This is a genomic window from uncultured Ellagibacter sp. (assembly GCF_934617235.1).
Classification (GTDB): Bacteria; Actinomycetota; Coriobacteriia; order Coriobacteriales; family Eggerthellaceae; genus Ellagibacter.
Window position 1 is genome coordinate 1 of the sequence record NZ_CAKTTZ010000017.1, and the last position, 43,738, is coordinate 43,738.

At 57.0% G+C, this 43,738-nt stretch carries 20 protein-coding genes; 13 read left to right on the plus strand and 7 right to left on the minus strand.

Annotated elements, in window-relative coordinates; translation table 11 throughout:
* The 4 genes from Q0G85_RS04745 to Q0G85_RS04760 all read left to right on the plus strand — a co-directional run.
* A partial coding sequence (locus tag Q0G85_RS04745) for a hydratase (RefSeq protein ID WP_297155226.1) occupies positions 1-1,639 on the plus strand: 1,639 nt, incomplete at its 5' end.
* A 129-nt stretch (positions 1,640-1,768) separates the two neighbouring features.
* Positions 1,769-3,175, plus strand: coding sequence for a sodium-dependent transporter (locus Q0G85_RS04750; protein WP_297155228.1), 1,407 nt, complete (start codon positions 1,769-1,771; stop codon positions 3,173-3,175).
* A 433-nt stretch (positions 3,176-3,608) separates the two neighbouring features.
* Entirely contained in the window at positions 3,609-4,898 is a 1,290-nt protein-coding gene (locus Q0G85_RS04755) for an ATP-binding protein (RefSeq protein WP_297155230.1), read from the plus strand.
* 47 nt (positions 4,899-4,945) lie between these two features.
* A complete protein-coding gene (locus tag Q0G85_RS04760; protein WP_297155232.1) occupies positions 4,946-5,227 on the plus strand; it encodes a hypothetical protein in 282 nt (93 codons plus the stop codon).
* 234 nt (positions 5,228-5,461) lie between these two features.
* On the opposite strand, the gene Q0G85_RS04765 is transcribed toward Q0G85_RS04760, so the two are convergent.
* On the minus strand, positions 5,462-5,884 hold the full coding sequence (locus Q0G85_RS04765; RefSeq protein WP_297155234.1) for a peptide deformylase: 423 nt from the start codon (positions 5,882-5,884) through the stop codon (positions 5,462-5,464).
* Positions 5,885-6,730: 846 nt separating this feature from the next.
* Between Q0G85_RS04765 and Q0G85_RS04770 the strand changes: the two genes are divergently transcribed.
* The 4 genes from Q0G85_RS04770 to Q0G85_RS04785 all read left to right on the plus strand — a co-directional run bounded on the left by Q0G85_RS04770 (position 6,731) and on the right by Q0G85_RS04785 (position 26,666).
* Positions 6,731-7,960, plus strand: coding sequence for an IS110 family transposase (locus Q0G85_RS04770; RefSeq protein ID WP_297155235.1), 1,230 nt, complete (start codon positions 6,731-6,733; stop codon positions 7,958-7,960).
* A gap of 121 nt (positions 7,961-8,081) precedes the next feature.
* On the plus strand, positions 8,082-10,574 hold the full coding sequence (locus Q0G85_RS04775) for an S-layer homology domain-containing protein (protein WP_297155237.1): 2,493 nt from the start codon (positions 8,082-8,084) through the stop codon (positions 10,572-10,574).
* Between the two features lie 259 nt (positions 10,575-10,833).
* Positions 10,834-13,455 (plus strand): preprotein translocase subunit SecA, encoded by a 2,622-nt coding sequence (secA, locus tag Q0G85_RS04780; protein WP_297155240.1) that lies wholly within the window; start codon positions 10,834-10,836, stop codon positions 13,453-13,455.
* 392 nt (positions 13,456-13,847) lie between these two features.
* Positions 13,848-26,666 carry a SpaA isopeptide-forming pilin-related protein gene (locus tag Q0G85_RS04785; protein ID WP_297155242.1) on the plus strand — a complete coding sequence of 4,273 codons (12,819 nt, stop codon included), beginning with the start codon at positions 13,848-13,850 and terminating at the stop codon, positions 26,664-26,666.
* Positions 26,667-26,878: 212 nt separating this feature from the next.
* Here the strand turns inward: Q0G85_RS04785 and Q0G85_RS04790 are convergent, their stop codons facing one another.
* Positions 26,879-28,885: an alpha/beta hydrolase gene (locus tag Q0G85_RS04790; protein WP_297155244.1), complete on the minus strand. Its 2,007-nt coding sequence runs from the start codon at positions 28,883-28,885 to the stop codon at positions 26,879-26,881.
* Between the two features lie 218 nt (positions 28,886-29,103).
* Between Q0G85_RS04790 and Q0G85_RS04795 the strand changes: the two genes are divergently transcribed.
* Positions 29,104-30,483: a response regulator transcription factor gene (locus tag Q0G85_RS04795; RefSeq protein WP_297155246.1), complete on the plus strand. Its 1,380-nt coding sequence runs from the start codon at positions 29,104-29,106 to the stop codon at positions 30,481-30,483.
* Positions 30,484-30,705: 222 nt separating this feature from the next.
* On the opposite strand, the gene Q0G85_RS04800 is transcribed toward Q0G85_RS04795, so the two are convergent.
* The gene (locus Q0G85_RS04800; protein WP_297155248.1) at positions 30,706-31,632 is read right to left on the minus strand and encodes an amidohydrolase family protein; all 927 of its coding nucleotides are present in this window, start codon (positions 31,630-31,632) and stop codon (positions 30,706-30,708) included.
* Between the two features lie 323 nt (positions 31,633-31,955).
* On the opposite strand from Q0G85_RS04800, the gene Q0G85_RS04805 reads away from it, so the two are divergent.
* Positions 31,956-32,894: a LysR family transcriptional regulator gene (locus Q0G85_RS04805; RefSeq protein ID WP_297155250.1), complete on the plus strand. Its 939-nt coding sequence runs from the start codon at positions 31,956-31,958 to the stop codon at positions 32,892-32,894.
* 169 nt (positions 32,895-33,063) lie between these two features.
* Here the strand turns inward: Q0G85_RS04805 and Q0G85_RS04810 are convergent, their stop codons facing one another.
* The 4 genes from Q0G85_RS04810 to Q0G85_RS04825 form a co-directional block, all read right to left on the minus strand.
* Positions 33,064-34,743, minus strand: coding sequence for an MFS transporter (locus tag Q0G85_RS04810; protein WP_297155252.1), 1,680 nt, complete (start codon positions 34,741-34,743; stop codon positions 33,064-33,066).
* Positions 34,744-35,242: 499 nt separating this feature from the next.
* Positions 35,243-35,575 (minus strand): 4Fe-4S dicluster domain-containing protein, encoded by a 333-nt coding sequence (locus Q0G85_RS04815; protein WP_297155254.1) that lies wholly within the window; start codon positions 35,573-35,575, stop codon positions 35,243-35,245.
* 16 nt (positions 35,576-35,591) lie between these two features.
* The gene (locus tag Q0G85_RS04820) at positions 35,592-37,871 is read right to left on the minus strand and encodes a molybdopterin-dependent oxidoreductase (protein ID WP_297155257.1); all 2,280 of its coding nucleotides are present in this window, start codon (positions 37,869-37,871) and stop codon (positions 35,592-35,594) included.
* Between the two features lie 759 nt (positions 37,872-38,630).
* Positions 38,631-39,878: a nitrate/nitrite transporter gene (locus Q0G85_RS04825; RefSeq protein ID WP_297155259.1), complete on the minus strand. Its 1,248-nt coding sequence runs from the start codon at positions 39,876-39,878 to the stop codon at positions 38,631-38,633.
* A gap of 251 nt (positions 39,879-40,129) precedes the next feature.
* Between Q0G85_RS04825 and Q0G85_RS04830 the strand changes: the two genes are divergently transcribed.
* The 3 genes from Q0G85_RS04830 to Q0G85_RS04840 all read left to right on the plus strand — a co-directional run bounded on the left by Q0G85_RS04830 (position 40,130) and on the right by Q0G85_RS04840 (position 43,661).
* The gene (locus tag Q0G85_RS04830; RefSeq protein WP_297155261.1) at positions 40,130-41,377 is read left to right on the plus strand and encodes a CynX/NimT family MFS transporter; all 1,248 of its coding nucleotides are present in this window, start codon (positions 40,130-40,132) and stop codon (positions 41,375-41,377) included.
* Positions 41,378-41,474: 97 nt separating this feature from the next.
* Positions 41,475-42,104, plus strand: coding sequence for a TetR/AcrR family transcriptional regulator (locus Q0G85_RS04835; protein ID WP_297155263.1), 630 nt, complete (start codon positions 41,475-41,477; stop codon positions 42,102-42,104).
* 252 nt (positions 42,105-42,356) lie between these two features.
* A complete protein-coding gene (locus Q0G85_RS04840; protein ID WP_297155265.1) occupies positions 42,357-43,661 on the plus strand; it encodes an ATP-binding protein in 1,305 nt (434 codons plus the stop codon).
* Positions 43,662-43,738 lie beyond the last annotated feature (77 nt).

Sequence of the window (43,738 nt, forward strand, 5' to 3'; positions counted from 1 at the left end):
GGGATACGTGAAGAACAAGGTGATGGAGTTCGTGGGCCCGGGCATCGCGTCTATGACGACGGACTTCCGCAACGGCATCGACGTCATGACGACCGAGACCACTTGCCTGTCCTCTATTTGGGTCACCGATGAGGACACCCATGCGTTCCTCGCAGCTCATGGTCGAGGCGAGGATTACAAGCCGCTCGCTCCGGGAGACGTGGCCTACTACGACGGCTGCGTACGCGTGAACCTCTCCGAGATCCTCCCCATGATCGCGCTGCCGTTCCACCCGTCGAACGGCTTCACCATCGACGAGCTCAATGCGAACCTCGAGGACATCCTGCACGAGGTCGAAATCGAGGCGGCTCGCATCGGCGGCGACAAGGTCAATTTCAGCCTGCTCGACAAGATTGAGGGCGGGCGTTTGCGCGTGCAGCAGGGCGTGATCGCCGGCTGCTCGGGCGGCAACTACGACTCCGTCGTGCAGGCGGCCCGCGCGCTCAAGGGCGCCAACATCGGCTGCGGCGAGTTCTCGCTGGCGGTTTATCCCACAAGCCAACCCGTGGCGCTCGAGCTCACGCGCCGCGGCTACATCTACGACCTTATGGAAGCGGGCGCTATCGTGCGCACGGCGTTCTGCGGTCCGTGCTTCGGCGCTGGCGACACGCCCGCGAACAATGGGCTTTCCATCCGCCACACCACGCGCAACTTCCCCAACCGTGAGGGCTCCAAGCCGGGCAACGGCCAGCTCTCGGCAGTCGCGCTCATGGACGCGCGCTCCATCGCGGCGACGGCGGCAGCGGGCGGCATCCTAACCCCTGCGACCGATCTTCCCGACGAGACGTGGGACGAGGCCTGCGAGTATACCTTCGACAGCGCGCCTTACGACAAGCGCGTGTACTGGGGGTTCGGCAAAGCGGATTCTGCGAGCGAACTTGTCGAGGGCCCGAACATCAAGCCGTGGCCTACCATGGAGCCGCTCGGTGAGAACATCCTTTTGAAGGTGTGCTCGAAGATCGTGGATCCGGTGACCACGACCGATGAGCTCATTCCCTCCGGCGAGACGAGCTCGTACCGTTCCAACCCGCTCGGCCTGGCCGAGTTCACGCTTTCCCGCCGCGATCCTGAATACGTCGGGCGCTCCAAGCGCGTCGATGCGGTGGAGAAGCGCCGCGTGGCGGGGGAGAGCCTTATCGAGGCCGATCCCGAGCTCGCCGTCGTGTTCGCCGCACTCAACGGCGCGGGTGTGGACGTAGACGCATCCCGCGTGGAGTACGGCAGCATGATTTACGCGAAGAAGCCCGGCGACGGAAGCGCACGCGAGCAGGCGGCGAGCTGCCAGCGCGTTATCGGCGGGCTTGCGAACATCGTCGAGGAGTATGCGACCAAGCGCTATCGTTCCAACGTGATGAATTGGGGCATGGTGCCTTTTCAGCTTAAAGGCGAGCCGCCGTTCGAGGTAGGCGACTACGTGTACGTTCCGGGCATCCGCGAGGCGATCGGCGGCGATCTGTCCGACATCACTGCGTGGGTCGTTCACGCGGGAGAAGCTCGTGAGATTTCGCTTTATGTGGCGGATATGACCGAAGAAGAGCGCGCTATCGTGCGTGCGGGCTGCCTTATCAACTATAATCGTGCGCGTCGCGAAAAAGAGTAGGCGGTGCGCGGGTAGTTGCGCACGCAATACGCCATAGTCGCGCGGCGGGAAGTCGCGTGATTGGAAGAGTATCGAACACGGGGCAACAGCTGAGAAGCGTGCCCCGTGTTTTCGACTGGGGAGGTTTTCATGGAACGTGAAAGGTTCGGATCGCGTCTCGGGTTCATCCTGGTGAGCGCTGGGTGTGCGATCGGCTTGGGAAACGTATGGCGCTTTCCCTACATCACCGGCGAATATGGCGGCGCGGCGTTTGTCGTGCTGTACCTGATCTTCCTGGTGATATTTGCGCTGCCGGTGCTCGTGATGGAATTCGCAGCGGGCCGCGCAAGCCAGCGTTCAATCGCGCGCAGCTACGATGAGCTCGAGCCCGAGGGCGGGAAGTGGCATCGCTTCAAGTGGGTCGGCCTTGCGGGCAACTACCTGCTCATGATGTTCTATACGGTGGTGGCGGGCTGGATGCTCGCCTTCATGGTGAAAAGCGCGATGGGCGAGTTCAACGGCGCGAGTACCGAACATGTCGCAAGCGTGTTCGGGCAGCTTTTGGCTGATCCGGTGCAGATGACGATTTACATGCTGATCATCGTGGCGATCGGCGTGATCACGACGCGTGCGGGCGTGAAAAACGGCGTCGAGCGCGTCACGAAGGTGATGATGGTCGCGCTGTTCGTCGTGCTCGTGGCGCTGTGCGTGCGTGCGGTCACGTTGCCGGGTGCCGAGGGGGGTCTCGAGTTCTACCTGATGCCCGACTTCGGGAAGCTCTTCGCCGGCAACACGCCCGCCGAGCAGTGGGCAACGTTCGGCGATGCGGTGTATGCGGCACTTGGCCAGGCGTTCTTCACCGTGTCGGTGGGAATGGGGTCGATGGCGATCTTCGGCAGCTACATCGGCAAGGACCGCAGCCTCACGGGCGAGGCCGTGCGCGTGGGCGTGCTCGACACGCTGGTCGCGCTCATGGCGGGCCTCGTCATCTTCCCGTCGTGCTTCGCCTTCGGCGTGGAGCCGGCGTCGGGGCCGTCGCTTGTGTTCATCACGCTGCCGATCGTGTTCAACGCGATGCCTTTGGGACAGCTGTGGGGGACGCTCTTCTTCCTGTTCATGAGCTTCGCCGCGCTGTCGACGGTAATCGCCGTGTTCGAGACGATTATGGCGTTCTCCATGGATCAGTGGGGCGTGCGCCGCGAGAAGGCGTGCCTGGTGAACGGCGCGCTGATCGCGATTCTGAGCATCCCGTGCGTGCTGGGCTTCAACGTGCTTTCGGGTGCCACCATCCCGGGCATCGGCGATATCCAGGCGATCGAGGACTTCCTCGTGTCGAACAACATCCTGCCTTTGGGCGGGCTGTTCTTGGTGATGTTCGTCACGAGCAAGCGCGGATGGGGATGGAAGAACTTCCTCGCCGAGGCGGACACGGGCGAGGGCCTGCGTTTCCCCGCCTGGTCGTACCGGTACATGAAGTACGTGCTGCCCGTGGGGATCATCATCATCTTTGTGCTGGGGTATGCGCCCATCGTAAGCACGTGGCTGGGGATTTCGTAGCGGGATAGCTTCCCTTCGGGCTGTTCGATGCCAGGTCCTGACGAAGAGCTGCGACCTGCGGTTTGCAATCGGCTTGCGAGTTGCTCGCATCGATTCACTCGCGGTCGCTTCGCTCGTCATAATCGCTTTCGCTGCAATTGAAACAAAGTGCAGGATATGGTTCTGTTGCTTAGGCTACACAGGAATAATGTCGAGCCTTATTTCATAGGTTTTTCGACGCCTGGGCTTATCGTGCCGTCGATGTGTCGCAAAGAGGGGAGAACCATAAGAATATCGTCTCCCAAGCTAGAAGGCGTGTGCAAGCTCGCCCCGCAAGCTCGCTTAAGCGGCTGCAGGTATTGCCGCTGATATATTTTAACGCGGAAAAATAATCAAAATTAAATTAATTTGCGTTAAAATATTGCCGAAATGAACTCCATAAGAAAGGCTGTGTATGCGTCGCAAGGCAGACAGGCTCCTTAAGGAATGGCGAGACAAGGCTGATAGGAAGCCCCTGTTAGTCAAAGGCGTACGCCAGTGCGGCAAGACCTATCTGCTCAGAACGTACGCGCAGGACCTTTTCGAATCGGTCGTCTACGTTAATCTCGAGAACGATCGGTCGGCGCGGGCGGACTTTTCAGGCGGTCTCGATCCCCATTCGATCGTGCGCGCGATTGAGGCTCGCACGGGGCAGCGCATCGTGCCTGGTAAAACCTTGCTGTTCATTGACGAGGTTCAGGCGTGCGAGGAAGCGCTAACTTCTCTTAAGTACTTTTGCGAAGATGCCCCCGAGTATTACGTCGCGGCAGCTGGGTCGCTTCTTGGGATTGCCATTAATCATCAGTCGTGTTCGTTCCCCGTTGGAAAGACCGACTTGATCGAGATGGCCCCGCTTGATTTCGAAGAGTTTCTTTGGGCGATGGGGTACGAGCGGCTGGCCGACGAGATACGCTCGTCGTTCGAATCAATGGACCCCCTTGCTCCAAGCCTTCATGACAAAGCGCTTGGTCTCTATCGGCAGTATCTTGTTGTTGGCGGGATGCCCGAAGCTGTCCAAACCTACGTTGAGGTTCAGTCGGTCATCGATGTCGCCGAAAAGCACCGGATTATCCTCGACGGATATTCTGCCGACACTAATAAATATGCCGATGAGCGCCTGAGCGCAAAGACTCGCGCATGCTTCGACTCCATTCCGCAGCAGCTTGCCAAGGAGAACCGTAAATTCCAATACAAGGTGGTGCGAGCGGGGGGTAACGCGTCCCTCTTTGGGGACGCCCTCGATTGGCTGGTGCTGTCGGGCACTGTGATGCGCTGCAGTCTCGTCGGACAGATTGAAAGTCCCCTGGAGGCATTCGTCAACCCCTCGTCTTTTAAAATCTATCAAGCGGATACCGGGCTGCTCGTCTCCAAAGCCGGTGCTCAGCGAGCCGATATTCTCGCCGGTATCGGCGGCACATTCATGGGCGCACTTACCGAGAACTATGTGGCCCAACAGCTTTCAGCCATAGGCTATCCGCTGCATTATTGGGCTCGAGACAACCGTGCGGAAATCGACTTTGTCGTAGAGAGGCGGGGATGCGTGTCTGCGATCGAGGTCAAAACGGGCGAGAACACGCGATCCCGAAGCCTGTCCTCACTTAAAAAGAGCCATCCGGGCGTGCGCCTTATCAGGCTTTCGACTAAGCCCTTTGGAACGAATGACGGTCTCAGGTCTGTTCCGCTCTATGCTGCTTTTTGCCTATAGAGAGGAATTTGATTAATTGGGCCTCGATGTAGTGGGGGGAACCTGTTATGAGCACAAGTGTGGGGCATTCGGAGCAGCTGCTTAAAGGGCAAGAAGCGCGGCATTGGGCTTGCTATGCTGCAAAGGCGGCAGCGCTTTTCTTGCTGCTCGCCGCGTTCGCTGTATTTGGCTCGCATATTTCTGTTGCCGAAGGAATGACGAACTGGGGAACCTCCCAGGCGGCCGAAACGTCGCCGTATCTCTACGCCGCGTTGATGATCTTCCTGAACTCTTTGTCCCTCGCAGCGGCGGGGGTGCGACTGCGGTTTGTCGGAAGAATTCAACTCTAAAATGCTGCATTAGTTGGGAAATATGGCGAGGCTAAGGGTGGTCCCATCTATCAATCGCTACTGGCATGTCGTGGATTCCCGAAGAAGAACGGTGGATAAGAGAGGCGCGCTAGTGGAGACAAACATTTTGAGAGGCACGCGGAAAGGTCGCCCCTGACGAAGTCAGCCAAGCGCCTGCGGGCGTGAACTTTCGCAGCGAAAGAAGGGGCCCGGCAGGCGCGCGGTCCTTGCGGCTTAGTCCAGCTTGCCTTTGCTGTGGTCGATCATGTGCTGGATGATTTCGGCCGTCCAGTCGGTAAACTCGCGGTTCTTCGTGACAAGCTTGTCGCCAGCGAGTTCCTGGTAGCTGATTTTCGCCTTGGCGTAGCGTGTGACCTTGGATTCCTCCTCGCGGGACAAGCAATCTTCCGTGGTCTTGAACGCGCCGAGCGCGCGGATCATCTTTGCGTTGAACATGATGTGCGGCTTGTCGTCGGCGTCGAGGTAGATGAAGGCGGCCTTGGTCACGCCGAGCTGGTTGGCATGCAGGCAGGCGACGTTTTCGAGCGACTCGAGCGTGTCGGTAAGGTCGGCGGCGAGCGCCGCGGCCTCTTCGGCGATGACGGCGTCGCAGGGCTGCGACAAGATGGCTTCGTCTTTCACCAGGTCTTTAATCATGAGGGTGTCCTCCCGTAGGTTGCAAACAAAGCGTGCCCGCAACGCGAGCACGCGTGTTCCGAATTGTACCACGGAAGGGAAGACTCACCGCGCTTCGCATGCATAGAGTGAAGGCGGCAGGCTTGACGAACGTTGCGCGTCCGAAGAACAGCTTTCCCGAGGGGCGGTTCTCAGACAGCCGAGAGATGTAATGTCTTCCGTGATGTCCCCAAAAGCGGACAAGCGTCAAATAGTCGAAGGTGTCCCAAAAACATCATCATAAGCTTAGCTAAATTGTTGAAAGGGGATTATTCCAATTGGAATGTGGATACTGCTTTGGGAGCAATTTCACTTCCTCCACGGATGAAACCTAAAACTAGTGTGCCACCCGTGAAGCAAGCTTCACAACGCCCAAATAACTCTTTTGCATTATACACAACGCCGTCAATTTGAAACATTTAATTTTTGTTTTCGATAGAAATTAACAAGCTGCTCACATTGTTTGCCTCCTTTGCGATAAGGCTTTGTTGGCGGTGAAATACATCTATCCCTCTTAAGAATTATTGAGATACCACATTTGAACTGGTGATAAAGCCACTATTTCGTCAAGACACTGTCTTCACTCATTGTTCTTTTTTGCTTTGGTTTTATACTAACGGTTGGGCTCGGCTATGCATGGCCCGCCCATGGCCGCCGCGGGGTTCGGGTACAGGCTCATGCACATTGCCGTCCTATGGCCTTTGGAATCATGCCGCCGTGCCCGGCGGCGTCCGCTCATCACTCATAAGGTTGCTGCTATTTGCTCTTTGGAATGTTGTCGAGGGTTGGCGCGCGGCGGCTTCGTCCCCTTTTGGGAAGGAGTTGTCTTTGAACAAAGTCGATATTGCTCCATACGAAGTGTTTTGCGGCATAGACGTTGGGAAAACTTCTAACCATATTGTCGCACTGGACCGTTATGGCGACAAGCCTTTGATTAATCGGAAGGTTCCTCAGGAGGAGGCAGAGATTCGCGCCGCTTTGGAGGAAGCAAGCGATTTTGGCCTCGTTCTCGTTATCGTCGATCAGTTCGGCGCGTTCGGTCGGCTTGTCGTCGGCGTCGCTAAGAGCATGGGCATTCCAGTAGCGCACATGTCGCCGCGCCGTTTTCGCCAAGTCGCCGAAACGTACGGTGAGGATAAATTCGACGAGAAGGATGCGTTCATCCTGGCCGACGCTTCGCGAACGACGCCGCGCAACATTGAGTTCGTGGGGAGTCGAGCTGAGTCGATGGCCGAGATCAAGGTGCTATCCTCGCGCCGCGATGACATCGTCGAGGAACGCACGCGCTGCTACAATCGGCTTCACGATTTCATCCATCAGGTAAGCCCGCCTCTTGAAGAGCTCTTCTCGAAGAGGAAACTGCATAACGACCTGGAGATTCGACTGATTGCGCGCTATGGTGGGCCGATTGGGTTTCGCCAGGCGGGCCGCGCTCGTGCGTCGACGTGGGCGGCGGAGCTGAAGTACCACTGCGTAGATGGGCCGAAGAAGGTGGAGCAGGTTTTCGACGTGCTCGATCGGCAGACTGTTATGCTGCCGGGTGCTGCGGTGATCGAGGAGCAGATATGCTCGATCGCGTCGCGTATCATCGAGCTTTTGGCCGAAGAGAAGCGCCTGAATCATATGATCGAGCAACGTGCGAAGATGATTCCCGAGGTTGATCTGTTGCAGAGCATTCCAGGTGTAGGACCTGTGTATGCGGCGCTGATTGCCGTTGAGATTGGCGACATTGGCCGATTCCGCGATTCGAACCATCTGGCATCGTATGCGGGCGTGGCGCCGCGCAAGGAGGAATCGGGAACGAGCGTTCATAAGAGAAGGAAGCGCAAAGGCGGCAATCGGCGGTTGAAAAATGCGCTTATGCAGTCGTCGCAGCGCTCCGTTCAGTGCGACCCTGTGGCAAAGGCGTATTACGAGCGAAAGCGAGCCGAAGGAAAGAAACATTTGCAAGCGCTCCGAGCGCTGGCAAGGCATCGCGTGACAGTGATTTTCGCGATGCTGAACGAAGGTACCTTCTATGAGCCGCCAGTTGAAGTAGACGAGAAAGGCCGCGGATAGAATATGACGCGCGCGGTGGCATGTACCGGTGGGCGAGCGAGCCGCATGAGCGCAAACGAGCAGAGGGCGGAAGGCCTGCTGTTATGAAAACCCTTATAGGTTGATTCCAATAGGAGGAAAAATGACAGCTTGCAAAGACTCCCTCAATGGGAAGAAGGCAGTGAGCGCGACCCTCGCGGGCGTTCTCGCAGTCGGCATGGTGCCGGCAGCGGCCTTCGCGGCGGAGGCTCCCGCCGACGAGGCCCAGAACGACGGCATCGAGCTTCTGGACACCACCAGCGCCGTGACTCTGTTCAACGCTGGCACCATTGCGCTGGACAGCACGTTCAGCCCTGTGAGCGGCAAGACCAACCAGTTCACCGCTAACGCGACCACCGACGGCTCCGCGCTCGATCTCGGTACCGTCACCGTTACCCCGAAGGGCCAGTCTGCGGTTACCGTCACGGGCGACGATTTCAAGGTGACCATCACCAAGGACGGCACCGAGGTGAAGGAAATCAAGGCTCCCGGCACCTACACCGTGTCCATTGAGACTGTTGGCGGCGATTACAAGGGTGGCAAGGTTTCCGCCACCATCACTGTCAAGGGTGCTTCTCTTGAAAACGCAACGCTGTTCCAGGTGAACCCGGATGACGCCAAAGACGTTTCCGACACGACGTTCACCTACACTGGCAATGTGCTCGATCTCGGCGTTCAGATTGGTGGCAAGGCCCTCAAGGCTGGCACCGATTACACGATTAAGTTCGTGAAGGCTGGCGGCGACGCTAACAACGATCCCGCAGTCGAAGTGAAGAACGCCGGTAAGTACTATGCAGTCATCACCGGTCAGGGCAACTTCGTTGGCAATGTCAAGAAGATCGCCGATGTTGAGGTCGCTCAATTCGATCTCGCCAGTGCCACGATTTCCGTCGATGATGTTTACGGCGCAACCGCCGCCAAGCCTTCTACTCCGACTTCCGTCAAGAACGGCTCCGACGTGCTCGCAAACCCGGCTGATGTCAAGCTGACGCTAAACGGTGACAAGACCTGGGATGCTAAGGGCCAGTACACCTTCACTGCTGCCAAAGCGGACGCAAGCAACGCGAACATCACGGGTTCCAATGCTAATGTGACCTGCAACAAGGTCGACGCAGTTGCCACCTTCGAATATGATGGCGCAGCGTTCCCGACGGAGTTCACCTCCAACAATGGCGACAAGAAGCCGGTCTACTTCGACCTTGCCAAGATTGCCGCTAAGGACGCCGCAGGCAAGGCCGTTGCCGAATCTCTGATTGACGTCACCGTCACCGACAAGGATGGCCACGACGCAACTGCTGACTTTACGGCTCACAAGGCTGGCACCTACACCGTCAAGGCCGCTATCAACGACGACACCTATACTCTGGGCGGATCCGCTGAGTGCAAGGTCGTCATCAAGGAAGCTACCGTCGTTACTGCCGAGAACGTTGTCGTCGAGTACCAGGGCAAGATCGTCACTTCTGTCGAGAAGGCCTTTGATGGTGCTGCCATCGAGGCTGGCAACTTCACCATCACGGTTACCGATGCCGAGGGCGAAGAGATTGAGGGCACCACTGCCAAGCTCGTCGACGCCGATGGCAAGGACGTTGCCGAGGCGCTTAACGCAGGCTCCTACAAGCTCGTCATCGAGAACGAGAATGTCGACTTCCAGGGTGAGGCCGTTGTGCCTATCACCATCAACAAGGTTGATCTCAGCACCATCAAGGTCGGCGCTGAGAAGAAGGTGGATCAATTTAAAAATACCTGGAATCAGGTCTTTACGTATGTCCCGAAGGACACCGAGGTTGCGGCTCTTGACCTTCAGTACCAGTCTGGCACCAACGAAGATGGCGAGCCTGTGTGGGAGGCGCTCCCCGCTGCCGCTAAAGTGACGGTCAAGGATGCTTCTGGCAAGGAAGTCACCAAGCTTGAGGACGAGGGCATCTACACCATCGAGATTGCGGCTGCAGATGATGACGCCGCTCTGAACTACACGTTCCCGGCTGAGGTTTCCGTCACGGTTGCAGACGAGGCAAACCTGTTGTTCGCCGACAACGTCGATTCGAGCGCCTGGTACTACAACGAAGTCAACAAGGCTGCTGAGCTCGGCCTTATGAATGGCTACGCCGAAACCAATCTCTTCGGGCCGAATGACACCATCACCCGTGCTCAGGTTGCGCAGGTTCTGTTTAACATGGCTGGTGGTTGTGCTGAGATGGACCTTGGCGAGGGCGCTTACAACGAGTTGTACGGTTACAAGTCCTTCGACGATGTCAATGGCAAGATGTGGTACGGAAAGGCCATCGCGTGGGCCAAGGCTGCTGGTATCGTGACCGGCTATGGTGACGGCACCTTTGCTCCCGAGAACAACATCACGCGCGAAGAGTTCGCGACCATGCTCGCCCGCTATGCTCAGAAGTACGGCAACTACACTGCTGGTAGCGCCGCTGACTTCGCTGCGTATGGCGATGCTTCCGCGGTTGACTCCTGGGCTGCCGAGTACGTCGCATGGGCGGTCAAGGGCGGCTACATGGGCAAGAACACTAACGTTCTCACGCCGCTTGCCAACATGACTCGCGCTGAGGCGGCTGCTATGGTCGTCCGCTACGCTGGCTAAGCAAACTGCCTAAACGAGGCTCATTTTTCGCCTGCTGGGAGCTGATCTCAGCAGGCTGGCCATGGGGCATGTGGGGACGCGGGCGTCCCGCAGCGGGTGCAGGCGCCCCCCGTGCCCCGGGGTCAGCCTTAGGCAATTAATCGCAAGCTGTCGCGTAAGGCTTCGGGTGCGCCGACGCCCCCTCATCCGGGAGACCCGGGAGGGGGCGTCGGCGTTTTCTGACGAAATGCCCGCCGCGTCCCCCAGGAGGACTCTTCCCATGCCCAATCCCATATCCAAACTGCTCTCGCTCGGAGACGGCAAGCGCCTCCGGCGGTATCGCCAGCTGGCGGACAAGATCAACGCGCTCGAGGGCGGCCTTGTTGAAGCGTCCGACGAGGAGCTGCGCTCGATGGCCGATCGCCTGCGCGAGCGAGCCTGCGCGGGCGAGGAGAACGAGCGGCTCCTGCCCGAGTCGTTCGCCCTTATGCGCGAAGCATCGAAGCGGACCGTGGGGCTGCGACACTACGACGTCCAGCTCATCGGCGGCATGGCCTTAAACGACGGGTGCGTCGCCGAGATGAAGACTGGGGAAGGCAAGACGCTCGTCTCCACCGCCGCGGGCTTCCTGAACGCGTTGTCGGGCGAGCCCGTCCACGTTGTCACCGTCAACGACTACCTGGCTAAGCGCGACGCGGAGTGGGTTGGGCACATCTACGGGTTGGTTGGCATGAAGGTTGGGCTCATCCAGAACGGCATGGAGTCTTACGAGCGCAGGCCGTCGTACGCCGCCTCCGTCACGTACGGCACCAACTCCGAGTTCGGGTTCGACTACCTCCGAGACAACATGGCCTCATCGCCTCGAGAGCGCGTACAGCGCGGGCACGCGTTCGCCGTCGTCGACGAGGCCGATTCGGTCCTTATCGACGAGGCGCGCACGCCTCTTATCATCTCGGGGCTCTCCGGTGCGCCTTCCGAGATATGCAACAGCTTCGCCGAGATCGCGGCAAGGCTTAATCCCGAGACGGACGTCGTCCTCGACGAGAAGCGCCGCACGGTGTACGAGACCGAGGCCGGCCTCGCGAAAATCGAGAAACTGCTCGGGAGCGAAGTGTATGCCGATCTGTCAGGGGCCACCGCGAACAGGCTGCGCCAGGCGCTCAAGGCGCAGTTCCTCTTCAAGCTCGACCATGATTACGTGGTCGATGGGGGCGAGGTGAAGATCGTCGATGGGTTTACGGGCCGCATCATGGAAGGCCGCCGCTATTCCGAGGGCCTCCACCAGGCCATCGAGGCGAAGGAACATGTTCAGATCAAGCCCGAGACGCACACCATCGCAACCGTTACGCTGCAGAACTACTTCCGCTTGTACAAGAAGCTCTCCGGCATGACGGGCACGGCACTCACCGCCGACAGCGAGCTTGGCGGCATCTACCACATGCCCGTCGTCCCCATCCCCACGAACAAGCCCGTGATTCGCGAGGACAAGGGCGACCTCATCTTCCGCACCGCAGAGGCAAAGTTCGCCGCAGTCGCCGACGAGGTTGAGCGCCGTCATGCCAAGGGGCAGCCCGTGCTCGTGGGCACGGCGTCGGTGAAGGCTTCCGAGCGGCTGTCGGAGAAACTTGCCGAACGTGGCATCGGACATCAGGTGCTCAACGCGAAAGAACACGAGCGCGAGGCTGCTATCGTTGCCGAGGCGGGCCGGCTTGGCGCGGTCACCGTTGCCACCAACATGGCTGGCCGCGGAACCGACATCCTGCTCGGAGGCAACTTCGAGATGCTGCGGCAAGCCGCCCTTGAGAAGCTCGGCGTGAAAGGCGAGGAATCGGCTGCGGAGTGGCAGCTCCACGCGGCCGACGCCGAGGCGAGGTATATCACCGATCGCGAGGGCTATGCCGTCCGCGTGCTCGGAGGGTTGTGCGTCATCGGCACCGAGCGCCACGAGTCGCGCCGCATCGACAACCAGCTGCGCGGCCGCGCTGGGCGGCAGGGAGACCCGGGCGAGTCTCGGTTCTATCTTTCGCTCGAGGACGACCTTCTGCGTCTGTTCGGCAAGGAGCGCATCCACAAGGTTTCCGAGATGATGGTGCAGAGGGGAATCCCCGACGACTCGCCTTTGGAGGACCCGTTGGTCTCGAAGGTCATCACTGCAGCTCAGCAGCAGGTCGAGTCGATGCATTATGCCTCGCGCAAAAATGTGCTCGAATACGACGACGTCATGGATTTGCAGCGCAAGGCCATCTACGGCGAGCGCAACGCCATCTTGGACGGTAAGGACGTGTGCGAGAGCATGGGCGAGTTTGCGGAGAGCCTGGTGGACGCACTGCTCGGAGAAAACTGCCCTGTTGAGATTCCTTCGGATGACTGGGATTTCGAGACGATCAATGCCTGGGTCAGGTCGATGACGGGCGAGGAGGGCTACGACGCAAGTGTCGTTGAATGCGATCAGGACCCCGACGTGCTTGCAGAGGATATCCGCAGGCACCTGATGAACGCTCTCGGCAAGAAGCGCGAAACGGTAGGCGTCCCCCTCTTCGAGGAGCTCTGCAAGCAGATCGTGCTGCGCATGATGGACACGCACTGGGTCGCGCACCTTACCGACATGGAGGGCTTGAAGGCGGGCATCGGGCTTCGCGCCTACGGGCACCGCGATCCGCTTGTGGAATATAAGGAGGAAGCTTACCAGGCTTTCTCGCGGCTGGTGGAATCCATCTACGAGGACAGCCTGCGCGCCGTCCTGCGCCTGCCCGTCGAGGGCATCGATGCCAGCTCGAGCGGGCTCTCCGACGAGGACAACCCCTTCCGCCCCGAGGACATGGTGTACTCCGACTCGCGATCGGCCCCCGAGGCCCCGCCGCTCGATGCGCCCGACCCTGCGGGCGGGAACCCGCTGGGGTAGGAGACAAGCCCGCCTGGGCAATCGCGCAGCCTGCCAGGTGGTCGAAAAGTTCATAGTCATGCGACGACACGCCCCCATCAGAGGGCGTGCTCGTTTTCTGCGGCGAAATAGGGGTCGCGCAGCGACACTGGCGCGCGACCTGTCGGGTCAGGGTGCCAGCGCCTTGCGTTTTCCGCCCATTGGAAAAAGGCTGGGTGCGGCTTGCCTTTCGCTCATAGCGAGGAGGAGGTGAGCGGCGGGCGAGGAGGGGGACATTTATCGCTTTTTCCCATTGTTTGGGGGGGTTCACCTTGGATTATCGGTCGAAGAGCGCTAGTATTCAGCTGATTATTACGTCTCATTAGACAGAGAACTAATGGGTTGGGATAAACTACAGAGGTGACTTACGTATAATGTACCGATCAAACAAGGCGCCTTTCAAAGGAACGCTTACCAGTAAGGCATTTTCGATATTCCTCGCATTGACGCTTTGCGTGCCCACAACGCTTGCGGGCAACTTGTCCCACGTGCGGCAAGCGCAGGCAGACACGTCTGCCCCTCAGGAGCAATCGACGAGCGGCGATGCTCTCGATTCCGCTTCCGATGGTGTTTCTGTCGACGAAGCGGCCGACTCCGTGCAAGACGCGCCTGAATCCCCAACGTTTGCGTCTGCTTTTGACTGGAGTGCTCAGTACCAGGCGCTCACGTTGTCCTCGAAAGGACTCAAGGTCGACGCGCAGAAGCTCATCGATAGCGCGCGCGAGTCCGGCGCGGCTCCCTCTTCGGGCGACACCCAGGTGCAAGCTGTTCAAAGCGGCGAATCCCAGCTGGTCGGTTCTCAGATGGCGGCCCCAAGCGGCGCTGCCCAAAGCGAGCTCCCCTCGATGATTCCCGCCACGCTCGATCTTTCGTTTGAGCTCGACCCCTCGGCATGGATCGGCGATTCGGACGCGGACCTGTCCGCAGGCAATCAAGACTCTGCAACCGCTTCTTCTGGGGTGAGCGATCGCAGGGTGATCGTTCCCGGCGATTGGTTCTCGGTTAAGCTTCCGGAAGGGCTTGAGATAGCAGATGAAACGCTTGCGCTCGACGTGTTCCAAAACGACGAGCAGGGTAACGCCACAACGGTGAAGATTGCCGAAGCGACGTGGACGGGCGACAAAATCAAGGTGAGCTTCGTCGCCCCGGTCGACACCTCTTCAGATGCCGCGGCGCTTGACAGCCAAAGTATGAAGCAAGCATCGAGCGGCGATGGTCCGACGACTTCGACACTCGCCGCGTCCGTGCAGCTCCCCGTCACTTTTTCATCCAGCCTCGTTCAGGATACCCCTTCCACTCTCACCTGGCTGCTGCAGCAGACCGCGACGGAAAGCCGCAGCGCGGAGCTCTACGTGCCTTCGAAGGGGGATCTCCTGTCGTTGATGGGTCCGGTTCCGAACGAGGGGCAGTCGAATTCGAGAACCAAAGACGAAGTCATCAAAATCCAGCCCTCCTCGAAGCGTGACGGCGCAGCGTCGTTTGTGACCCTTTGGGCAGACAACAATTCGGGGTCGCGCCCATCAACCGCCGAAATGATGAACAGGCAGGAGTATGGTCTCTACTTTCAAATAGAAGGGGATGACACGTCCTATCGTCTTTACGAGACGGATAACGCGGGCAATCACATTGTCTCTCAGGACGCGATGCGGCTTCTGGGCATGACTCAGGAAGATCTCGACAATTTAAGAAACCCCGATACCGATTGCATCGTGCAGGTCGCCCGCAAATCAACCAACTCCTACGAGGCAAGTGCGTCGGAGCTCTATTCCCAGGTTGTTATCACAACGCAAGAGATGGATGAAGACGGCAGCCCCGCGCTTGACGACGAGGGCAATCCAATCTATAAGGAGACTAGGAAAAACATCACCTGGTCTATCAAGCACGATGGGGTGAACGAGGGGGAGACGGCATACGACGGAGCCTACATCGATGCTTCGCGGGAAGATTACCCAGGCTACATCAACGATGGGCAAGAGGTAATGCAGCTTTTGGGAGACGTCGTCTTCAACTTCACGTTGCGCATCGGCGATGAGGCGAAGCAGTTAGCGGATCTGCCCGAAGACGAGCGTCTTGATACCTGGTTTCGGAAATGGGGCGTTCACCAAAAGCTAATCCTGAAGAAAAACGTCAACGGCAAAGAAGAGGACTTCTCTGAATTGATAGGGGGTCCCGAAGCGGACAACGAGCTCTATCGCGCTTTGAAGGATGGCTCTCTCGACCTGTCGATTTCCAACGACGGGCAGACCGCCGTACTGGGGCCAGCGCGTTGGCCGATGTACCACCCCGATGGATCGGCGTTTGTGTACAGTCTCCAGCAAGAAGAGGCAAAGAGCACCAAAACGTTCCCCGACGGCAGCACGTATTCAGATTACTATCAGGTCGTTTACAACAACCTCAACACCTTGCACTACGGCTCGGATACTACGGAAGTGCACAACAACGGCACGATGATCGTAACCCATAAAGGAGATACGCGCGTCGATGCCCATAAGCTATGGCTCGACGACGATGCGTCCGAGCGTCCCAAGACGAAGTTCTCGCTTTGGCGCTACTCGCTGCGCGATGGGGCGGGTCCCGATAGCGCGTCTCAGGTGACGACCCGCGACGACGGAGGCTCTTACATAACGCTTACGCTCTCTGCGGAGGAAAGCAAAGAGGCGGGCGACAGCGCTATCGATTTGGGCGAGCTGTTTCGCGAGCAGTACCCGGATTGCTCGATCGCGAAATACGACCCTGCTGGCTATCCTTATGTCTATCTCATTCGAGAGGAAGGCGTGTCGGGCTACGAGACCCTGTTCGGATTAGGCGTCTCAGAAGACGGGTCGGCGACAGGTGATACGGGTGCGAACTACTACAGCGCCGACTTCGAGAGCACCATCGCCGCAGGGGGCGATGCCCTTCGCGCGGACGGAGACGAGTCGCTTTATATGGGCGGCACCATCATCAACCGTCGTTGCGAGACCACGAAGCAGACGCTTGCCAAGACATGGGAGGCGGGGTCGTTCCAAGATCAGCTGGCAGACGTCGAAGTGACCTTCCAGCTTGAGCGTATACAAAAAGAGCATGCTAAGTTCGATGAGGATCGAGGCTATTGGGTTGCCAATGGCGATACCTACGAGGTGACGGACCCCGACACAGGTGACACGTTCCAGTATCCCTACGATTTTCAGTATTGCGACGACGTTCCGCATGATGCCCAGTTCAAAATGGTGACAGGATGGACATCCGAGAACCTGACGCAAGAGGTGAGTGCTGACGTTCCGCGTTACGACAAGGACGGCAAAGAGTGGGTCTATCGCTGGAACGAGGTTTCGGTAACCAAAGCGGGCGATCCCATGAGCTATTTCATGCAGGATACCGACCCCGATACCGGGCTTGCGCTTATCTCGGGCGACTTCTTCGTCTTCTCTTCCATCACTGATGCTCAGGGTGCTAACGTCCCGCTTCACTTCAAGGGAGAATACGACAAAGAGCGCGGGGTGCTGGTGAACCGCTATGTCGATGAGACGACTGCCCAGATGCAAAAGTGGTGGTGGAACGAGAACTCCCAGGATTACACGCAGGATACGAACGACTTGGGCTACGAGGCTCGACCCGTTACGGTAACTCTGCTGCGGAATAACGAGGTTTTCGGAGAATTCACGGTTAGTGGGACGCAGTCCGAAAAGCGGGAAGTTACCTCAAAAGATAACAGCACGGCGTTTTTCTGTCAGGAAACCACGCCATGGGTGATGGACTTCACGGGTTTGCCGAAATACGACGAGAACGGCTCGGAATACGATTACATGGTCGTCGAAGGATCGATGGGGTATTTTCAGCAGCACCAGTACACGCATGAAGACCCCGAAACGGGTCTTCCGAACGTGACGAAGATCTGGAACAAGCCCGGTTCCGGCGGCTCGCTTATTCGCGTCAGCAAAGCGTGGGAGGACGGGGGGAACACCTCTGCCCGCGTGCCTGTCAAGGTGGGCATTTTCGCCAAGCACGACATCTTCGAAGACGGCGAGCTGAAGTATACGCAAGACGCGAAGATCGGCGAAGCAACCCTTTCTTACGAAAACGCCTGGTACGAGGAATGCTATGTTCCAACGAGCGGGCTCAGCCAGGAAGACGATGTCTATATCCGCGAGTTGTCGGTAAGCGATGCCGATTCGGCGAGCAATAACTACGCCATTGTGACGCGCGATGATGTTCTCGCTGCCCCCGAAGGCTCCAAGCACAAAGATTTGCTGGTCAATTGGCCGGAGACGAACCAGAACAACCCCTTCAACGAGCGCATGGTCGGATTCGCCCAAGACGGGGGACATGCGTATATTTACGAGGTCGACTACGGCACCGACGGTGTCTTAGGCTCGCTTGAGGTGAGGAACAAAAGAATAGGCAACGTGAACATCGCCGTCGATAAAAGCTGGACCGATGCGGGGGCAAATCCGAGTGAGCGCCCGAGCGCGTGCTTTGTTCTCTCTTCGACAAATGCCGGCGTCTCCTTTCATGCAGATAATGCGGGCGACGTCTACGTGACCGCAGGTGACGACCAGGCGGCGTCGAAATCATACGTGTTCACCTCCTCGAATCTGCAGGAGACCGCTATCTATAACACGAAAGTCAATCCTGATTGGGTGTGGCTTGCCGATGAGAACGGCAACAGGGTCGAAGGCGATGAGGGGGCTAAGCTCGTCGTACGAATCGACAGCTCGACGGCGACATCGCGCACGGCGTTTGCCCTATTGCCGAAATACGACGCCAAGGGATTTGTCGTCGACTGGAACGTTGAGGAGGCCTGGCTCGAGGATAGTGGCGACTATTCCTCGGTGAGAACCAGCTATACGTGCGACTATAGCTCGAAGTGGCACTATTCTGACTCGATTGCGGCTTCCTACAACAACAAGCGTGTCCAAACGAAGGACGTCACCTTCTTCACTGCCTGGTACGACGGTTATGTCAACGAAGTGCTGAATCAGCGCCCCGACGTTTTTCTCACGCTGTGGCGCCAGGTGTACCAATATGATGCCGACGGTAATTTGGTGATGGACGCCGACGGCGTGCATCCGCGTGCCACGCTGGAAAAGGTGACAGGCTATAAAAACTATTCTTGGGAAAGCATCGACGACTACCACAGCTCAGCGACTATCAGAAACCTTCCCCGCTACGACAGCCACGGCAAGGAGATCGTGTACTACGCAAGTTGCCGCATCGGGACCTCTGAAGATGCAGCAAAAGGCCTCGATTATACGGATCAGTGGCTTACCTACAGTGCCAACGACCCTGATCCAGGCAACCCCAAGTGGGATCAGGCGAGCGTCGAGGTCTCTTCTGCGGTCAACAAAGTGTCCGTTGGCTCGGAAGCCGAAGGGGGCATGGTCGACGCGGTTCGAGAGGACGGCACCTTCAACTTCAAGATCGAGAACTCCATCGATGTCAGCGGAGAGAAAATCTGGCGCGATCTGCCCTTCGGCTTCGACGAGGCAGACTTGCCCGGTATTTCGATTTACCTGCAGAGAAGGCTCGCGAACGGGACCTACGACGAGGCGGGCAACTGGGTGCAAGGGGAAGCGCTTCCTTGGCAGGACCTAAAGATCAGCAAAACCGCTGACGGCGGGTATTCCGTCGCGTCCGTTGACAACGCCGCCGATGGGGCCGGGGTGGCTGATGGCAAAACGGCTGTTGCCTGGACGGGCGACGTCAAGAAAAACGCATCTGGTGGTTATGGCTACTCGATTTCCTCCTACGGCTCGAATGCGGAAGGCGTCACGCCCGACGCCGCGAACAGCCTGCCGCGATATGACCAAAACGGCCATTTGTACGAATATCGGGCTACCGAACTGGTTCGAGGTCTCGAGAACAAGCCTGGCGGCTTCACGGCTGACGACCTTGCCGAAAACGGGGCGGGGCAATCGGCCGATAGCGTTTTCGTCACTTCAGGTACTCCCGGCTCGTACCGCGTCATCAACACATACCAGTCTGATACGGGAAAGCTGACGGTGAAAAAGCTCTACGAAGGCATGGAACCGGGGGACGAGGTTCCCGATACCACCTTCACGCTCTATCGCTACTACGTGACCCGCGATGGAAAGCGAAGCACAGCCGAGCGCGTTGCCTCTCACACCCTTTCAGCTGGCGAAATAACCACGGCGGTTTCCGTTGACGGGCAAACGGGCGCAGGCGTTCAGACCGGAGTCGGGCACTACACCTTCGACAATCTGGAGGTGTACACCCCGTCCGGCGAGTACTGGGTGTACTACATTGCCGAAAATGGCATAGACGGCTTCCAAACGCTTGTCTCCTTGGGGGACAAAAGCCTTTCGGACGCAGATTTCTCATGGGGCAATTTGCTCGAAAACGGCTCCTGGGGATCCCCCGATCTGGGAGAGCCTCAGTACAACTACGATAAGGGAGCTTTCGACCAGCCCGAAAAGACGATAGTCGCCAACGACGAGACTCCCGATGTCACGTTCAGGAACTCCTACTATCCCGAAGACACGCTGACTTCTTTGCAGGGAAAAAAGACGTGGCAAGATCAGGGCAACGCGTTCGGCTTGCGCCCCGAGGACATCACCCTTCAAGTGACGCGAACGTATCAAAACGGTATTCCCGATGCACAAGGGCAGGCACAGGGGATGATCGAGACCATGAGGAGCCTCGTGGGGCTCGACTCGAGCTCTCCGACAGGGGTCATCGAGCTGCAAAGCGATAATGCCGAGGCGCCCAACTATCTGCAATGGAACAAGTCCGCCGATGCGAACACCTGGGTATACACCATTTCCAATCTTGAGCAGTATGCGCCAGACGGCAAGCCGTGGCGATATACGGTGAAAGAGGTATTGCCCGATGGGTCGCAGTATCTCGTCGACGCCACTAGCAACGGCGGTACGGTAAGCGCCGACAACCATGGCGAAGGCGGTTTTGTATCGGTGCCGACGATTGACAACTACCTGAAGGGCAAGTTGACCGTTGTCAAGAAATGGGACGATGACCTTGATGCCGATTGGAAGCAGCGCCCAAGCTTGACGGTTCGCGTGCAGGCCAAGGTCGAGGGCGGCGAGTGGGGCGATGCGGGCGAGGTTTTGAAGACGCTCGGCATCACCGACGAGAGCGGGAATGCGCTTGCGGGCTTGGAGGTGGGTGGAAAGTTCCAGCCCTTCGAAAAGACATGGCTTGCTACCGACAAGAAGAACCAAGGTGTCGGCGAATACTCTTATACGTGGAAGAGCCTGCCCACCCTCTACTCGACCGCGGGCGGGCAACGTGAGATCTCCTGGCGAGTGGTCGAGTCGAAGCTGACATACGACGCGGGCTCGGCAAAGCAGACCGAGGTGCCGATCGCATCTCCCGACGAGACGGGCTCATACCTTGCCTACAAGCCCTACCAGCCTTCTCAGAGTACATCTTCGGAGACTAACGAAAAAGGCGAGCTGGTCTCGACATCGGAGATAACGAACACCTTGAATACCACCTCGATTTCGGTTGTCAAAACATGGGACGACGGGGACAATGAGTGGGCTTCGAGGCCGGGAACGCAGCATGCGGGCGATACATGGAACCTCACGTATGCGCTGCAGCGCACAACTACCCCATCGGATGCTTCCTCGTGGAGGTGGCTGAGCGAATACGGAGCCGACATCGAGAATCCCTTTGCCGACGATCAGGGTAGCTTGAACCCCAAGCTGCTTATGGTCGTGCTTTCCGGAACAGAAAATTCGGCATCTGCCACGTTTGGGAACCTTCCCGAAACCGATCCTTCGGGCACGGCGTATGCCTATCGTCTGGTGGAACAGGTCAAGGGAAGCTATAGTGCGAGCGGCACACCTGTCGCAACGAGCAAAGACGGCAAGGTGCAGCTGGTCGCCTCGCAGGAGGGTCAAGCGGCGAGCGAATTTACCAATCGACTCAATACCATCGACATCACGGGTAAAAAACTCTTCAACGACTACGGCACGGGGATGGCCCCTCAGAGCATCGAGCAGGTTCAAGACGTGGTCAAACTCAAGGTGCAGCGCTCTGTCGATGGAGCGTCTTGGGTCGACGCGTCCAAAGATGGGGGCGTTGCGGACGAACCTATGTGGAAGCAAGTTGACGGGACGTGGGTTTATTCGTATTCCGGCCTGCCCAAAACCGACCAGGCGGGCAATGTCTACCGCTACCGCGTCATCGAGGTTGGCGACTGCGCGTCGGGCTTCTACGAAAGCTATGCAGACGATGCCTCTGTAGATGGCCAGACGGGCAATGTTTCAGCGGCTACTATCACCAACACCTCGACCAGCTTCACAATGGACAAGGTCGGCGACGACACCACCGGGTCGAGGGGCGAAACGCTTACCGGCGCAGCGTTTGAGTTCTGGCGGGACGGCGAGCGATACGCCCGTTGGCAGCGCGATGACGAGGGCTCGGCCAGCAGTGTCGTTTGGCCTACGGGCACCTCTTCTCAGTCAAGCGACCCCGGCATTCAGATGCAGGGGGCGAATCAGGGTTTCATAGTCGGCTTGCCGGCTGGCACCTACACCGTGAAGGAGACTTCTGTTCCCGCGGGGCATGTGAAAGCCGCTGACTTTGCGATAACGATCGCCGCCGACGGCACCGTGGCATCCGCTTCCGCCTCGAGAAGCGATGTCGCCGTGACCGTCGAGGGCAACGTGGCGACGGTGACGGTAACCGATGCTGTGGTTCGCGGCGAGGTCGAGCTGTGCAAGTACTATGATCACAACGGCGACCAGGTGCCCGTTGCCAAGATGACCTTCGACCTATACAAAGGCATATATGACGAGAATGCCGAAAACGGCGGTGGCGTGTGCATAGCCACGGGACTCGTCACCGATAGCAGCGGCTCTTGGCGTTCACGTGATGACGCCCAGGCGGTCTATAAGAACACAGGCGAAGCGTTCGCCGAATTTGCGAAGTACTACCAGCGTGCGAGCGATGGCCTGCCGGAAGGGAGCTATTACTTCATAGAGACGGGGACGTCGAGCAACACGATCGATGCGCAAGGAAAGTACTTTGCGTTTGAGATAGCCCAATCCGAAACGTCGCAGCCTTCTGTGAAACTGGATGCGGAAAACGACGAGTTCAACGCTGCTGCAGAACTCGAGAAAGTTAACGCGGAAACGGGGGCGGTGATTTCCGGCGCTCAGTTCACTCTGAGCCGAGACGATGGCACGGAGAGTGGCAGCCTCATAGCTTCCGGGCTCGAATCGGGTAAGACCTATGCGCTTGACGCGACCGGGTCCAAGGTTGAGTCGAGTTCTGCCGCTGAGGGTGGAATGCTCAAGCTGACCGGCCTTAAGAAAGGTTCCTATATTCTGGCGGAAACGCGCAACTTGGGGTATTCCCTGGGCGATGAGGCGCCAATACAGTTTACGGTCGACAACGACGATAGCGGCGCCACGCTTTCGCTGGGCACTGACGGAAAGCTTTCAAACATGCCGCTGCACGGCGCGATCCACATGGAAAAGATTGACTCTGCGACTGGAAGCGGAATCTCAGGGGCGGAGTTCGCCCTGGAACAGAAGGGTTCCGATGGAACATGGGCAGTCGTTGCCGAGGGAATCGTTTCCGGTAAGTCATATCGAGCAAACGTTGCCGACGACGGGTCGATCATCTCGCTGACCGAAGCTGTACAGACGGAGGGCCGCGCCTCGTACGAGAGAGGTGCACTGCTTGTTACCAATTTACCGTGGGGCACGTATCGCTTCGTGGAGACGAAGGCGGCTGCGGGTTACGCGGGCGTCGAGGATGGGCAGTGGGCGGTTTCCGGAGAAGCAACAGTGAGCGCCGAGAACGTCGAGGCGACGCTGACCACCCCGATTGCCGTTGGGCAGGTCGCCAACTCCCCAATCGACTTCAGCATTCGCAAGACCGATCCGAGCGGAACGGTTGCGCTTGCGGGTGCGCAGTTCAGGGTCGTGCCGAAGGAAGGGTCGGCTTTCGCTGACGGCGCAGCTACAAAGGAATTCGAAACGGATGCCTCTGGCAACGCACAGCCCGTTTTGGGCTCGACCTCCCTTAAGGGTCAGCTTATTGCGGGCAACAGTTACGTTGTTGCCGAAACTAAGGCACCTGAAGGGTTTTCGCTTCCTGAAGCGAGCGAGATCGAGATTGTCATTTCCGATGACGGCGTTGCCACTTGTGCAGGTAGTGCGCTTCCCGAGGGTTGGGACCTCTCTTCCGATGGGAGCGCAAGCGTTCTTACGGCTAAGGACGAGCCCACGAGCATCATCGTGTACAAGCGAGACCAGAACGGTAACCCTCTTCTTGGCTCGGAGTTCAAGATAAAGGGCGTTTTCGCGGGCGGCGCCACAGAGATGACTATAGCTCCCGAAGGCGATGGCGCCTCCGTCGTTACCACGGGGCTTCTGATCGCGGGCAACGTGTATACCATCGAAGAGACAAAAGCGCCCATCGGATACGAGAAGCTTCCTAAGGCGACGTTCAAGATCGCGGCGAGCGGGGGAATCGAGCCGATCGGGGTTCTCCCCGCTGGTTGGCAGCTAGCCGATGGTGGAGCAATCGTCACTGCGGTTGACACGCCGATAGAGGTTGTGCTTGCGAAGAAGAGTTCAACTGGCTTGAACCTTGGCAACGCGACCTTCTCCATTGAGGGCGAGTTCCGAAACCAAGATGGCGAGGTCGAGCAGGCGACGAGGCCCTATACCACGGGATTGGACGGGACGGTCCTCGTCGACGGTCTGCTCTCAGGCACCCGCTATACGCTCAAGGAGACGCAGGCTCCCGCAGGCTATATTCTCGATGACTCGTTGCTCGAGTTTACGGTAAAAGAAGATGGCACGGTCGAGACGCTTTCGCCTCAGACGGATCATGGGTTCAGCGTTTTGAACGGGCAAACGGTGACGATAACCAAGACCGATGATGCGGTGAGCCTTCAGCTGGCAAAGCTGGGCGCCGACAGCGGGGATGCTCGTCTGACGGGCGCGGAATTCACGGTCGAGGGCTCTTTTGCCAAGGATGCGACGAGTGGTGTTTTGGAGCAGCGCACATTCGAAGGTTTGAGCGTCGACGAGGTGAGCTCTCTTCGCTTTGCCACGGGGCAGACATATATCCTTACGGAGACCAAGGCGCCTGCCGGCTATGAGCTGATTGAGGGCAGCCTGAAATTCACGGTCGCCGATGATGGGCGAATCTACGAGGGAGACACCGACGCTTCGTCGGTAAGCAACGGGGAGTATCGCCTGCTTGGCGATCATCTCGGCATCGTGGCCGTTGACCAGCCGATTGAGATTGAGCTTGCTAAGTTCGGTTCGGACAAAGGAACGGATACCCCGGATAAGGCACTTGCCGGCGCCACTTTCCGCATAGGGGGAGTTTTTGCCGATGGCGAAACGGGCGTGGAAACCGTAAGGGAGCTATCCATGGAAGGGGGTACGTGTACGCTTCGGCATCTCGTGGCGGGTAACGTCTACCGGCTTTGGGAAGTGGCTGCCCCTGCGGGCTATAAGTTGATCGAGGGCACGTTGTCCTTCAGGGTACATGCCGATGGAACCATCGAGCAAGTCGATGCGGAGGAGTCGTCGTTCGCCAACGGTTCGATGAGCATTGCCGAAGACGCCGTTTCGGTGCAGGCGGTTGACGATCCCATCGAGCTTTCCCTGGTCAAGAAAGACGAGGCTGGCGATAAGCTGCTGGCTGGTGCCGTGTTTAAGGTAACGCCCGTCGGAGGGTCCTCGTTTGCGGACGGAACGACCGAGTCGAAGGTGTTGGCTGCGACCGGCGCGGATGGCAAAACCTCATTGAGTGGTCAGCTTGTCGCGGGCAGCTGCTACGAGATAACCGAGGTATCGGCGCCTGCAGGATACACGGTTCCCAACAAGTCGCTTACCGTTGAGGTGGCAGCCGACGGGACCATGAAGGCGCAAGGGAGCGTTCCCGTCGAGTTCAAGGCGACCACTTCTGAAGTGGGCGCAACCATCATCACGGTTTTCACGGGCGAAGTATGGGACGATCCCACCAGGATGCACGTGCAGAAGGTCTCTTCCCTCAACGCGCTGGAAAAGCTGGAAAACGCGAGCTTCCTTCTTTCGGGCGTGTTTGCAGACGGGACGGCTGAGCGTAGCCTGACGACCGATTCCAACGGAATGGCCGAGCTCGACAAGGCGCTTTTGATTGCCGACGGTAAAACCGTATACACGCTTACCGAGACTTGTGCGCCCGAAGGGTATAGGATCAACGCCGAGGCGTTTACGTTCACCGTGGCAACGGACGGCTCCCTTGTTCCTGTGGCTGGCCAATCCGCCGATGCGGGGTACTCGGTGGTGGGCGAAGGCGGCATCGTGGTTTCCGCTGAGGATTATCCTATCGAGCTTGTGATCCAAAAGAAGGCGTCCGATGGCTCTGCTGACAGCGCTATGAAGGGGGCTCGCTTCACGATAACACCGAAACAGGGATCTGCCTTTGCCGATGGCACGACAATGCCGAAGGAATTCGAGACCGATGAGAGGGGACTTGTTTCCTGCATAGCCCAATTGGTCGCAGGTGGTTCCTACGATCTTGCGGAGACTCGGGCTCCCAAGGGTTACAAGCTCATCGAGGAGACGTTCACCTTTACGGTAAACCCTGATGGCACGATCACTGCGGGGTCTTCCGCTGGCGAAGGGGAAACCTCGCCCGCTCCAGCTGCATCTCAGGCAGGGTGGACTATTTCGAACGGTGCGGGCGAGGCGCGCGTCATCGCTGTCGATGCCCCACTTAAGGTGGGTGCCGTAAAGCTTGACGAGGGGGGCAGTGCGCTCTCTGGGGCGCAGTTCTCTCTCGAGGGAAACTTCCCCGATGGCTCCACGAGTAAGTCATTCGTCTCCGACAGCGCCGGCGTTCTCTTCTCTGGCCTGCAGCTCATCGGTTCAGATGAAGGGGAGCGCTATGTCTTGAGGGAGGTTTCGGCGCCTGCTGGCTACCAAGTGCTCGACCCTGTAACGCTGTTGGTTTACTCCGATGGCAGGCTGGCGTTGGGCGCTGACGTTTCTGCCGACCTTGCAGCTCATGTGACAATTTCGGAGAGGGAGGGCGCCGCGTGGGTAGCCGTAACGGACGATCCCGCTCCTTCTGATGGGGAGATATCGGGATCGGATAGCTTGGCGAAGACGGGCGATGCACCCCTGGCGCAGGCAGCTCTCGTTGTTCTCGTTGCCTCGGGAGCGGGCGTTGCCATTGCTCGCCGGCGCCGAGGGACTACTCGGCGGGCGAGGTGATTTAAGGGAAGGCATCGTCGGCCGTCTCCGAGCGTATGCCAGTCGCATGCGGGATAGAAGGCAAGCTTGCTTTAGGGTTCGATAGGCTTGTGTTCACGCGAAAACGCCCTCGTCGGAGGGCGTTTTCGCTATCTGCGGTCTTCGAGAATCTTAGAATAGCTGTAGGGCTATCGCTTACGATAATTTGCGCTGATACATGATGAAACGGCGCCTTAGTAGAAGAACGTCAGATAATGGAAGCGTGTTTGGCCATACAGCACGCCCATGATGCAGGCAATGGTACCCACCAGCAATGCGCATAACCATATATTGCCGGTCTTCTTGTAGATGAAGGTGGAACCCAGTACTGCCACCGTCATACCAACTGGCATGCCCCAGATGCGTTGGGTATCAAGCGCCATGTTCCAAATCAATCCAGTATCAGCAGGCGAACCGATGGACTGCAGCCACCACTTCACTGCTACGATGGCTACAACAGCGGCGATGCCCAGCACCAAATTGACTGCCATGGCGATGAACAGGTCCTTGGTCTCGTTGCCCGTAGAGGGGAGACGACGGATGATGTTCATGTCGAAGGACAGGAACACGAATGCGATCAAGAACACTGCAAGATACGGTAGATAGGACCCGATTTTATCGACAGGCAGGTCTTTCACGCCAAAGAACCATGCATAGAAATCGGTTCCGGTGATCGTCAGTTGAGCCTGCATGTACACGAATCCGACAGCAATCGCGATGGCGGCAACCAGGGCGCTCTTCGCAATCATGCCAACTACGGAGAGAACGCGCTCTTTGCGGCTTGCCTTCTCGGCGTAATTGTGAGGGGTTAGGCCAAGGGTGTCGACGGTTATGGTCTTCTTCTTGCGTTCGGTTGCCATGAATACGATAAAGCCGAGGATGCAAACGATGGTCAGACCGATGATGATTCCGAATCCCATGTTCGAATAACCCAGGTTGAACCCTGCGCTGTACAGGTTGTAGGCGATTCTTCCGCCTACGATACCGAATGCGTCGGTCTTGATGACCACATAAGGAATCAATAGGGCGATAAGCGATGCGATGATCAGGCCCATGCCTCGGAAGCCGATGTTGCGGGCAAGCGGACGCCTTACTGCAGCAAATGCCGGGACCTCCTCGATGAGCAACAGCGCGGTGGCGAATACGAACGCCGCCCAGGCGAATACGCCGAGTAATCCCGTATAGTCCTTGATGGGCCACACCTGGTCGTTGGCGTCGATGTAGTTGGGTACTGCATCGCCAATGACCTCCTGGCCATATTTCAGGAGATTGCCCACTGTAGTGGTGCTAACGAACGCGGCCTCGTGAATACGTTCGGGCTCCGAGATGAAAATGAAGCCGCTGCCGTCGGCAATGGAGCCGTATTCAGTATTCAGCTGAACTTCTGTGGCATCCTGGTAATCATCAAAATGATGCAGGACGGGCAGGGCGCGTTTTTGAGTGGTTTCCCAGCGAGCTTCTTCGGTCTTGCCTAATTCCACGTCGCCGGTCAGCGTGACAATAGCGCCGTCATATTCCGTCCAATACTGATAGTTATCGAACCCTTCGGTGATATAGCGTCCGGGTGATGCCCCCAAGATTGCGTTTGCGTCGTATTTGGCGCCAAGACCGCATGCGGCGTTGTTACCCATGGAGTGACCGGACGAGATGATGTTCTCGTCGTCAACGAAGGGTAATTGCAGCATATACCGATAGAAGAAATCGGCCTGATCAGTAAGCGCACGCTGATCTCCGTCGCCTGCCAGGATGAAGTCGTTCGGGTCGAGAGAGCCGTCGAAATAGCCTTCCGAGTCTCCTGATCCGTACAGATCGGGTACCACCACGACAAATCCGCGGCGGGCGAACTCCGTCGCCCAAGACTCATGGTTGCGCGCGTTGCCTGCGTTGCCATGGAACATTATGATGGCAGGTGCTGGTGTCTCGTCGGTTGCGTTGTCCGGACGGTATACAAGTCCACTATATTTTGCTCCGTCGTCGCCTGGAATGGTGACGCGCGTGATGTCGACTTTCCCCCAGCTGCTGATGACTCCCCAGTTGAGCACCGAGGATACCAGTAGGATGGCAAGCGTGATGCACCAGCCGATTCTTACGTTCTTGCGGCGGCGTTTGCGCTTTTCTGGGTCGTAGTAATCGGTTCGCAGCTTCTCATCCATAAGCCGGTCTTTTTCGGCTTGCGCTGCTCTCTTCTCCTGTTTATTCATTGAACCCCTTTGTTCCTTGTTTACTGATGGTCTGCGCCTTTCCCTCCTTTCTCTAGGCGCTTTGACGGTTTCCCTTACGAGCATTGTTTTGATTGAGAGGCATGGGCGCATCCATCGGGCGGTTTATTCGGGGCTATTTGACTAAATTGAGCAATGTAAACCTTGTATCAGCCGGAAAACCAATAGAATTTTTCAGGGGGAGAAGATAAGGAGGAGGCATGGGAAAACCCAGCGTGACAACTCAGGCGATTGTTGGCATTCCGGCGCTTTTTTATTGCTTCGCTCTTCAGAAGCTCATTCCTGCGTTGGACCCTTTGGGCCCGGCGGCGTTCTCGCCCTTCATAGCCTATGGCATTTCCAACATTGTTTGTGGCGCTGCTGCTCTAGCTCTGGTTCTTTTAGCGAGCCGCGTCGAACCTGTCTTCCTTAGGCGCGCACTGCTGATCTCAGGAATCGGATCGCAGATTGCGTATGCTCTTATTTGGCTCGCTTTTCCGTTCGCCCATCCAATCTTAATGCCAGCGCTGGCATGTGCTGCCTTATTGCTCCGAAGCATTGGGATTGTGTTCGTTTCGGCACTGTGGATTGACTTGTGCGCCACTCTCAACCCCGTGCGGGCGTCGTTTCTCAACGCTGTGTGTATCGCAATCTCGCTTGTGCTTTACTTTTTCGTGATGGAGTTGGATCACTTGCGCATCGGAATGCTTGCCATCCTTCTATCCGCCATCATTTGTCTTGCTTATTGGACCGCCCAAGGCCGGTACCTGGATGATGGGCTCTCTCATCATTCTTCGAGGCATCGGATCCCTCTTCTGCGACGGACGGCAATTTTCGTGGCAGTGTACTCGCTTACCAGCAATGTCATCACATCGACCATTGCGACCGGGCACTCGCGTTTTGCTTCCTTGATTCCCGCGCTGATCATCATCGTATTCATACTGTTCCAGGCCAAGCAGTTCAATGCTGCCGTTCTCTACCGGATGGCATTCCCCTGGATGGTTGCCGGCTTCTTGCTGGCATCTGTTGTGACAAGCTCGTATTGGGGTATTTCGGGAATCATTCTGGACGCAGGATCGGCCGCGATGGGGATGTTGTTGTTCTTGGTGGTGTGCTCGCTCTCCTATAGTACAGGGGCTTCGGCGCTGAGCCTATTCGGCATACTTAGCGCAGTGCAGTTTTGCGCAAGCTTCCTCGGGGCGGCTATAGGCGAATTAATTCGTTGTGATTTATCCCAAACAGGATTTGGTGCTTTGCTCGTTTTTGTTGTGTTGGCCGTTGTCGTTGTGAGCTGTTACTTCATGTCGGAAGACTCGCTCCTCTCGTTTTTCTCGCACCGCGATCGGCATGAAGGAGAGTCGACAAAAAGTGCTGAAGAAGAGCTCGAACTGAAGATCAGCTTACTGAGCGTATCCTATTCGTTGACCGAACGCGAAGCAGAAATTCTTCAGCAACTTGCACAGGGCAGGTCGAACAGCGACATGGCCAACGCGATGTTTATTTCCGAGAGTACGGTCAAAACTCATCTGCACCACATCTATCAAAAGTTCGGCGTGCACAAGCGCAAGGAACTTGAGGAAATCATCGCGAAAAGGCGGTAGAGGCAAGAGAAAAGGCGTCTGCAGGAGAGTGCTTAAATTCGATATGCGACGGGGCTTGGAACTGTTGCGGGAGGCCCCCGGCGCCCTTCGCCTTGTTTCGTGCTCGTTCAACTTCGCTAGAAAATTCCGAATGCCACTGACAACAAAATCCGAATTTTTTTCAGGATAATCCGAATATTGGGAGGGGGAAATTCCGAGTCGGCTTCCCCCTCCCAAGTTCCCTTACGCAATATGGAGCAGGCGGTTGGCGTTCTCGAAGAAGACGAGGTTTCGCAGCTCTGGGTCTCCCTCCGTGGCTATCATCACTTGCTCGACCTGACGCTTGTAGCTTCCGAACGGATAGTCGGTGCCGAACATGATCCTCTTGCGTCCGAATAGCTCGATCATAAGCTCGATGTCCTCGTGCGACCTAAACGACGTGTCGGCATACACGTTGTCGAGTCCCTGGGACAATTTTGCGAGCCGCTCGATGTTGCCCGCCGCGGTTCCACCACAATGAGCTGCGACGAAGTTGATTTCAGGATGGCGCCTCGCGCATTCGACCAGATGGGCGAGGTCGCCGAACTCGGGCGTGGCGTACTGGTCGTTGATTTCGGGGTAGTAGTACAACCCGGCTCCGCAATGTGATGTCACGGGCTTTCCCGTCTTCGCCCAGTAGTTCAGCGCTTCTTCGGTCAGGGGATCGTCGAGAGCTCGCTTGCTCAAAATCGGGTGGAGCTTGAGGGCATAGGCACCCTTCTCGGAATCTTCGAGCAGCTTTTTCCCGGCGTCCTTGCCGAGTCGGTAGTCGATGCAGGTGAATGGGATGCACCGCGGCTCGACCATATGGGCGACCTCGTAATCTTCGAACGACAAGGCTGGCATGATCGGCAGCACGCAGATGTAGTCGATGCCGCATTCGTCCATTTCGCGCTGCATGTTCTCGAGCGTGTTCGTCCGACAGCGCTCATGGTTCACGTCGATGAACTCGTGAAGCGCCTCGTCGGTGTTCTCGGTGATAAACGGCCCTTTGAACCCGCGCTCTTCCCTGACGGTGAACGGGTCGGGCATGTCGGCGGGCTTGAGGCCCAACTTGTAGATGACGTTGTGCGCATCCTTGAATATGTCGCCGAGATGCGCGTGAAAATCGATGATGGGTTGATCCTTCATTATGTCCTCCATCTGAAACGGCTGGTGATAGTCGCTTTACGCAACGCTGCCGCGGCAGGCACCGTGAAAGGTGGCTGTAGTGGCTCAGAAAGAGGCGGACATGGTGCACTTGCAGAATGCATCATAATCCCCACAGGTGGTATGCGTGAAATTCGATTTACGGCACTTGCTCATTCGGAATGGCCTTGCTTGCTTTCGCAGTTCGAATGAATAGCATTCGATTCAGGAATAACGCTTCTTGAATAAAGAGGCAGAAGCAGGCATCTCATTCGAATGCGCTATGCTATGCACATGCGAAATCGCGCAACAGGGGGAGGGCGACTATGCTGAACGCCAACTACATTATCGAGTTCACGGAGCTTGCGAAGCGGCTCAACTACACGGAGACGGCGCGTGCGCTCAATATGAGTCAGCCGTCCCTGAGCAAGCACATCAGCCAGTTCGAGAAAGACCTCAAACTCGAGCTGTTCAAGCGCGATGGCAATACGCTGCGCTTGACGAAGAGCGGCGCCGAATTGCTCCCTCTGGCGTATCGCGCGATCGAGGCGATGGAGGAGCTCGATAGCAAGGCGCACTATCTGCGGCGACACCCGCCTGCCCACCTATCGATTAGTGGCCTGACGGACGAAGGGCCTTCAACGGAGGTTCTTGGTTTTCTCATCTCGCTACTCAACAGCGAATATGGCGCGAATTGCCTTGAGGTGAAGCGTCGATACAACAAAAACCCGGCCGAGATGCTTGAATCGGGAGACGTCGATATTGTGTTCGACCCCGCCCCGATCGACGAGGTGGCGGACGATGGCAGCGTCGAGGTGCTGCGAGTTGCGGACTTGAAGCTGACCGTAATCGTCGATGCGGGGAATCCGTTAGCGTCGAAAGACCGAATCGGAGTTAGCGACCTTAAGAAATCGACCTTCGTCAAGTACGAGGGAATCTATCTGAGCAGGTCATGGTGCTATATCGAGGAAGCGTTCGAGCGGCATGGTTTCACTCCGAAAACCCGTTCGTGCCTCTGCTCAAGCATTCCCGAGCTGTTCGCCTTGTGCGCTGGCCTTGGTGACATGGTGCTTGTCGTGGGGTCGAACTTCGGCGCGAGAATTCCCGAGGGAATCAAGCCCTTCTGCCGCGTGGTCGATGTGGAGGATGAAGACTTCTGCATGCCATTGCAGCTCATGTACCGGAAGGATAACGACAACCCGGTTCTGGCGGAGCTTGTCGCGCGCATCGAAGCGATGCCGAATCCCCCGTTGAGGTTCGAGTAGGGTCGGCTGCGTGAAGGCTGCCTGCGCGAAAAAGGGGAGCCTGCAATGTGAGGCTCCCCCGATGTCGGGCTAATTGTCTTGCAGCGAAAATTCGCAGATGGCGCGATTTCTTAGGTAACGCGGCTTTCCAAGTTGGAGCATAGGCCCCTAAACTTCGTGCCCGGGTTGTTTACTGCTTTTTGGTCTTCTCCGCGATTAGCTGCTTGCCGCCGAGGATGAAGAAGAACAGGAATGGCAGGAGCATGCCGCATGCCATGAGCGGAAGCGCGATGGGAAGCTTCGACCAATTCGGAATAGCAAGCGGGCAGATGATGCAAAGCGCGAATAGTATAACGACGATGCACATCATGATAGCGAATGGGACGGTGCCCGAGTCGCTGCTTCCGCTGTTCTCGCTGGTGAGCGTATCGAGCGATTTCCCGTAGGTGTCGCGCACGAAGACGAGCGTGCAGATGAGGCCGAGCGCGAAGGGGATGATCAGGGTGAGCACGACGCTTGACCAGTTGGTCGTCCCGCCTGTCTGGAAGATTGCCATCGTGGCGATGCCGCCAAGAACGATGGAGGAAGCCGACCCGCCGAAGCGCGCGAACGCCTGGCACCACGCGGTGCCCGTGTTGCGTATGGCCGTCGGATACTGCTCGGGCATAAGCGGGTAGATGGCCGAGATGGCGAAGTTGAGCGCGAACCCGAAGGCGAGCATGAGCACGGCGCAGATGATGAAGCTATCGGGCGTCACGAACAGCGAGCAGGCGATGATGACGACGATGCAGAGAATCCAGGCGAAGATGAGGCATTTCTTCCTGCCCATCGTATCGGAAACGTATCCGACAAGGCAGTTCGAGATGATTGCCGCGACGTTGTTCCAGGTCTGCAAGGCGACGGCGTCGGAGGCGGAGTAACCGATGCACTTGAACCAGGTCGGAAGCCAGGCGTTCATGCCGTATACGCAGAACTGGCCAACGAAGCAGACGGTCCAGATGGCGCTCGTGCCGACGATGAACTTCTTCGAGAAGAGCACGTTCGGGGTGGTCTTCTCGGGGCGAGGTGGGATGATGATCGCGTTCGGATCCCTCTTAGTCGAGGTGCCGATGGACTTCTTCTCGAACTCGGCGAGGACTTCGATGGCCTTCTCGGTCTGCCCGGTGTTGGCGTACCAGTGTGCGGTCTCGCGCATGGCGAATGCGAGGAAAATCGCGTACAGGACGGGGATGCCGCCGATCAGGTAGCAAAGGCGCCAGTTGGAGAACATCGTGGCGGTTGTGCCGTCGGCGTTCGTGTAGGTCACCATCTCGGTGAAGCCGCCCAGAAGCGGGGTCGTGGCGTTGCAGATGGGGTTGGCGACAAGGCCCGCGATAACCCAGCCGCCGACCATGCAGGCGCCGCCGCAGGTGATGAAGAAGCCGCGACGGTTCGAGGGCATGACCTCGGAAAAGACCGTGTACACGACGGGGATGCAGGAGCCGACGCCTAGGCCCGCGATCAGGCGGAACGCTGCGAACATGGTAAGGTCGCTTGCGAATGCCTGGGGGAGCGTGAAGACTCCGTAGAAGGCAACGGCACCGATGAGGACCTTCTTCCGTCCGATTTTGTCGGAAAGGATGCCGCCGAATGCGCCGCCGATGACCATGCCGAGCAGGCCCCATGTGGTAAGCGACCCCATGAGCGCTCCCGGGTTCGGGTCGTTCGGCCAAAACGTGTGGGCGACGAATAGGTTTGTCGAGTTGATGATCATGAAATCATAACCATCGAGCACCTGGGCGAGCGATAGGATGATAAAGAGAACCCAGGAATGCTTGGTGATTCCGAAAGAGTCGATGACTTCGGAAATCGTGAACTGCTTTTCGTTCATTGTTCCCCCTCCCCCTCAAGAACATCAAGGTGAAGTCATATGTTGGCGAAAAAGATTGCAAGTGCTTTGTCCGCCGTGGAGCGACGAGCCTCTCCCTTCTCCCTTCTGCTCGCCGCCTCATGGAAGCTAGTCTATTCCGATGAGGGGACATAAGAAAAATCGCACTTTTTCAAGAAGCATATTCCCGAAATAAAAGGGAGCTATTCGATTTTTTTGAAGGGGAAGGAGCCCACACAAGCGAGGCATCGGGAATGAAACTCTGCAAATGGGCGGAGGGAGAGAGTGCATTGATTTGCTTCTCAATGCCTTTTTGATGACGCGCGCATCCTGTTTTTCGGGTGACAGGATCATCGCAAAACTGATTCGATGTAATGCGCCCCAGATAAAAAAGTTCGGCGCACCGATAAGCCGATGCGCCGAACGAGGGTAAGTGCATGCTTTACGAAGATGCTTCATCGGGTAAGGACCAGTTACCTGTCTTGAAGCAATTCCGATGTCACTACGGCACGAAAATCACAACTTTCTCTCCGATTTCGTCCGCGCGCTTCGACAGCTCCTCAAGGGTTCCGTACTCCATCACCTTCGCCTGGCAAGTTTGAACGCAGTTCGGGAGCTTGCCTTGAGCTGTCCTCTCTGCACACAGGTCGCAAAGCTCGGTTGGGTGGGGGATATAGTCCCAATGCCATTCGCCATCAGGCAGCTTCCAGGGGCCATCCTCCGACAGCTTGATTCCCCATTTCCCGAGGGGGATGTCGTGCTCGTTTTTGCAGGCCATCTCGCATGAATGGCATCCCGAACAATACTTGTAGTTGATGAGCAGGCCGTTTTTCATGGTGAATCACCCCTTTCTATTTGTTGCCGTCATCGTCGTTGGCATCGGTCACCTTGTAGATATTGCAGATGTTGCACTTGAAGGTGTTTCCGAACCCGAGTTTGCCGATGACCTTATGCGGCATGATCATATTGATGTTGGATTGGCGGAAGCCGAACAGGTTGGGCTCTTCGCCATCTTGCTCGGGGAACCACCATCCATGGTGAGCGTGGATAACTCGTTCGTCGATGCCCTCGGTCAGATGAGCAACCTCTTTGACTCGTCCATTCTGGTTCTCGATCCATACCCAGTCTCCCTCGACGATGCCGAGTCTCTCGGCAACCTTCGGGTTCATCTCGACGGTGGGCCACTGGTCGATTTCGCGGAGGCGCTTGATCTGGCGATGCTCTGAATGGAAAGAGGTGTACTTACGGCCGCCCGTCGTTAAGACGAAGGGATATTTCTCGCAAAGCTCTGGAGTGCTTATGGGGCTGAAAGGCGGCTCCTGGTAGTAGGGCAAGGGGTCGTCTCCGTATTTCGCGTACATCGTGGACCAGAGTTCGATGCGGCCGGTGGGGGTCATGTAACCCATCTCTCCATCGGGGCGCATGAGCCCCTTCGCGCATTTGCGGTAAATCTCCTCAGGCTGGATGATGCCCTTCTCGCGGAATTCCTCCCAGGTCATATCGTCCGGGATGCGGATTTTTGCGAGGTAATCATCTTCGTCTTTGAATTGGCTCCAGTAGTCGGGGAACATGCGTCGGCCGATTTCCATCATGAAGCCCAGGTCGCTTACGCCCTCGACGACGTCGATTGCCTTGTTGCAGGCGCCGTTAAAAGCGACGTTGAAGCCGTAGTGAGACTCAACTAAGGTGTCGTGTTCCGCCCATGTCTTCAAGGGGAAGATGAGGTCGCAAAGAGCCATCGTTGTTGGATTCTGGAACAGTTCGGTGGCGACGCAGAACTCGAAGCTTTCCTTCATGGCGTTGAGCCATCGCTCGGGAGCTGCGCTGATGGCACCGCCAACGACGTTCGAGCTCTGGAACACGCCCATGCGCAGGCGATACGGCTTCTGCGTTTCAAGCGTGTCGAGGACGCTGTCCGGATGATTTGTCGACATCAGCTGGCACACGAAGGGGAACTCCTCGGCGCCGATGCGCTTTGCAAATAGCTCTTCGGTGACGGTTCCCGCCTCCATGGCGCGGTTGATCATGTCGACATTCGTGTCGTCATCGATGGGGAGTCCGAGCGTGTTGCCGCCAGGAACATCGAGATTATCGGTAATCGCCATAAGCGAGAGAAGGGCCTGGCCGACCTGAATGCCGTTGGGGTTCTGGTCAACCGAGAGCCCCCAACCGATAGCGCTGTGCTTGCCCGTCGCGTATTTTCGTGCAGCATCGACGATGAGTTCTTCGGGTACCCAGGTGATCTCCGCGACCTTCGAGGGAGGATATTCCTGGACTCGCTCCTTAAGCTCATCGAAACCGTAGCACCACTTATCGACGGCGTCATGGTCGTAAAGATCCTCGTTGATGATTACGTTGAGGAGTCCGAGTGCGAGCGCCGCATCGGTGCCAGGACGAAGTTGCAGGTTGATCTCGGCTCGCGTGGAAAGCCAGTTGATGCGGGGATCAACGCAGATGAGCTTCGTGCCGTAGTCCTTCATGAGGTCGATAACAGCATGACCCCAGAAACCGTCTGCGTTCGATTTCAGAGGCTCTTTGCCCCAGAGCATGATATATTTCGGCGCTTCCCAACCTGGGTGGTCGTAACGGTCGGGATAACGTGCTGCGTAGTCGATTTCGGGATAGCCACCGCCCATGAGGTACGCCATTGAGGAGACGCGCGGCGCGTAGCATGCCCAACCGCTCTGCGCATAGCATGCGTTCGGTGTACCGAACCCCATGAATGCTAGTTCATTGTGATAAACGGTTGCCTCGCGTCCGGTTCCGCAGAAGACGACGATTGATTCGGGGCCGTACTTCTCTGTGAAATAGCGAGTCTTCTCTTCGAGGATGTTGAATGCTTCGTCGAGCGAGATCTCTTCCCATTTGTCCTTGCCGCGATCCTCGGGGGCGCGCTTCAAGGGCTTGTAGATGCGATCGGGATGATAGATGACATCCTTGATGGCGAGGCAGCGTGGGCACAGGGCTCCTCTTGTGACCGGATGCTCGGGATCCCCCTCTACACTTACCAGCTTCCCGTCTTTTACATGAAGCTGCAAGCCGCACCCAACGGGATGGCATCCTGGGGGAGACCATGCGCAGGTGCGAAAGATCGTCTCTCCGTTTTCCTCCCGTTTCCATGGTTTGCTCATGACCGAGTCCTCCTTTTCTCGTCTAGCCAGCTTGCCGGGCTCTTGTTCTTGGCAAGTGCCTAACTGGTACTTAGAAGATAATCCCAGGTGATACTGATGGACAATCGACAACAGAGCGGACTCGACAAGTGCCACTGGACACTTTTTTGCTCATGACCAGCAGTGCTGCATGCTGTTAAAGATATGAGCAGGCTAGGAATCGGAGCAAAACCTATACTCGGTTTTGTTGAGGAAAGTGCGAGGATGGTGGTTGGTGATGTCCACTTCAATGCATGTATGCAATCCATATTGCGGTCGTTGCAAGCCTCCGAAAGAGCCTCTGCTCGTGTGCGAGCATTGCGGATGCATAAACGATCCCGAGCTCGGAGAGTTCGGTATGTGTAAGAAATGCGGGGAGGCGCTTCCCCCGCGGCAGATTCCGGAGCCAATTTTTTGTTTGAAAATAGAGGAGATGTGCGCTCGTCCCTGCGGTCTCGGATCAAAGCGTCCTCGAATTAAGGCTCAAGCTTGTCGCTACCACACGCCTTTGCCCTGATAATAATCGCAAACGATAACGGCGAAGCAAAGCGCTGAGCGTGGCATGGCGCAACCAGCTGCGTGCGAGAGTCCTCGTAGAAAAGAAAAACCGGCCAGAGTATCTGGCCGGTTTTTGTGGAGTGAGCGGGCGACATGGCATTTCGCTCGCGTTCGAAGGGACGCGCGTCTAAGGCTCGTCGTTTCTTTGCGCTCGAGCAACGCGCAGTTGGCAGGCTGACAAAACTATTTCGTTTCCTGCTTGTGTATTTTGCCCTTAAGGCCAAGTTCGGGAATTGCGAACACGAACACTGCGCCAGCAAGCAATACGCACACGCTGAGGAGCATGAAGAACATGACCATATTTCCTCCGCAGAGCGGCGCGATTACGAAAGACGGGATAATGAACGCGGACAAGTTTTGGAAGAATGTCTGGATGCCGCCAGCCGTGCCCATGTGCACTGGCTTGATGGTGGGAATCATGCCGACGGAGCCTTTGATGATTCCGATGTTGCCCCAAACGATGAAAGCGCCGAGGAGCATCAAGGGTAATGTTGCGCCCGAGACAGGGAGCCACCATGCAACCATCAGCAGCCCTGCCCCGAGGAATGCCATCACGCCAAAAACTGGCTTCATACGTTGCAGCTTGTCTGCAATAGGGCCGCAAACCCAGTTAGATGGCATGCCGGCCAGGTTGATAAACGATGCCCACGCAGCTGCTGTAGCAGGGTCGATTCCCTTCTCTGCCAAGCCTGCGGGGATGTTGCCGGCATAGGCGGCAGAAGAAGCCATGGAGAGCATCATGACAACCGATACCAGCAGTAGCGTTTTGTTGCTGAAGCATGCCTTGACTGCGGTAATCGAATAGGAATCTTTCATGATCTCGGCGTCCTTCGGCATTCGGGCTAGTACGAACCAGAGAACGGTTGCAACCACAAGGACGATGGCACTGCAGATCCACGTTGCGCGAAGGTCGGTTATGTTTGCAGAGGCATACGCCATCATGCCGGTAACGCCGATGCCTGCGCCTGAGACGTAGAGAGTCATACCAGTCGTGATCTTCGTCCCGAACCAGGCACGAAGGAACTTCACTGAGTTGGAATTCATTCCCGCAAGGCCCATGCCAATGAAGAAGCAGGAAGCATAGAGCATTGCAAAGCTATCGGGTGTATCGCAGAAGATCCTGGCAATGCCGGCGATCGATGCGATGATCATGCCGATTCCCAAAATCTTCACGACGCCGAATTTGTCGGCTAAAATCCCCATAGGAATTGAGAATAGGGCGCCTGTTAAAAAGCCAATAAGCGTAAGCTGCACAAAAGCGCCCTGGTCGATCCCCCAGTCTCCGATGATCGTTGCAGAAAATGCGCCTGGAACAGCAACTGCACCCATCAACGAAGCGTGCATCAATCCGATGCAGATGACCGCCACCCACCGATATGGTGATAGCTTTTGCTGATTAGTCATCTTTTTCGGCTCAGCTGATGTACTCATACAATTCCCCTTTACCTTGTTTCCCCATCGGCGTTTACCGACCTTGATTTGCACTCTACGGCGCGCGACGTAGGGAGGGATAGGTGCATTATCTCCTAGATGAGCAGCGTATTTTTTCAAGTGGATTTAGATGTCTAGAGGTTCTGAACAATTATATGGTTTTGTTTATCGCGTGAGCTCCTGCATAAGTGTTTTGCTCATAGCAGTCACCGCTGTGGAGAAAAAAGTATTAACCGAGGAAAGGGGCTTTCGTGGAAAAGAGCGCAAAAAGGCAAGCTGCTCCAAAAGGTGCGCGACCTGGTGTTCGCGCTTATCAGAACACCGTTCTTGTCAGTCTAGTAATTCTCCTGATTGGACTTGCGGCTGCCTGCACTCAGTACAAAGCCTCTACGATTCTGACCGCTATAGCGCCGATGTTTGATTTGGCGAATGGCGGTGCATCGTGGATCATGTCCATATTCACGTTTGTCGGCATCTTCGTCGCGCTTCCTTCCGGGAAGGTGGCGCAGCAATTTGGATTTAAGAAAGCGATTCTCATCTCCGTCGCCATTCTTGTTGCTGGATCGCTGATCGGGCTTCTTTCGAATCATAACGGGGCAGTACTCATTATTTCTCGTGGCATAGAGGGTGCGGCGCTTACGTGCATTACCGCCTGTGCTCCTATTGCAATCAAGCAGTGCGTGCCGCCTGAGAAGATGGGCATTGCGAATGGGATATGGGGATGTTGGGGAAATGGAGGAGCCGTAATCGCTTGCGTGCTTACTCCGCAGATCTTTGAAGCTGCGGGTTTCGAGGGCGTTTGGATTGTCTTTGCGATTGTCTCTGCGATTGCGGCTGTTCTTTTCGCGATCTATATTAAGACGCCTTTGCGGGAAGTTGGGCTTACCGAGGCATATGAAGAAGCGGCGGGGCTCGCCGGGAAAAGTTCCTATCGAGAATTTGCCAAGCGTGACAATTTTTTGCTTCTTATAGCATTCGTCTGCATGAATCTCATCATGCTTGCATTGCTCGGCCTCTTACCCTCGATTCTCCAGCTTCCTGAAAAGGGTTTTAGCATGTCGCTAGCTGGCTTTGCCACGACGCTCGCCTCGCTTCTCGCGCTGGTCTCTTGCCCGTTCTTTGGATTTCTCGCTGACAAGATGGGGCGTATTAAGCCGCTGCTTGTCACAACTCTCGTAGTGCTTGGCCCGTGTCTATTTATTATGTATACGCAAACAGGAACATTATTCTGGATTGCGGTTTGCATCCTCGGCCTCATTGGATTTGGCTGCACGGGATTGTTCATTGCTGGGTGGATGCAGCTCATGCCTCGATCTGAAGCAGTTGCGAAAGGCATGGGCCTTCTAACCTTTGTTCAGTGCGTCGGCCAGTTTCTCGGCACCTTTTTTGTGCAGCTTCTGTTGGGCCCTTCGTATGGAAACTACTTTGTAGCGGGCATCGTTTTGATGGTTATTGGGTTTTTGGGGACTGCGGCAATTTTGATTTCTCGACTCAAGTAGCGGCGGGTATATAAGCGCCCCCCTTTGTGTCGTCTCTCTTTCGCCTTGATGCTTTTTGCTGTACGATGACTAAAAGGGTGATACTGAGGGGGAAGTTATGGCCTTTCAAGACGACGATTTATCTGCGTACGAAAATCACTTCTCGGGGTCTTTCCACACAAAGGCAAGAATCGTGAAGGCTTTTGACGATTTATGCAAGGAAAAGCCTTACGACAAAATAAAGATCGAGGACATCGTAGCTGCGACGGGGCTTAGTCGTTCGGGGTTTTATTACCACTTTCAGGATAAGAATGACATCCTTATCTGGCTTTCATGCCAGAGCTATAGTGCTGGTCTCAAGGAAACGGGGCGAACTCTTACTTGGCATGAGGCCCACCGAAGAACAACCTGTTATTTTATGAAGTTCAAGGCTTTGTTTGTGGCAGGGGCGAGTTGTCGGGAATATCGAGGTGGACAACCCTTTTTTGTTCGTTGGCGGCAGAGACAGCTTACGGAAACCATGCTCTCTTATCAGCAAAAAGAGATTACGCCTTTAATCAAGTTCCAAATTGAGGCAGTCCCTTACGTCGAGATTGCAATGGCTCAGAAATTCATGCAGGGAGAGCTCGGAATTAGCCTCGACGAGTATTGCGAGATGATCGTAAGCCTTGTCCCCCGAGAACTGTATGAGGCGTTAGCTGTTCCGGCTACTCCTGCTCCATCGGGTGACTCCATGTTTCTGTTCTAGGTTGGCATCGCAGCCTGTTTTCTCCATGGGAGACTGCGGGATTATAATGCGATGTCGTATGCACTGAGCGGTATAGTAAATGGAAATTCCGAATACTTCTCGCATGAAAATCCGAATATTGGGTGGGGGAAATTTCGAATGAAACTAACAGGAAAATCCGAAGATTTTTAACAGGAAAATCCGAATCGACACACTCAGGGCGCCCGAAAGACGCTAGACTCTCATCAATGTTGCGAGTGAGGGAAAGGCGCTATGGGAGCGAACTTCGAAAAGCCTGAGGGATATATGCCGCGCGTTGCCGACGCGCAAATCGAGCGGTACCTGAAGGCGTTTGGGGCTGTTGAGATAGCGGGGACAAAGTGGTGCGGCAAGACGTGGTCTGCCCTCATGCACGGAGCCTCGGTTTCCTATGTTGACGAGCATTTAGATTTGGCTCGCGCCGACCCGTCCATGATGCTGATGGGGGCTCGCCCTCATGTAATCGACGAATGGCAGCGCGTCCCCGCCATCTGGGATTGCGTCCGCCATGAGGTCGACCGGGCGCGCGGAACGCGCGGCGCTTTCATACTTACAGGGTCCTCGACGCCCGCAGCCTGCCAGGGCGAGCAGGGGCCCGCGCATAGCGGCGCTGGGCGGATTGGCCGCGTTCGCATGAGCCCCATGAGCTTGTTCGAGTCCGGGGAATCGAGCGGGCAGGTCAGCCTTTCGGGTTTGTTCGCTGGTGAATTCACGCCGTGCGTTGCCGAGCGCGACACAGTGGGGCTTGTCGAAGCTGCCTGTCGAGGCGGCTGGCCGGAGGCCGTCGACATGGAAGTCGACGCAGCGCAGCTTATTGCCCGCGAGTACGTTACGGCGGCGCTTGGCGTGAGCGTTCCTGCGCTCGGCCTCGATCCCGATATCGCTCGCAGGCTCGCCGCCTCCCTCGCGCGGAACCTGGGGCAAGCTGCAACGTATAAGACGATAATCACCGACATGTTCGGCGCCGAGGAGAGCCCGCTCAGCGTGATCGACGAGGGGCGGGTGCGCGTCTATCTCGATGCGCTCAAGGGTATGTACATCGTGGAGGAGGTTCCCGGATGGGCGCCTCCCGCCCGCGACAGGAAGCGCTTCGCGACGAAGCCCAAGCGCTATCTTGCCGACCCGAGCCTTGCCTGTGCGCTGCTCGGCATGTCGCCTGCTGCGCTCCTTGACGATTGGCAGACGTTCGGGCTGGTGTTCGAGAACATGGCGGTGCGCGATCTGTCGGTTTACGCCCGGGCGCTCGATTTGCTCGATGACGTGCCCGTTCGCTACTACCGCGATGACTCGGGGGTTGAGGCTGACGCCATCGTGCAGCTCGCCGACGGTCGTTGGGCGGCTTTCGAGTTCAAGGTCAGCGAGGACAAGGTGGAAAGGGGGGTCGCGAGCCTTGAGCGCATGCGCCGCAAGGTGTGCGAAAACCCCCGCTCGCAAACGAGGCCTCCCGAGTTCATGGCGGTGATTACGGGAGTGGGCGAGTACGCCCGCGAAGTGGCCGAGGGAATCGTTGTGGTGCCGATTCGCCTCCTTGGGAAGTAGGAGAAGCGGCACCGCGAAGTGCTCCGTGAGCTGCCAACGTGAAGCCGGTTGTTGTCCGAATGAACGCCACAAAAGCT

Bases quoted from the DNA above. Each gene is read 5' to 3' on its own strand.
- secA (WP_297155240.1), top strand. From the start codon at position 10,834: ATGCCCAATCCCATATCCAAACTGCTCTCGCTCGGAGACGGCAAGCGC.
- Q0G85_RS04750 (WP_297155228.1), top strand. From the start codon at position 1,769: ATGGAACGTGAAAGGTTCGGATCGCGTCTCGGGTTCATCCTGGTGAGC.
- Q0G85_RS04835 (WP_297155263.1), top strand. From the start codon at position 41,475: ATGGCCTTTCAAGACGACGATTTATCTGCGTACGAAAATCACTTCTCG.
- Q0G85_RS04765 (WP_297155234.1), bottom strand. From the start codon at position 5,884: ATGATTAAAGACCTGGTGAAAGACGAAGCCATCTTGTCGCAGCCCTGC.
- Q0G85_RS04775 (WP_297155237.1), top strand. From the start codon at position 8,082: ATGACAGCTTGCAAAGACTCCCTCAATGGGAAGAAGGCAGTGAGCGCG.
- Q0G85_RS04760 (WP_297155232.1), top strand. From the start codon at position 4,946: ATGAGCACAAGTGTGGGGCATTCGGAGCAGCTGCTTAAAGGGCAAGAA.
- Q0G85_RS04785 (WP_297155242.1), top strand. From the start codon at position 13,848: ATGTACCGATCAAACAAGGCGCCTTTCAAAGGAACGCTTACCAGTAAG.
- Q0G85_RS04805 (WP_297155250.1), top strand. From the start codon at position 31,956: ATGCTGAACGCCAACTACATTATCGAGTTCACGGAGCTTGCGAAGCGG.
- Q0G85_RS04825 (WP_297155259.1), bottom strand. From the start codon at position 39,878: ATGAGTACATCAGCTGAGCCGAAAAAGATGACTAATCAGCAAAAGCTA.
- Q0G85_RS04790 (WP_297155244.1), bottom strand. From the start codon at position 28,885: ATGAATAAACAGGAGAAGAGAGCAGCGCAAGCCGAAAAAGACCGGCTT.
- Q0G85_RS04840 (WP_297155265.1), top strand. From the start codon at position 42,357: ATGGGAGCGAACTTCGAAAAGCCTGAGGGATATATGCCGCGCGTTGCC.
- Q0G85_RS04820 (WP_297155257.1), bottom strand. From the start codon at position 37,871: ATGAGCAAACCATGGAAACGGGAGGAAAACGGAGAGACGATCTTTCGC.
- Q0G85_RS04795 (WP_297155246.1), top strand. From the start codon at position 29,104: ATGGGAAAACCCAGCGTGACAACTCAGGCGATTGTTGGCATTCCGGCG.
- Q0G85_RS04810 (WP_297155252.1), bottom strand. From the start codon at position 34,743: ATGAACGAAAAGCAGTTCACGATTTCCGAAGTCATCGACTCTTTCGGA.
- Q0G85_RS04755 (WP_297155230.1), top strand. From the start codon at position 3,609: ATGCGTCGCAAGGCAGACAGGCTCCTTAAGGAATGGCGAGACAAGGCT.
- Q0G85_RS04800 (WP_297155248.1), bottom strand. From the start codon at position 31,632: ATGAAGGATCAACCCATCATCGATTTTCACGCGCATCTCGGCGACATA.
- Q0G85_RS04815 (WP_297155254.1), bottom strand. From the start codon at position 35,575: ATGAAAAACGGCCTGCTCATCAACTACAAGTATTGTTCGGGATGCCAT.